The sequence below is a fragment of the Phormidesmis priestleyi ULC007 genome (assembly GCF_003003695.1).
Classification (GTDB): domain Bacteria; phylum Cyanobacteriota; class Cyanobacteriia; order Leptolyngbyales; family Leptolyngbyaceae; genus Phormidesmis_A; species Phormidesmis_A priestleyi_A.
Map to the genome: position 1 here is coordinate 1 of NZ_PVWG01000004.1, position 56470 is coordinate 56470.

56 protein-coding genes and 1 riboswitch (1 of these 57 cut by a window edge) are annotated in these 56470 nt (G+C 48.6%); of the genes, 27 read left to right on the forward strand and 29 right to left on the reverse strand.

Annotated elements, in window-relative coordinates; all coding sequences use genetic code 11:
* Positions 1 to 547: 547 nt before the first annotated feature.
* Positions 548 to 904, reverse strand: a complete 357-nt coding sequence (locus tag C7B65_RS05210) for a HepT-like ribonuclease domain-containing protein (RefSeq protein WP_073070529.1) — start codon at positions 902 to 904, stop codon at positions 548 to 550.
* Complete coding sequence (locus C7B65_RS05215) at positions 901 to 1194, reverse strand: nucleotidyltransferase family protein (protein WP_073070530.1); 294 nt, start codon at positions 1192 to 1194, stop codon at positions 901 to 903. Before C7B65_RS05215 ends, C7B65_RS05210 begins: the two co-directional genes overlap by 4 nt.
* Positions 1195 to 1873: 679 nt before the next feature.
* On the opposite strand from C7B65_RS05215, the gene C7B65_RS05220 reads away from it, so the two are divergent.
* A complete protein-coding gene (locus C7B65_RS05220; RefSeq protein WP_073070531.1) occupies positions 1874 to 2254 on the forward strand; it encodes a hypothetical protein in 381 nt (126 codons plus the stop codon).
* A gap of 200 nt (positions 2255 to 2454) precedes the next feature.
* Here C7B65_RS05220 and C7B65_RS05225 read toward each other — a convergent pair whose 3' ends face one another.
* The gene (locus C7B65_RS05225) at positions 2455 to 3639 is read right to left on the reverse strand and encodes a glycosyltransferase (protein WP_073070532.1); all 1185 of its coding nucleotides are present in this window, start codon (positions 3637 to 3639) and stop codon (positions 2455 to 2457) included.
* Positions 3640 to 3749: 110 nt separating this feature from the next.
* Here C7B65_RS05225 and shc point away from each other — a divergent pair, with 110 nt between their 5' ends.
* On the forward strand, positions 3750 to 5726 hold the full coding sequence (shc, locus tag C7B65_RS05230; RefSeq protein ID WP_244913170.1) for a squalene--hopene cyclase: 1977 nt from the start codon (positions 3750 to 3752) through the stop codon (positions 5724 to 5726).
* Here the strand turns inward: shc and C7B65_RS05235 are convergent.
* A complete protein-coding gene (locus tag C7B65_RS05235; protein WP_073070534.1) occupies positions 5694 to 6212 on the reverse strand; it encodes a hypothetical protein in 519 nt (172 codons plus the stop codon). The genes shc and C7B65_RS05235 overlap by 33 nt on opposite strands.
* Before the next feature lie 226 nt (positions 6213 to 6438).
* Here C7B65_RS05235 and C7B65_RS05240 point away from each other — a divergent pair, with 226 nt between their 5' ends.
* The 3 genes from C7B65_RS05240 to prmA all read left to right on the forward strand — a co-directional run bounded on the left by C7B65_RS05240 (position 6439) and on the right by prmA (position 10063).
* Entirely contained in the window at positions 6439 to 7356 is a 918-nt protein-coding gene (locus C7B65_RS05240; protein WP_073070535.1) for an NAD(+) kinase, read from the forward strand.
* 182 nt (positions 7357 to 7538) lie between these two features.
* The gene (gene serA / locus C7B65_RS05245) at positions 7539 to 9119 is read left to right on the forward strand and encodes a phosphoglycerate dehydrogenase (protein ID WP_073070536.1); all 1581 of its coding nucleotides are present in this window, start codon (positions 7539 to 7541) and stop codon (positions 9117 to 9119) included.
* Positions 9120 to 9172: 53 nt separating this feature from the next.
* On the forward strand, positions 9173 to 10063 hold the full coding sequence (gene prmA / locus C7B65_RS05250; RefSeq protein WP_073070537.1) for a 50S ribosomal protein L11 methyltransferase: 891 nt from the start codon (positions 9173 to 9175) through the stop codon (positions 10061 to 10063).
* 116 nt (positions 10064 to 10179) lie between these two features.
* Here the strand turns inward: prmA and acs are convergent, their stop codons facing one another.
* Complete coding sequence (gene acs / locus C7B65_RS05255; RefSeq protein WP_073070538.1) at positions 10180 to 12144, reverse strand: acetate--CoA ligase; 1965 nt, start codon at positions 12142 to 12144, stop codon at positions 10180 to 10182.
* A gap of 132 nt (positions 12145 to 12276) precedes the next feature.
* On the opposite strand from acs, the gene C7B65_RS05260 reads away from it, so the two are divergent.
* Positions 12277 to 12909 carry a Uma2 family endonuclease gene (locus tag C7B65_RS05260; RefSeq protein ID WP_083582784.1) on the forward strand — a complete coding sequence of 211 codons (633 nt, stop codon included), beginning with the start codon at positions 12277 to 12279 and terminating at the stop codon, positions 12907 to 12909.
* A 315-nt stretch (positions 12910 to 13224) separates the two neighbouring features.
* On the opposite strand, the gene C7B65_RS05270 is transcribed toward C7B65_RS05260, so the two are convergent.
* The gene (locus C7B65_RS05270) at positions 13225 to 13437 is read right to left on the reverse strand and encodes a hypothetical protein (RefSeq protein ID WP_073070539.1); all 213 of its coding nucleotides are present in this window, start codon (positions 13435 to 13437) and stop codon (positions 13225 to 13227) included.
* 217 nt (positions 13438 to 13654) lie between these two features.
* On the opposite strand from C7B65_RS05270, the gene C7B65_RS05275 reads away from it, so the two are divergent.
* A complete protein-coding gene (locus tag C7B65_RS05275) occupies positions 13655 to 15256 on the forward strand; it encodes an Hsp70 family protein (protein ID WP_073070540.1) in 1602 nt (533 codons plus the stop codon).
* Between the two features lie 224 nt (positions 15257 to 15480).
* On the opposite strand, the gene psbA is transcribed toward C7B65_RS05275, so the two are convergent.
* The 3 genes from psbA to purS all read right to left on the reverse strand — a co-directional run bounded on the left by psbA (position 15481) and on the right by purS (position 17953).
* Positions 15481 to 16563, reverse strand: a complete 1083-nt coding sequence (gene psbA, locus C7B65_RS05280) for a photosystem II q(b) protein (RefSeq protein ID WP_073070541.1) — start codon at positions 16561 to 16563, stop codon at positions 15481 to 15483.
* Positions 16564 to 16938: 375 nt separating this feature from the next.
* Positions 16939 to 17637: a phosphoribosylformylglycinamidine synthase subunit PurQ gene (purQ, locus tag C7B65_RS05285; RefSeq protein WP_073070542.1), complete on the reverse strand. Its 699-nt coding sequence runs from the start codon at positions 17635 to 17637 to the stop codon at positions 16939 to 16941.
* Between the two features lie 28 nt (positions 17638 to 17665).
* Complete coding sequence (gene purS, locus C7B65_RS05290) at positions 17666 to 17953, reverse strand: phosphoribosylformylglycinamidine synthase subunit PurS (RefSeq protein WP_219898382.1); 288 nt, start codon at positions 17951 to 17953, stop codon at positions 17666 to 17668.
* 138 nt (positions 17954 to 18091) lie between these two features.
* Here purS and C7B65_RS05295 point away from each other — a divergent pair, with 138 nt between their 5' ends.
* Entirely contained in the window at positions 18092 to 18478 is a 387-nt protein-coding gene (locus tag C7B65_RS05295) for a Fur family transcriptional regulator (protein ID WP_073070543.1), read from the forward strand.
* A gap of 123 nt (positions 18479 to 18601) precedes the next feature.
* On the opposite strand, the gene C7B65_RS05300 is transcribed toward C7B65_RS05295, so the two are convergent.
* The gene (locus C7B65_RS05300) at positions 18602 to 19549 is read right to left on the reverse strand and encodes an SPFH domain-containing protein (RefSeq protein WP_106253942.1); all 948 of its coding nucleotides are present in this window, start codon (positions 19547 to 19549) and stop codon (positions 18602 to 18604) included.
* A gap of 38 nt (positions 19550 to 19587) precedes the next feature.
* The gene (locus C7B65_RS05305) at positions 19588 to 20010 is read right to left on the reverse strand and encodes an NfeD family protein (protein WP_073070544.1); all 423 of its coding nucleotides are present in this window, start codon (positions 20008 to 20010) and stop codon (positions 19588 to 19590) included.
* Positions 20011 to 20321: 311 nt separating this feature from the next.
* On the opposite strand from C7B65_RS05305, the gene C7B65_RS05310 reads away from it, so the two are divergent.
* Both C7B65_RS05310 and C7B65_RS05315 read left to right on the forward strand, forming a co-directional pair.
* Positions 20322 to 22142, forward strand: coding sequence for a PP2C family protein-serine/threonine phosphatase (locus tag C7B65_RS05310; RefSeq protein WP_073070545.1), 1821 nt, complete (start codon positions 20322 to 20324; stop codon positions 22140 to 22142).
* 128 nt (positions 22143 to 22270) lie between these two features.
* On the forward strand, positions 22271 to 22525 hold the full coding sequence (locus C7B65_RS05315) for a ferredoxin-thioredoxin reductase variable chain (RefSeq protein ID WP_342353000.1): 255 nt from the start codon (positions 22271 to 22273) through the stop codon (positions 22523 to 22525).
* A gap of 5 nt (positions 22526 to 22530) precedes the next feature.
* Here C7B65_RS05315 and C7B65_RS05320 read toward each other — a convergent pair whose 3' ends face one another.
* Positions 22531 to 22761, reverse strand: a complete 231-nt coding sequence (locus C7B65_RS05320) for a hypothetical protein (RefSeq protein ID WP_073070547.1) — start codon at positions 22759 to 22761, stop codon at positions 22531 to 22533.
* A gap of 425 nt (positions 22762 to 23186) precedes the next feature.
* Here C7B65_RS05320 and C7B65_RS05325 point away from each other — a divergent pair, with 425 nt between their 5' ends.
* From C7B65_RS05325 to C7B65_RS05350, 6 genes are all read left to right on the forward strand, one after another.
* On the forward strand, positions 23187 to 24548 hold the full coding sequence (locus tag C7B65_RS05325) for a PAS domain-containing sensor histidine kinase (RefSeq protein WP_073070548.1): 1362 nt from the start codon (positions 23187 to 23189) through the stop codon (positions 24546 to 24548).
* A gap of 412 nt (positions 24549 to 24960) precedes the next feature.
* Positions 24961 to 25692, forward strand: a complete 732-nt coding sequence (locus C7B65_RS05330; RefSeq protein WP_073070549.1) for an LmeA family phospholipid-binding protein — start codon at positions 24961 to 24963, stop codon at positions 25690 to 25692.
* A gap of 122 nt (positions 25693 to 25814) precedes the next feature.
* Positions 25815 to 26345 (forward strand): DUF2231 domain-containing protein, encoded by a 531-nt coding sequence (locus C7B65_RS05335; RefSeq protein WP_073070550.1) that lies wholly within the window; start codon positions 25815 to 25817, stop codon positions 26343 to 26345.
* Positions 26346 to 26517: 172 nt separating this feature from the next.
* Positions 26518 to 26874 (forward strand): hypothetical protein, encoded by a 357-nt coding sequence (locus C7B65_RS05340; protein WP_073070551.1) that lies wholly within the window; start codon positions 26518 to 26520, stop codon positions 26872 to 26874.
* 395 nt (positions 26875 to 27269) lie between these two features.
* Positions 27270 to 27941, forward strand: a complete 672-nt coding sequence (locus C7B65_RS05345) for a hypothetical protein (protein WP_073070552.1) — start codon at positions 27270 to 27272, stop codon at positions 27939 to 27941.
* Between the two features lie 96 nt (positions 27942 to 28037).
* A riboswitch (Glutamine riboswitch) is annotated at positions 28038 to 28132 on the forward strand.
* Between the two features lie 37 nt (positions 28133 to 28169).
* Complete coding sequence (locus C7B65_RS05350) at positions 28170 to 28553, forward strand: DUF4278 domain-containing protein (RefSeq protein ID WP_073070553.1); 384 nt, start codon at positions 28170 to 28172, stop codon at positions 28551 to 28553.
* A 71-nt stretch (positions 28554 to 28624) separates the two neighbouring features.
* On the opposite strand, the gene C7B65_RS05355 is transcribed toward C7B65_RS05350, so the two are convergent.
* From C7B65_RS05355 to C7B65_RS05370, 4 genes are all read right to left on the reverse strand, one after another.
* Positions 28625 to 29914 (reverse strand): TldD/PmbA family protein, encoded by a 1290-nt coding sequence (locus C7B65_RS05355; RefSeq protein ID WP_073070554.1) that lies wholly within the window; start codon positions 29912 to 29914, stop codon positions 28625 to 28627.
* A 35-nt stretch (positions 29915 to 29949) separates the two neighbouring features.
* On the reverse strand, positions 29950 to 30810 hold the full coding sequence (locus C7B65_RS05360; protein ID WP_073070555.1) for a Tab2/Atab2 family RNA-binding protein: 861 nt from the start codon (positions 30808 to 30810) through the stop codon (positions 29950 to 29952).
* Between the two features lie 151 nt (positions 30811 to 30961).
* Entirely contained in the window at positions 30962 to 31870 is a 909-nt protein-coding gene (locus C7B65_RS05365) for a S1 RNA-binding domain-containing protein (RefSeq protein WP_073070556.1), read from the reverse strand.
* A 56-nt stretch (positions 31871 to 31926) separates the two neighbouring features.
* Positions 31927 to 32673, reverse strand: coding sequence for a dienelactone hydrolase family protein (locus C7B65_RS05370; RefSeq protein WP_073070557.1), 747 nt, complete (start codon positions 32671 to 32673; stop codon positions 31927 to 31929).
* A gap of 225 nt (positions 32674 to 32898) precedes the next feature.
* Between C7B65_RS05370 and C7B65_RS05375 the strand changes: the two genes are divergently transcribed.
* Positions 32899 to 33885: a GntR family transcriptional regulator gene (locus tag C7B65_RS05375; protein WP_073070558.1), complete on the forward strand. Its 987-nt coding sequence runs from the start codon at positions 32899 to 32901 to the stop codon at positions 33883 to 33885.
* A 28-nt stretch (positions 33886 to 33913) separates the two neighbouring features.
* Here C7B65_RS05375 and C7B65_RS05380 read toward each other — a convergent pair whose 3' ends face one another.
* The 3 genes from C7B65_RS05380 to C7B65_RS05390 form a co-directional block, all read right to left on the reverse strand.
* Positions 33914 to 34210, reverse strand: a complete 297-nt coding sequence (locus tag C7B65_RS05380) for a type II toxin-antitoxin system RelE/ParE family toxin (RefSeq protein ID WP_073070559.1) — start codon at positions 34208 to 34210, stop codon at positions 33914 to 33916.
* Positions 34210 to 34437 carry an addiction module component gene (locus tag C7B65_RS05385; protein WP_073070560.1) on the reverse strand — a complete coding sequence of 76 codons (228 nt, stop codon included), beginning with the start codon at positions 34435 to 34437 and terminating at the stop codon, positions 34210 to 34212. The genes C7B65_RS05380 and C7B65_RS05385 overlap by 1 nt, the downstream gene beginning before the upstream one ends.
* Positions 34438 to 34538: 101 nt before the next feature.
* Entirely contained in the window at positions 34539 to 36092 is a 1554-nt protein-coding gene (locus C7B65_RS05390) for a sensor histidine kinase (RefSeq protein ID WP_073070561.1), read from the reverse strand.
* 176 nt (positions 36093 to 36268) lie between these two features.
* Here C7B65_RS05390 and C7B65_RS05395 point away from each other — a divergent pair, with 176 nt between their 5' ends.
* The 6 genes from C7B65_RS05395 (at position 36269) to C7B65_RS05420 (ending at position 40978) form a co-directional block, all read left to right on the forward strand.
* Positions 36269 to 37033, forward strand: a complete 765-nt coding sequence (locus tag C7B65_RS05395) for a DUF1350 family protein (RefSeq protein WP_073070562.1) — start codon at positions 36269 to 36271, stop codon at positions 37031 to 37033.
* Positions 37034 to 37600: 567 nt separating this feature from the next.
* The gene (locus C7B65_RS05400) at positions 37601 to 38038 is read left to right on the forward strand and encodes a hypothetical protein (RefSeq protein WP_073070563.1); all 438 of its coding nucleotides are present in this window, start codon (positions 37601 to 37603) and stop codon (positions 38036 to 38038) included.
* A gap of 165 nt (positions 38039 to 38203) precedes the next feature.
* Entirely contained in the window at positions 38204 to 38563 is a 360-nt protein-coding gene (locus C7B65_RS05405; protein ID WP_073070564.1) for a resolvase, read from the forward strand.
* A gap of 193 nt (positions 38564 to 38756) precedes the next feature.
* The gene (locus tag C7B65_RS05410) at positions 38757 to 38942 is read left to right on the forward strand and encodes a TLTLP motif-containing protein (RefSeq protein ID WP_073070565.1); all 186 of its coding nucleotides are present in this window, start codon (positions 38757 to 38759) and stop codon (positions 38940 to 38942) included.
* Positions 38943 to 39141: 199 nt separating this feature from the next.
* A complete protein-coding gene (locus C7B65_RS05415; RefSeq protein WP_073070566.1) occupies positions 39142 to 39786 on the forward strand; it encodes a DUF3318 domain-containing protein in 645 nt (214 codons plus the stop codon).
* A gap of 112 nt (positions 39787 to 39898) precedes the next feature.
* Positions 39899 to 40978, forward strand: coding sequence for a peptidoglycan-binding domain-containing protein (locus C7B65_RS05420; RefSeq protein ID WP_073070567.1), 1080 nt, complete (start codon positions 39899 to 39901; stop codon positions 40976 to 40978).
* A gap of 111 nt (positions 40979 to 41089) precedes the next feature.
* Here the strand turns inward: C7B65_RS05420 and C7B65_RS05425 are convergent, their stop codons facing one another.
* Positions 41090 to 42181, reverse strand: coding sequence for an AI-2E family transporter (locus C7B65_RS05425; RefSeq protein ID WP_073070568.1), 1092 nt, complete (start codon positions 42179 to 42181; stop codon positions 41090 to 41092).
* A 157-nt stretch (positions 42182 to 42338) separates the two neighbouring features.
* Here C7B65_RS05425 and gshA point away from each other — a divergent pair, with 157 nt between their 5' ends.
* A complete protein-coding gene (gshA, locus tag C7B65_RS05430) occupies positions 42339 to 43490 on the forward strand; it encodes a glutamate--cysteine ligase (protein ID WP_073070569.1) in 1152 nt (383 codons plus the stop codon).
* 213 nt (positions 43491 to 43703) lie between these two features.
* Positions 43704 to 44669 carry an Npun_F2552 family protein gene (locus C7B65_RS05435; protein ID WP_073070570.1) on the forward strand — a complete coding sequence of 322 codons (966 nt, stop codon included), beginning with the start codon at positions 43704 to 43706 and terminating at the stop codon, positions 44667 to 44669.
* A gap of 446 nt (positions 44670 to 45115) precedes the next feature.
* On the opposite strand, the gene C7B65_RS05445 is transcribed toward C7B65_RS05435, so the two are convergent.
* The 9 genes from C7B65_RS05445 to C7B65_RS05485 form a co-directional block, all read right to left on the reverse strand.
* Positions 45116 to 45487 carry a DUF433 domain-containing protein gene (locus C7B65_RS05445; RefSeq protein WP_073070571.1) on the reverse strand — a complete coding sequence of 124 codons (372 nt, stop codon included), beginning with the start codon at positions 45485 to 45487 and terminating at the stop codon, positions 45116 to 45118.
* A gap of 181 nt (positions 45488 to 45668) precedes the next feature.
* Complete coding sequence (locus C7B65_RS05450; RefSeq protein ID WP_083582786.1) at positions 45669 to 47228, reverse strand: VanZ family protein; 1560 nt, start codon at positions 47226 to 47228, stop codon at positions 45669 to 45671.
* 39 nt (positions 47229 to 47267) lie between these two features.
* The gene (lhgO, locus tag C7B65_RS05455; RefSeq protein WP_073070573.1) at positions 47268 to 48482 is read right to left on the reverse strand and encodes an L-2-hydroxyglutarate oxidase; all 1215 of its coding nucleotides are present in this window, start codon (positions 48480 to 48482) and stop codon (positions 47268 to 47270) included.
* Positions 48483 to 48552: 70 nt separating this feature from the next.
* Positions 48553 to 49779, reverse strand: a complete 1227-nt coding sequence (locus C7B65_RS05460) for a class I SAM-dependent methyltransferase (protein WP_073070574.1) — start codon at positions 49777 to 49779, stop codon at positions 48553 to 48555.
* A gap of 51 nt (positions 49780 to 49830) precedes the next feature.
* Positions 49831 to 50757, reverse strand: a complete 927-nt coding sequence (locus C7B65_RS05465; protein ID WP_073070575.1) for a phytanoyl-CoA dioxygenase family protein — start codon at positions 50755 to 50757, stop codon at positions 49831 to 49833.
* A 116-nt stretch (positions 50758 to 50873) separates the two neighbouring features.
* Complete coding sequence (locus C7B65_RS05470; protein ID WP_073070576.1) at positions 50874 to 52103, reverse strand: class I SAM-dependent methyltransferase; 1230 nt, start codon at positions 52101 to 52103, stop codon at positions 50874 to 50876.
* 257 nt (positions 52104 to 52360) lie between these two features.
* Positions 52361 to 53410 carry an NAD-dependent epimerase/dehydratase family protein gene (locus C7B65_RS05475; RefSeq protein ID WP_073070577.1) on the reverse strand — a complete coding sequence of 350 codons (1050 nt, stop codon included), beginning with the start codon at positions 53408 to 53410 and terminating at the stop codon, positions 52361 to 52363.
* Positions 53334 to 54188, reverse strand: a complete 855-nt coding sequence (gene rfbF, locus C7B65_RS05480; RefSeq protein WP_073070578.1) for a glucose-1-phosphate cytidylyltransferase — start codon at positions 54186 to 54188, stop codon at positions 53334 to 53336. Before rfbF ends, C7B65_RS05475 begins: the two co-directional genes overlap by 77 nt.
* A 186-nt stretch (positions 54189 to 54374) precedes the next feature.
* A complete protein-coding gene (locus tag C7B65_RS05485; RefSeq protein WP_073070579.1) occupies positions 54375 to 54590 on the reverse strand; it encodes a glycosyltransferase family protein in 216 nt (71 codons plus the stop codon).
* 507 nt (positions 54591 to 55097) lie between these two features.
* Here C7B65_RS05485 and C7B65_RS05490 point away from each other — a divergent pair.
* Complete coding sequence (locus tag C7B65_RS05490; protein WP_073070580.1) at positions 55098 to 55361, forward strand: hypothetical protein; 264 nt, start codon at positions 55098 to 55100, stop codon at positions 55359 to 55361.
* A 256-nt stretch (positions 55362 to 55617) separates the two neighbouring features.
* On the forward strand, positions 55618 to 56470 hold the 5' portion of the coding sequence (locus C7B65_RS05495; RefSeq protein WP_073070581.1) for a glycosyltransferase family 2 protein. 359 nt of this gene lie beyond the right edge of the window; the window shows 853 of its 1212 coding nt (coding positions 1–853); its start codon is at positions 55618 to 55620; the stop codon falls past the right edge of the window.

Sequence of the window (56470 nt, forward strand, 5' to 3'; positions counted from 1 at the left end):
GCGGACATCTGCCTGAACACTGACAGGGAAGGGCTTTTGAAGTCCTTCCAACTCCCCCGAACGACTTCGAGTCGCACGTCTAACTATTATTTCTGCCGTTTGAACTCCTGCCAATCAGCATAATATGCTTTATAAGAAGATTATGCCGTGTAGAAACCGGATAACTCCTACTTTTTAAGGTTCTATACCGAATCTTCACAGTATAACTCCTCTATTTCGGCAGTTATACTGAGCGGTTTTCAGATTTCTCGCTTCTAGGCTTGCTGAATCAATCGCCCAAAATTCCCCAATCGACGAACCCATCAAATAATTCGTTATCTCGATCGAGTCCCGCCTTAGCTAAACTGAGTTATCTCAAGCCAAAATCAAGTTGACAAAGGCACTTCCTGAGTTTCAGTTTAGCGTGATATGGAACTTGGACTGCCACCAGATCCCCAAGTGGCTATTTCCCCTAATTTGGCACCAATTCATGTGCTAGGAATTAAATCTTGGCTGCTATCTGCGTGCGCTGATATGTTCTGTATGATTTGCTCGTTAGAGATCTCCATTACTCTGGCTTCTTAGTCACATCTTTTAAAACTTTAGAAATTAATATTTTCAACTGAGGGACATCTTCCTGAACTGCTTTCCAGATGATTTCTACGTCTGTATTGAAATAATCATGAATTAGTTTATCTCGCATTCCAGCAATATCTCGCCAGGGAACATCAGGATATTGGCTTCTGACTGAATTTGGGATTCGCTTTACCGCTTCCCCAATAATTTCGATCGCTCTTGAAACTGCAAACACTTTCTCTAAACTCTGCGAGAACACTTCAAACTCAACGCCTGTTGTAAACTGCTCGATCGCAGCTACAGCATCTAAAATATCCTGTAAGTAGTCCTCAACTTGCCGTCTGGTCACAGGTAAACGACCTCTGCCAAAATCCGCTCCCCAATGCGTGGCTTTAGCCCAGACTTGTGTACCAAATCGACTTTGACACCCAGATTATCGCTGAGATAGTTTTCTAAATTGACAAACTTTAATAGGCTCGGTGTCTCCGAAAACTCTACCAGCACATCTACATCGCTGGCTTCCGTCTGCTCCTGCCTGACATAGGAGCCAAAAACCCCTAATTCTTGAACTTTGTAACGTTCTTGCAACAACGACTTGTGTTGCCCAAACCACTGCTTGATTTCCTCTAGTGTTTTCATAGGCTCTATCTCCCCCTCAAAGTAAGTACAGTAGGTGATGTGCAACTAATTCACCCTCATCCCAACCCTTCTCCCTAGGGAGAAGGGCTTTCAGATTCTTTCTGGTTCCCTCTCCTAAGGGAGAGGGCTAGGGTGAGGGCAGTATTTTCAAGCATTTGAGAGAAGTTGCACATCGCCTTACAGTGCAAGATATAGCTTACCCTGCTCTGTTTCGGGAGATAAATGGTGTATCAATAGACACTCAACCTTTTTAGCTTTTACTGGATAAATATAAATATGTTGCTGCTTCTAGGTTTGCTGAATCGATCGCCCAAAATTCCCCCATCAACAAAGCCACCCAGCAATTCCTGATCTCGATCGAGCTTTGCATTAGCTAAACTGAGTTGTCTCAAGCCAGAATCGAGTTGACGAACGCGCTTCCTTTGTCGCGCTATTGCTTAACTAAGTTGACGAACGCGCTTCCTTAGTTTCAGCTTCGTGTTATCGAGTTGACGAACGCGCTTCCCTAGTTTCCGCTTTGTGTGATCGAGTTGACGAACGCGCTTCCTTAGTTTCAGCACTCCGATACTTAGTTACAGATTGAGACTCCAGAAGTTCCACAGATTAGATCGAGAGTCAATCACTCGATCGGGGAACTCTGAAACTGTTCAATCAAAGATCTAAGAGAGGGTCTCTATTCATGCCTGGACTCGGAAAACGAACTTCATCTCATCTTGAGAAGGCAAAAACACGCCTATCTGCCATCAGATCCATCAGTTCCAGCTTAGACATGGGCAAAGGACTATCCATTCAAGCCTATTCAGCGTTAGTCGAGAAAACCCGTCAGCGAGTGGATGCTTACAATGCAACCGTAGCGATGCTAGATGCCGATCGCGTGGTGATGCAAGAAGCCGAGAAAGAACTGCAAGAACTCACCGAGAAAATGTTGCTGGGGGTTGCGATCGAATTCGGGAAAGACAGCCCCGAATACAAGATTGCAGGCGGCATTCGCAAGAGTGAGCGGAAACGACCCGATCGTAAAAAAGCGAATCAGTCAGAACCGCACCCTGCACTTAGCTAAGAAGACCTCAAACATCTGGTGTTTCTAACCCATCGGATGTTTTTTCCATAAATTCTCTAGACTCTTACCAGGACGATAAAAGTACTGCCTCCAACTACGATCGAAGCAACACAACGTTCTTGGTCAGCGGTTGCCGATAACCTTTGCAGCTTTCAATCTGCCTAAGATGCTTTTAGGATGGTCAGGCGGAAGCTTTCTGCCTAGTTTTTGATTTCGGATTTGATCTCTTCATAGACTCGTCCTTTCCAAGCGCCGCCTTTGCCTTGCCAGTGACGACGGGCTGAGTCGATCGTCATTAACGTGTAGAGAAACGCGATCGCAGGCAAACAACCTGCCAACCAAAACGAACACCGATAAAAGCGAATAATCGGAAAGTAAGCCAAACTCATCAGCAAATAGGCAAGAAAGCTAGGAAGGGCGATCGACCATTGCCCCGCAAACAATCCAAAAACGAATCCCACAGGTGGAACGAGATAAATGAGGCTCATTCCAAATACCGTTCCGACGAGCAATAGCGGCGAGTAATTTAATTGAGTGAACGCCGATCGCGCCACCATTGTCCAGATCGTTTCTAGCGAGTCATAGGGACGTAGGCTTCGAGTCGAGTCTGACAATCCTAGCCAAATTCGTCGTGACCCACTCGACTTAATCGCCTCCGCTAACGCACAATCGTCAATTAATGCTTGTCGAATTGCTTGAATGCCGCCAATCCGAGTCAGTGTTTCCCGACGAATTAGACTACATCCGCCTGCCGCACCCGCGATCGCGTTCCCTGGCTCATTCACCCACCGAAACGGATAAAGCTTCTCAAAAAAGAAGACAAACGCTGGAATCAGCAGTTTTTCCCACACGCTCTGACAGCGTAATCGCACCATTAAAGAGACGAGTTCGCGATCGTCCTCAACGGCTTTGGCAACTAGCTGGGAGAGATTAGCGCGATCGTGTTCGATATCGGCATCGGTTAGCAGAAAATAGTCAGGTTCTAGCGTCATCGCTTTTTGGACTCCTTGATCTAATGCCCAAAGTTTCCCTGTCCATCCGGGTGGCAACAGTGCTGCCGAGAGAATGTGTAGCTGATCAGATTTGCCTAGCGTCTCAGCCGTCTCTCTGGCAATCTCAGCCGTGCGATCGGTGCTGTGATCATCGACTAAAAAGAGATTGAGAACACCGGGATAGTCTTGAGTGAGGAGCGATCGTAACGTCACAGGCAACAAATCCGCTTCGTTGCGGGCGGGGATGATGACGCAGACAGAAGGGTATTGATCAAAGGGCAAAGATTGGGCAGATAAGCGCTGATCGGTGCGCCAAAATTGACCGCGAAAGCAGAATAAATAAATCCAAATCGTCAGAGAAAGTAGCGCCAATCCTGCAAAAATCTCACTCATTATTGTTGGGGAAAGTTGGTTGCCATCTTGCAAAACTCTGATTTTAGAACGCAAAATACAAAGATTGTGGTTTTTGGGGTGAACGGTTCAATATGCAAGAACGAAATAGGGTGACGAATTCTCAACTGGATGGGGCGATCGCTGCCAGTCAAAATTATCTGCTCTCAACTCAAAACCCTGAAGGCTATTGGTGGGCAGAACTCGAATCGAATGTGACGATGACCGCAGAAGTTGTGTTGCTGCATAAAATCTGGGGCACCGATCAGACTCGCCCGATGTATAAGGCAGAGAAGTTTTTACGATCGCAGCAGCGCGATCACGGCGGCTGGGAATTGTTCTACGGCGACGGTGGTGAACTCAGCGTAACCGTTGAAACCTACATGGCGTTAAAGCTACTAGGTGTCGCGATCAACGATCCAACAATGGTGAAAGCGAGAGAATTTATCTTGGCGCGGGGCGGTGTGGCTAAAACTCGCGTGTTCACAAAGTTTCACCTGGCGTTGATTGGCTGCTATCCCTGGAGTGGGTTGCCGTCGATTCCGCCAGGGTTGATGTTGTTGCCGTCATTGAAGTTGGAGATTCCCAATCCGTTTGGGTCTGAGCCGCTGTTTTCAGCTTCGACGTTTAGCATTTATGAATTGTCTAGCTGGGCGAGAGGCAGCACCGTTCCGTTGATGATTGTGTTCGATCGCAAGCCCGTTTTTCTCGTCGATCGACCGATCACGCTTGACGAACTTTACGCGGATGGGATTACAAACACTAATTTTGATCTGCCTCGCAAATCAGACTGGACAGATCTATTTGTTGACTTAGATAAGGTCTTCAAAGTAGCTGAAAACTGGAACCTGATGCCCTTTCGAGAAGCAGGACTCAAAGCCGCAGAACAATGGATTCTAGAACGACAGGAAGCTTCTGGTGATTGGGGCGGGATCATTCCTGCAATGTTGAATTCCCTGTTGGCGTTGCGTTGCTTAGATTATGATGCGGCTGATCCAGTTGTCGAACGCGGCTTAAATGCGGTCGATCGTTTCTCGAATCAGACAGATCACACGTTCAGCGTTCAGCCTTGCGTTTCACCTGTTTGGGACACAGCATTGGTGATGCGATCGCTCGTTGATTCTGGGATGACTCCCAATCATCCGGCTCTCGTTCGCGGCGGCGAGTGGCTGCTCGAAAAACAGATTTTAGATTATGGCGATTGGGCCGTCAAAAATCAGCGCGGCAAACCGGGGGCCTGGGCATTTGAGTTTGAGAATCGCTTCTATCCTGACGTGGATGATTCTGCGGTTGTGGTGATGGCGTTAGCGGCGGTGGATTTGCCCAATGAGCGCTTAAAAAACCAAGCGATCGTCCGCGCCGTTAACTGGATTATCACGATGCAATGCAAACCTGGAGGCTGGGCGGCATTCGACTTAGATAACGATCAAGACTGGCTTAATGCTCATCCTTATGGCGATCTCAAAGCCATGATCGATCCCAATACGGCAGACGTGACAGCGCGAGTGTTAGAGATGTTTGGACGATTGCCAGACCCTCATCTAGACGCAAATCGCCTCGATCGGGCCCTCACCTACTTAAGGCAAGAACAGGAAAGCGATGGCTCCTGGTTTGGGCGTTGGGGCGTGAACTATATCTATGGCACCAGTGGCGTTTTGGCTGCGCTTTCGTTAGTTGCGCCTACTCATAAATCAAGTCTCGATCGTGGGGCAGCTTGGTTAGTAAAACGTCAAAACCCTGATGGCGGCTGGGGCGAAACCTGCGCCAGCTACCAAGATTCTTCACTCAAAGGCAAGGGAAACAGTACAGCTTCTCAGACTGCTTGGGCATTGATTGGGTTGCTGGCTGCCGGGGAAACGACGCATCAGTTTGCCTGGAATGCGATCGACCACGGCATCACCTACCTGCTCACCACTCAACGAGAAAACGGCACCTGGAACGAAGACCACTTCACAGGTACAGGCTTTCCGGGTCACTTCTACTTGAAGTATCACCTTTATCAGCAGCACTTTCCCCTCACCGCACTCGGACGATATCGGGAAATCAACCAGAATTTCCTAAAATCTCAGCCCGACTCCGCCTTGAAGTGACGCAGCCGCACCACCGCGCTTATAAGCATCAAACGAGATAATCGCATTGCCAAAAACGACGACATTGCTGTTAGGAAGCGCATAGTCAATGCCCGGTTGAATCGCAAAACTCGTTTGATTGCCAACTGGAGTGTCGCCCCCGATCGGAATGGATACCCCTGCGCCAATATAAGCATCAGTCTGCCAGTTGAGGGGAATATCATAAGAAACGGTCGGCACGATCGCCACATTGCTGCCGACCAGTGCCTGTGCTCTGACTGAAACCGGAGCCGTCAAAAACTTATATCGACCTGCAATCACCGCCGAAATTTTGTGTTCGCGGTCTGCTCCACGGGTCAAGCCAAACGAAGGACCAATGCCCACATAGCTACCATAAGCGGCTTGTGCAGAGGCAGGAGCTTGAGCGCCAAAGGCAAGCCCAACGCTGATTGCAGCAACGCTTACAACTGCACCGATTTGCAAAAACGTAGGATTAAACTGTTTCATTAGACGACTCCTCAGTGACCAGACGGCGATGTGATTGCAATCGAATATTTAACTGTACGATCGTTGACCTTCGCGAATCAACTAATAAATACCCAAAATCGCTATTTCATGATACTCAACAACTTGGGATGGAAGTACATTTGCCCCTGATTAAGCCTGAGAAACGTTGGCGCATGGCGTAGACTTTGGACAGTGAAAGAGTCTAACGTCTCCCGGTTGAAAAACTGTGCAGCTAAATCAGGTCATTATTATTCATAAGTCGGGCGACCCGCTCAGTCGGCGATGGGCCGAGCGGTGTGCCCAAGCGTTAGAAAAACGCCATTGTCGAGTGTTGTTAGGGCCGAGCGGGCCGAATGACAATCCCTATCCCGTGTTTTTGGCATCGGTGCAGCAGTCGATCGACCTCGCGATCGTCCTCGGTGGCGATGGCACTGCCCTGACGGCTGCTAGAAATTTGGCGGCCGACAAAATTCCCATTCTCGCGGTCAACGTCGGCGGACATTTGGGATTTCTCACCGAATCGTCTGAAGATTTCAACACCGAAACGGTTTGGGATCGACTGTCAGAAGATCGGTTTGCTGTGCAGCGCCGCATGATGCTTCAAGCTAGTATTTTTGAAGGCAACCGGACAAACTTAGAGCCAGTCAGCGATCGCTATCTGGCACTGAATGAAATGTGCATTAAACCTGCCTCTGCCGATCGCATGATCACCGCGATTTTAGAGATGGAGATCGATGGTGAAGTCGTCGATCAATATCAGGGTGATGGCTTGATTGTGGCAACTCCTACAGGTTCGACCTGCTACACCGTAGCGGCAAACGGCCCAATTATTCACCCCGGCATGAACGCGATCGCCGTTACACCGATCTGTCCTTTGAGTTTGTCGAGTCGTGCGATTGTTTTGCCGCCTGGATCTGTGGTGAGCATTTGGCCGCTGGTCGATCGAGACATCAACACAAAGCTGTGGATGGATGGCGTTTTAGCAACCTCGATCTGGCCGGGTCAGCGCGTTGATATTCGCATGGCAGATTGCGATGCTCAATTTATTATTCTCAGAGAAAACTATTCTTATTACCAAACGCTGCGAGAAAAGCTGCAATGGGCAGGGGCCCGAATTCACTACAGCAACAATCACCGCAATTAGGTTTAGCTATCACAATCTAGACCTCAAATCGGAAAACTTTTGCGATTCTATGAGGCTTGATGCGTGAATCCACTAGAATAGCTAATCGAGGAATTGCTTGAAAAGATGTCAGGATAAGTGTGTATGATTCCTGATTTCCAGAACTCTAGCCCCTCTCTGACCCCATCATCCACTGAGTTTTTATGCCCAAGGTTCTTGTTTCCGATCCCATTGATCAAGTTGGGATCGATATTCTGTCCCAGGTTGCCCAGGTTGATGTCAAAACTGACTTAACGCGTGAGCAACTGGTCGAAATCATTTCTGAGTATGATGCGTTGATGATTCGCTCTGGGACTCGTGTCACTCAAGAAGTGATCGAGGCAGGAACTCAACTCAAAATTATCGGGCGCGCCGGGGTAGGTGTCGATAACGTAGACGTGACTGCTGCCACGCGCAAAGGCATTGTGGTCGTCAACTCTCCAGAAGGCAACACGATCGCAGCCGCCGAGCACACGATCGCGATGATGATGGCCCTGTCGCGCTACATTCCCGATGCCAACCAGTCAGTAAAGGGCAACAAGTGGGATCGCAAAAGCTTCACGGGCGTTGAAGTTTATAAGAAAACGCTCGGTGTCGTCGGTTTAGGCAAGATCGGGACTCATGTTGCGACGGTTGCCAAAGCAATGGGCATGAAGCTGCTGGCGTTTGACCCATTTATTTCTCACGAACGGGCAGAGCAGATCGGCTGTCGTCTTGTCGAGTTAGATGTGTTGTTCCAGCAAGCCGATTACATCACGCTCCACATTCCTAAAACGGCAGAAACGACTCATTTAATTGGGGCAGCCGCGATCGCCAAGATGAAGCCCACCGCTCGGATCATCAATTGTGCACGAGGCGGAATCATTGACGAAGCCGCTCTAGCAGAGGCCCTGAAAGCGGGCAAGATTGCCGGAGCCGCGATCGACGTATTTGAATCCGAACCCTTAGGCGAATCCGATCTGAGATCCTTGGGTAGAGAAATCGTGCTCACCCCACACTTAGGAGCCTCGACCGAAGAAGCTCAGGCAAATGTGGCGATCGATGTTGCCGAACAAATTCGTGATGTGCTGCTGGGGTTGCCTGCGCGATCTGCGGTCAACATCCCCGGTTTGCGTCCTGATCTATTAGAGCAATTAAAGCCTTATCTGCAACTGGCAGAAACCCTCGGCAACCTAGTCGGGCAACTCGTCGGCGGACGAGTCGAATCCTTAAACATTGGGCTGCGGGGAGAACTGGCAACTAATCAAAGTCAACCGATCGTGGTGGCGGCGCTTAAAGGGTTACTGTCTCACGCGCTGCAAGAACGAGTCAATTACGTCAATGCCAGCATTGAGGCAAAAGAGCGCGGCATTCGGGTGATTGAGACTCGTGATGCGTCTGTCAAAGACTACACAGGCTCTCTTCATCTGTCGGCTAAAGGCGCGTTGGGTGAACATTCTGTCACGGGTGCGTTGCTAGGCGACAACGAAATTCGCGTCACTAGCATTGATGATTTTCCGGTTAACGTGCCTCCCAATCGTCACATGCTGTTCACCTTGCACCGCGACATGCCAGGAATCATCGGCAACATTGGGTCTTTGCTGGGCAGATTTAATGTGAACATTGCCAGTATGCAAGTCGGTCGCAAAATTGTGCGCGGCGATGCGGTGATGGTGTTGAGCATTGATGACCCGCTTCCCGAAGACATTTTAGATGAGATCAAAAAGGTGTCAGGCATTCGAGACGCTTATACGGTCACGCTTTAGGGAGGGTAGAGGGTGATTTGCCCTTCACCCTTCGCCCTTCACCTGTGAGAGATATGGCAAATAGCTGGTGGGAAATTCAAGTTTTGTGTGACACGTCGCTTGATGAAGTGGCATTTTGGCGGCTCGAAAAGTTTGGCTGCCGAGGCACTTCTAGCGAGATTAAGGGTTCTTCGTGTCGGGTTTCTGCCTATTTGCCGCAACAACAAGCCCAATTGCTAGATCTATCGGCGTTGTCTCTATTAATGCGGCAAGACGCGCTCTGTGTCGGTCTGCCGCTGCCGATCGTGCAGTGGAGCTTGATTGATGAAGAAGATTGGGCAAGTAGCTGGAAGGTTCACTGGCAACCGCAGAAAGTCGGCGATTGCTTCTGGATCAACCCCGCTTGGCTACCCGCTCCGCAAGGAGACGATCGCATCATCATCCAGTTAGAACCGGGAGTCGCGTTTGGCACCGGGGATCACGCTACGACTCAGCTTTGTCTTGAAGCGTTGGAGATGCGGTTTAGTGACAATCCTCAAAATACTGTGATTGCGGATGTGGGCTGCGGTTCAGGAATTTTGTCAGTCGGGGCGATTCTTCTAGGGGCGAGTAAAGTCTATGCCGTAGACACCGACCCACTCGCAGTCAAAGCAAGCCGAGAGAATATTGAGCTAAATGGGATTGACCCCAAGCGGATGATCGTCGCGGAGGGCAGTGTTAAGGAACTAGAGGCATTGATTAAAGAGCCGATCGATGGATTGGTGTGCAATATTTTGGCGGAAGTGATTATCGATTTGATTCCGCAGTGGACGACGATCGTCAAGCTATCAACCTGGGGCATTTTGAGCGGCATCTTATTAGAACAAGCTAAACCCGTTGCTGACACGCTCGAAGAAAATGGCTGGATTGTGGCAGCGCTGTGGAAACGTGGGGATTGGTGTTGTTTGAATATTCGGCGATCGTGATTCCACTTCAGTTCGACGAGGTTTTTCGCTTCGTTTTGAGCGGCTTCCCGGATTTACAATCGTAGCAACAAATCCACAAGAGGGCACGGCAATGCCATGCCCCTACGAAATTGGGGTTAACCTTCGCGTAGTTTTTCTAAAACGCTGCGATCTTCTAGGGTTGAGGTGTCGCCCGAAATCGCGTTGCCACTGGCAAGATCTCGCAGTAGACGACGCATGATTTTGCCCGATCGGGTTTTGGGCAACGCATCGGCAAATCGGATTTCTCCTGGACGAGCGATCGCGCCAATTTCTAGCACAACGTGCTTCTTCAACTCTTTTGCAAGCTCGTCGCTGGGTTGATAAGTGCCTTCGAGCGTGACAAAGGCGACAATATCCTGTCCCTTAATCTCGTCGGGTTTGCCCACCACTGCGGCTTCTGCAACAGCAGGATGAGACACCAGAGCCGACTCAACTTCCATCGTGCCTAAGCGGTGTCCGGCGACGTTGATCACATCATCGACGCGACCCATCACCCAAAAATAGCCATCTTCGTCGCGCCGCGCACCATCGCCTGCAAAGTAGGTGTACTGACCGTCTTTAACCGGAATGTGCTGCCAATAGGTGCGACGGAAGCGATCGGGATCACCAAACACCGTCCGCATCATTCCAGGCCAAGGATAGCGGACTGCTAAATATCCGCCTTCATTCACGCCGACTGAATTGCCGTCTAGATCCACCACGTCTGCCAAAATGCCAGGAAAGGGCAGCGTCGCCGATCCAGGCTTGGTCGGAATCGCCCCCGGAAGCGCAGTGATCATGATGCCGCCTGTTTCGGTTTGCCACCACGTATCGACGATCGGGCACTTTTCGCCCCCAATCACTTTGTGATACCACATCCAGGCTTCGGGGTTAATAGGTTCGCCGACGGTGCCCAAAAGTCGCAGTGAAGACAGATCGCGATCGTTGGGATGCTGATCACCCATTTTAATAAAGGCCCGAATCGCGGTCGGCGCAGTGTAGAAGATGCTGACTTTGTGTTTTTCAATCACATCCCAAAAGCAGCCGGGATTTGAGGCGCGTGGGGCACCTTCATACATAACGCTGGTTGCGCCGTTAGAAAGCGGCCCGTAAACGACATAGCTGTGTCCCGTGATCCAACCCACGTCGGCGGTGCACCAAAAGACATCCGTTTCTTGAAGGTCAAAAATCCATTTGGTGGTCATGTGGACATAGAGGTTATAGCCACCTGTGGTGTGAACTACGCCCTTCGGTTTGCCCGTGCTGCCCGAAGTGTAGAGAATGAACAGCATGTCTTCACTGTCCATTGGTTCGGCGGGGCAATCGGCAGAGACAGTTTCTTTTAAGTCGTGCCACCAAAAATCACGATCGCGCTGCATCACAATTTCCTGTCCCGTGCGTTTGGCAACCAGCACTTTCTCAACGGGCACCCGGTCATCGGCTAAAGCTTTATCAACCTGCTCTTTAAGCGGCACGATCGCATCTTTGCGCCAGCCTCCATCGGCAGTGATCACAACTTTAACCTGACAATCAATCAAGCGATCGCGCAACGCCTCAGCGCTGAATCCCCCAAAAATGACGGTATGAGGGGCACCAATTCGGGCACACGCCAGCATCGCGATCGCCGCTTCAGGAATCATCGGCATATAGAGCGCCACCCGATCGCCCTTCTGCACACCCATTTGCTTAAGGACGTTGGCAAACTTGCAGACTTCTACATGCAGTTGAGCGTAGGTGAGCGTGATCGAATCTCCGGGTTCACCTTCCCAGACGATCGCGGGTTTATCGCGACGATCGGGGGTCAGATGCCGATCTAAACAGTTGTAGGAAAGATTGGTTTTGCCGTTCACAAACCACTTTGCAAACGGTGGATTGCTCCAATCGAGTACAGTATCCCAGGTTTGAAACCAGTGCAATTGCTGTGCGAGGTCTGCCCAAAACTTTTGCGGGTCGGCTTGGGCACGATCGTAAAGTGCCTGATAGTCTTCTAGGCTTTTAATCTGCGCGTTTTGAGAAAATTCAGCACTGGGCGGAAAGAGTCGCGTTTCTTGCAAGATAGATTCAATGCTCGATTCAGACATTGTGTTTCGTGGGGTGGCGGAGTCAAGAGTTTAGATCGTCTTAGAAAAACGATACTGGTTTCTTGGCGGCGATCGACGAAAGGGAATCTTGAGTTTGATTACAATTAGCATAAATCAACTGATGCTGTGGCTATGAACGCACCCACTCTTGAATCAAAGCTGACCCTTGCGGCGTTTCTAAAACAACCAGAAACGAAACCCGCTTCAGAATTCATCAATGGAGAAATCATTCAAAAACCTATGCCTCAAGGAGAACACACCTTAATTCAAATTGAGCTTTGCAAAGCTATTGACCAAGTGGTGCAGCCTCAGAAAATTGCGAAGGCGTTTCCAGAGTTGCGATGTACGTTTGGCGGAGTCTCGATCGTCCCAGATATCTCCGTCTTCCGTTGGCAGAGAATCCCAACTCAGCCGTCTGGACGGATTGTGAATCGCTTTGAGATTCAACCAGATTGGGCGATTGAAATTTTATCTCCTAATCAGAATTCAACAAAAGTCCTCAGAAATTTGCTGCCCTGTTCGCAGCATGGCACCGAGTTAGGCTGGTTAATTGCCCCCGAAGATGAAACGGTGTTTGCGGTGTTTCCGGGGCAGCGCGTTGAAGTGTTTGAAGGAACTGCCTCGTTACCGATGATTGAGGGAGTTGATTTAGCGTTAACGGTTGAGCAGATCTTGAGTTGGTTGACGTTTAGTCAAACAAGCAATTGCAGCCTCTCTAGTTTCATCTTTGACGGATGGCGCGTTGCTTTGGCAAGTTGCCTGTGAGTATTTAGCAGCAAGCCGAAAATTGGAGCCGTTAGGGTATAACCGAGCAAAAGCCTATCAGTACAATCTGTGATCTACAGCAGGTTTGGTACACCGCGCTTCCTTTGTGGAATGTGATCGATCGAGCAGAGAATTTGATGAGTCGTTACAGTCTGTCGCATTGGGATTCGATGCTTGTTGCGGCTTGCTTGGAAGTTAATATACAAACCCTTTACACCGAAGATTTAGGATATTCAAGCATTGATGGAATGGCGATCGTCAACCCATTCAAAATGATTTGAGTTCGCAGCAGTCCAACAATGCTTAGGTAGTTGCTCAAGCTTTTGCAGGCTTTAAAACCAACCATCCGACAAAAAAGAACGTCGCGGTAAACAACTGTACAATCTCTAGCGCAGAAAGATAGCCATCAGAGAGAGTCGCGATCGAGCGATCGGCAATTCCAAATAGCCAGGAGGAGACACCCAAGATCCAAATCCCATTTTTGAGACTCATTAGAAACGCCATCAGGTCAGAAGTTTGGGGAGTCATATCAGTCACTTTTTGGCTATGCCAGATAGGTAAGTCAGTGAATTGATTGGGTTATCCACCGCTTGGTTTCATACATATTAAGAAATATTTCTACTTCTTGCCATATTTCTCCAGATATACATCTTGATTCTCTGACATGGATAAAAAGTTTGTCATCAACGCTTTTGCTACGATCTGAAAACACGTCTCTCACTGTCTCGCCGTTACCCTGATTCAGATGACCTATGCCATTGACTTTGGAACCAGCAACACTGTCGTCACTCGCTGGAATCCGGCAACTCAACAGCCAGAAACTTTATTTCTACCGGGTGTTTCGCTTCGAGTTGGACAAAGCCCACCGCTGATTCCCAGTTTGCTCTATGTTGAAAACGCCAAACAAGGAGCCGTCATCGTTGGGCAACAAGTGCGCGATCGGGCCCTCGATTTAGCCACCGACTCTCGATTTTTTCGCAACTTTAAGCGGGGCATTGGCTCCAATGTGCAAGGCTTTTTGCCTGAGTTAGATGGGCAGACTATCAACTTTGAGCAAGTCGGCGACTGGTTTTTGACTCAAATCATCACCCAACTTAAAGCCACCGATCCCGATATTGCTAACTCGATCGTGTTTACCGTTCCGGTTGACAGTTTTGAGGTCTATCGCCTTTGGCTGGGGCGAGTGTGCCAATCACTCAACATTGACCAAGTGCGAATGTTAGATGAGCCGACAGCGGCTGCTTTGGGATATGGGCTAAACGATCGTCAAACGCTCTTAGTTTTCGACTTTGGGGGCGGAACGCTAGATTTGTCTCTGGTGCAGTTGGATATCAATGAACAAACTCAGGCAAAACCGCTCGGATTCGTTCTTAAATGGGGGCAAAAATCATTTGCAGAACAGTCGGGACAGAAGCCTAAAATTGCCAGGGTTCTCGCTAAAGCGGGGCAAAATCTGGGCGGCTCGGATATTGATCACTGGCTCGTCGATTATTTCGTCGAAACTCAAGGAATTGCGGCGACTCCTTTAATTTCACGCCTAGCAGAACGGCTCAAAATTCAACTTTCGCTGCAACTACAAGCGCAAGAAGTCTATTTTGACGATGAAACATTTGAGAGTTACGAACTGTCTTTAACTCGCAGCCAGTTTGAGCAGATTCTCACCGAGCACCAGTTTTTTGAAAATTTAGATGAAGCGATGGGTCAAGTCCTTCAGCAAGCACGACGACAAGGACTGGAGGTAAAAGACATTGATGCAGTGTTGCTCGTCGGTGGAACGGTGCAAATTCCGGCGGTGCAGACGTGGGTGAGGCAATATTTTGAAGCGTCGAAAATCCGATGTGAAAAGCCTTTTGAAGCGATCGCGCAAGGTGCTCTGCAACTCAGCCAGGGCATTCAGATTAAAGATTTTCTCTATCACGGCTATGGCATTCGCTATTGGAATCGTCGAGATAACTGCCACAGTTGGCACCCTCTGATCAAAGCCGGACAGCCTTACCCCATGCAAGACTCGGTTGATTTAGTACTCGGTGCGTCGCTAGACAATCAGCCCAGCATTGAGCTGATTATTGGCGAACTTGGCACCGAAATGGCTCAGACCGAAGTCTATTTTGATGGCGATCGTCTCGTCACCCGCAATCTTACTAGCAGTCAAACTCAAGTGCAGCCGCTTAACGATCGCGGCGGGGCGCGCAACATTGCCCAACTCGATCCGCACGGATCGCCAGGGAGCGATCGCATCAAAGTCCACTTTCAGGTAGACGATCAGCGCTTTCTTCGCATCACCGTTGAGGACTTGCTGACTGCCCGAACTCTTTTAGAAGATCAGCCCGTTGTGCAACTGAGTTAACGTCAGTTCGACGAGTTTTTTCGCTTCGTCAAGAGCGGCTTCTGCCCCCTAAATCTCCCATTTTGAGGGACTTTGAACCGGAAATTTTGGCTTGAAGTCCCGCAATTTTGGGGATTTAGGAGACGCGATCGACTGGTAACGAAGTCGTCGAATTCACATTGAGTTAAACCCCACAAAAAAGCACCTAGTTATGAGGCGCTTTTTTGTAGAGATCGGACTAACAATTAGCCTTGAATCGCAGGAGCTTGAAGCGCAACCGGAGACGCATCACCCGAAGCCAAATCAAGCGGGAAGTTGTGAGCATTGCGCTCGTGCATGACTTCCATCCCCAGGTTGGCACGATTAATCACGTCAGCCCAAGTGTTGACCACACGACCCTGAGAATCGAGAATGCTCTGGTTAAAGTTAAACCCATTTAGGTTAAACGCCATTGTGCTAACGCCCAGAGCGGTGAGCCAGATGCCAATTACGGGCCATGCGCCTAAAGTGAAGTGCAAAGAACGCGAGTTGTTAAACGAGGCGTATTGGAAGATCAACCGCCCAAAGTAGCCGTGTGCTGCCACGATGTTATAGGTTTCTTCTTCTTGCCCAAACTTGTAGCCCGCGTTTTGCGACTCGTTTTCAGTGGTTTCGCGAACCAGTGATGAAGTCACCAATGAGCCGTGCATCGCTGAGAACAAAGCGCCACCAAACACACCCGCTACGCCCAACATGTGGAAGGGGTGCATCAGAATGTTGTGTTCGGCTTGAAACACGATCATAAAGTTGAAGGTGCCAGAAATGCCGAGAGGCATACCATCGGAGAAGGAGCCTTGCCCGATCGGGTAGATCAACAAGACCGCCGTTGCCGCAGACACCGGAGCACTATAAGCGACGCAGATCCAGGGGCGCATTCCTAACCGATAGGATAACTCCCACTGGCGACCCATGTAGCTTAATATGCCCAGCAAGAAGTGCAGCACAACGAGTTGATAAGGGCCACCATTATAGAGCCACTCATCGAGCGAAGCGGCTTCCCAGATGGGGTAGAAGTGCAAGCCGATCGCGTTAGAAGACGGCACGATCGCGCCCGTTATAATGTTGTTGCCGTACATCAAAGAGCCAGAAACAGGCTCCCGGATGCCATCAATATCAACGGGCGGTGCAGCGATGAAAGCGATGATAAAGCAGATGGTTGCGCTGAGTAGTGTGGGGATCATTAAGACACCAAACCAACCCACATAGATGCGGTTATCGGTTGAGGTGATCCAGTTGCAAAAGCGATCCCAAACATTACCTTCTTCGCGTCTTTGTAATGTTGTTGCCATAAGTTTAGATGATTGCTTGAAACGACAAAAAATGCAGTCGAATCGGAATAGATGGGTAAGTTATTTACCTCTCTACATCTTATTGATATTTATTTTTATTTTCATGTGATTTTTGTTAACTTTTCTAAGCCTTAATTACGGCACCTCAACGAAGTTTCAGTCTCTTCAAGCGTTGCGTTGGGTTAAGCACTTTTTTTGTTTAAATTAGTTAATCATTTGCTTAAACGTCGTCTTCGTATTTTGGTAGTTTGAGACGTTTAAGCCTCGAATTTGATTTAGATATCTTTACTTTCTCTCACTTTTATTTTAGGAATCTTTACATTAAAAAGCGCCCTGACTATCAAGGCGCTAATTTTTTTGGAAAGCTTTTTAGCGTTACAAGATCGCCGCGATCGCTCCCAGCATTCCTTCAAACAGTCGCATTCCGTCAACGCCTCCCAAACTCGGATCAGAAGCTCGTTCTGGGTGAGGCATCATGCCCAACACATTGCCCTGACGGTTGCAAATGCCAGCAATATGATTGAGCGAACCGTTTGGATTGCTGGACTGATCAGACTTGCCCTCAGCGTTGCAGTAGCGGAACAACACTTGACCATTTTCTTCAAGCGACTTTAACGTATTGGCATCGGCGTAATAGCTGCCCTCGCCATGCGCGATCGGAAGCGTGATTACTTCTTCAGTCCGATAATAGTTCGTCCAAGGTAAATCAGTCCGCTCGACTTTAAGCGGCACTCGATCGCAGACAAAATGCAAATCTCGATTGCGAACCAGTGCCCCCGGAAGCAGCCCCGCTTCTGTTAAAACTTGAAACCCATTGCAGATTCCGAGAACTAATTTTCCTTGTTCTGCATGTTTGATCGTGGCTTGCATCACCGGAGAAAACCGAGCGATCGCGCCACACCGCAAATAATCGCCATAGCTAAATCCACCCGGCACAATCACGACATCAATATCAGACAAATCGCTGTCTTCGTGCCAAATCATGCGAGTCGGCTGATTGAGCAACCCTTGCGTCACCCAAACCACATCGCGATCGCAATTCGATCCCGGAAAAACCACTACTCCAACATTCATTCTTGCGCCCTCAGCCCTTATGCTTGATTTATGAACCTACGTTCAGAGGTGTAGACAACTTCTGCAAATCAAACCGATAATTTTCGATCACGGGGTTTGCGAGAAGCTGGTCGCAGATTTGGTCTAACTGTTGACGAGCTGCATCTTCACTGTCTGCGGCGATCGTCAACTCAACATATTTACCAATGCGAATTTGTTCAACGTTGTTATATCCCATATGCGACAGCCCGGACTTCACCGCAGTTCCCGCAGGGTCTAAGACCGAAGGACGGAGAGTAACATAGATTTGAGCTTGATAGTTTTGAGTCACAGTCATGTCCTGATTGCTAGAAAGATTGCCGTGAATGCGACAGCTTTTTCATTCTAAGACCGCGGACAGATGAAAGCTGATGAACTTCTAGAATCAAGGTAGACAGAGTTTTAGATTCACTTTGGACGATCGTCCCCACTTCTCATGAGAACCCGCACCCGCAGTCAAGAACGCATTCTCACAATATTAAAAATCCTGAACCAAGCCATCTCAGCACAGGATCTTTACATAGAACTTCGCAGTCGTGAACAAAGCATGGGGCTGGCCACAGTGTATCGCGCTCTAGAGGCACTCAAGCTCGAAGGAATGGTGCAGGTCAGAACGTTGCCCAACGGAGAAGCGCTCTATAGCCTCGTTAAAGAAGACAGACATCACTTGACCTGTGTGCAGTGCGGCAACTCGATTCCGATCGATCAGTGCCCAGTTCACGATTTAGAAGAACAGCTACACGAGTCTTATCGGTTCAAAATCTATTACCACATGCTGGAGTTTTTTGGGTTGTGCACCCAATGCCAAACCGAAAACGAATAAGTTTCGGCATTGCGGGAGGGGATGAAATGGCTGTAGGGGTAGCGCCCCCGTGCCTACCCCTGACGGAGGGCAACCACGGGGGGATTGCCCCTACGTCATCCTTCCGTCAGCAACGCCAAATTTCTATGCCTTGCCGTTGGGTTCATCGACGATCGACAACATGCCTTGCAGTGTCGCTGGAATGCTACGCGGGTCCATAAACATGACTTTGCTGCTGTCGCTTTTGCCGACGATCGTGCCCATCTCTAAATAGCTGAGGGCAAGCAAAACTTTTCCGGCTTCGGCAGCGCGGGGATCGCCCTTCAATGCCTGAGTGACGATTTGAATTGCTTCGGCAGTGGCTTGAGCGCGAAGCACTTGCTGCTGTCGCTCGGCTTGAGCTTTGAGCACGATGCTCTTTTGCTCGGCTTCGGCAGCGAGAATCACAGATTTTTGACGGGCTTCAGCATCCAAAACTTGGGCTTCGGCTTTGCCTCTGGCAGAGTTGACGGCTGACTCTCGTTCTCCCTCGGAGGTCAAAACCGAGGCGCGTTTGCGACGCTCGGCTGACATCTGCAATTCCATCGATTCTTGCACAGCCGTTGACGGAATGATGTCGCGTAGCTCAACACGGGTGACTTTCACACCCCAGGGATCGGTGGCAATATCGAGATCTCGCAGCAAGATTTCATTGATCTGCGCTCGTGCTGTAAAGGTTTCATCGAGTTCAATTTGACCCATCTCAGCGCGAATTTGAGTCAACACTATATTCACCACAGCAGCATTGAGATTTTGCACCTTGTAATAGGCCCGCTCCATGTCTACGATCTTCCAATAGACCACTGCATCGACGGTGATCGAGACGTTATCGCGAGTGATGCAGGGCTGCGGCGGAATTTCGAGCACCTTTTCTCGCACGGTTTCTTGAAAGGCAAGGCGATCGAGTCCAGGAATCACAAAGCTGAGTCCGTGACCGAGCTTACGATCGTAGCTTCCCAACCGCTCGACCAGGGCTTCATTGCCTTGCTGAATAATTTTGACGCTAGAGACAGCACCCGCTCCTACGCCTATTGCAATTAACCAACCCCACATAGACTTATGCTCCTAATTTTTGAACGGTTGAATGATGATTATTGATCGTGTGCCAAGCCTTCTGGCACGATGATTAGCGTCGTCCCTTTGCGCCCGACGACGTAGACTTTTTGGTGAGGCGCGATCGTCCCGTCAAAAGTTTCGCAGCGAGCGCTCCAAGAATTTCCTTCGTAGAGAACCCGTCCAGGCTGCCCCGGCAGAATTTCGGTCAACGTTTCTGCTTCGGTGGCATCCAGTTTTAAGGCGGCTCTACGGCTAATCAGCTGACGAGATGCCAGCACCGCTAGCAGAGAAAGCGCCATCCAGAGGGTGATCTGCAAATTTAGAGATAGCACCCCTGAAAAGGCGGCAACCACCAGCGCACTGAGTCCCATCACAAAGGCGATAAACGCTGTAGGCACCACAAACTCAATCAGGCAAAGGGCAACGCCTGCTAAAAGCCAGACCATAGTTGGAGTCATACCGATTTGATTTGTGAATGTGACAGATCCGCCCGGTAGGGGCACGACCTGTCGTGTCCTCTCGCGATCGTTCGATCAGGGGCAACTACTTTTGAAATCGAGATCAGAAACATAGTTTTGAGTCAATAGATTCACGATCGCTAATATATCAATCAGAGTTTGAGAGACGAATGGCTCAAAATCGGCTATCCTGCAACCGAGTTAAGCGATTTAAGTCATTCTTCAAAGAGTGCCCGCTCAATTCCGCAATGCTTCACATTTATGAAGATTGAGTCAGTCACAAACGCCCTACAATATACGTTTTTAAGTGCATGAGCAGTTCGCAATCGCAGGAGCATCGCTATCTTTGGGCAGTGGGAGAGATCGCCGCCCAAAAGCCACCGGGCACGATCGTATCCGATCGCTATCAGGTGATCACGCCTCACATTTGGGCAGATACAAAGCCTCAGACAGAGCCTTATGTGTCTGCACTGCTGCCTGACGAAGCGCTGCCCTATTTGCACCTCTATGCTCATCGGCTGCATGTGCCCCAAGTCTATGGGTTTTGTCGCGACGAAGTGAGCGATCGCGAGATTCTGTTATTAGAAAATGTCCCATTAAAAAATACAGGCGACCTACAACCCGCCATTTTTGAAGCCTGGACTCAAGCCTCTGCCGTGCGTCAAGTCTATTGGCTGTGGCAGATCTTGCAGCTTTGGACTCCGCTTTTAGAGTTAAACGTTGCGTCCAGTCTGCTGTCACCCGATAATTTGCGCGTCGAAGGGTGGCGAGTTCGGCTTAAAGAATTAATCAAGGATTCAGAAGACTCAGTTCATACAAGAGCCTCGTTTTTAAATCCTTCTCTCTCAAATCTAGGGCAGTGCTGGCTTGTGTGGGTGCCAGAGTCGAAGGCGACGATCGTAGACTCTCTCACCGCGATCTGTGCCGCTATGCAGCAAGGAGCCAGCTTTCAAGCCGTCTCAGCCCAGTTAAACCAGTTATTAATCGAGCAGTCAGCCCAGTTGCCGCTCCGCTTGCAGGTTGTAGGAGCCACCGATGTAGGCGCGGTACGATCGCACAACGAAGACACCTGCTATCCAGTCACGGCTCACGCGCGCACACAGCCCCATGATGAACTGAGTCCGCGATTGGCGATTGTCTGTGATGGCATCGGCGGACATGAAGGCGGCGAAGTTGCGAGTCAACTAGCGGTGCAGTCACTTCAGCTTCAGATCAAAGCCTTGCTGACTGAGATTGCCCAGCAGTCGGAGCCGATGCCGCCTGATTTACTAGCAGAGCAGTTAGCCGCGATCGTGCGGGTCGTCAACAATATGATTTCGACTCAAAACGATGACCAAGAGCGAGAATCTCGGCGGCGGATGGGCACCACTTTGGTAATGGCGCTTCAGATTCCGCAGCGCGTTAAACTGCCTGGTGGAGCCGTCGCCAACAACGCTCACGAACTCTATCTCGTTAATGTAGGAGACAGCCGCGCTTATTGGATCACGCCCCGCTATTGTCATCAATTGACGGTAGATGATGATGTCGTGACGCGAGAAATTAAACAAGGACGATCGCTCTATCGTGATGTGCTCAAACGCCCAGATGCGGGGGCACTGACTCAAGCCCTCGGAACGCGAGACGGTCAGTTTCTTAACCCCAGTGTGCAGCGCTTTATCTTAGAAGAAGATGGATTGCTGCTGTTATGTTCTGATGGGTTGAGCGATAACGAGTTAGTTGAGCAGTCTTGGCGCGATTATGCAGAACTCGTTCTCAAAGAAAAAGTCTCTCTAGAGTCTGCGGTGCAATCTTGGATCGACCTGGCAAATCAAAAAAACGGACATGACAACACCTCGATCGTGCTGACTTATTGTCACGTTTCTTCACCGTTGCCAGAGATGCGGCTACCTGGGGACGTGAAGGCTGGTGATCCATTGGCTTCCTCTTCAAATATGAGTTTGCCAGAGGTTGAGGTTCCAGCTTTAGAGGAAATAGTCTCTCCTAAGCGAAAGAAAGCAAACCCCCTTGGGCTGACCATCAGAATTATCTTGATGCTGCTTTTAAGCGGGGCTGTAGGTGCAGGAATCTGGTACTCAGTTGACCCGATCGGATTTCAGCAACTGCGCGACTCTGTAGAAAAAAGGCTCCGATAAGCAATCCAGCGATCGAGCAGCAGCGCCATCAATTCTTCTCAAGAGTTTTGTCAAACCGTAAGAAGGGGACGCTCTTGTGCAAAGATAAAAAAACTGTCGATAAGCCCAGTTGGGTTTGACTAATCGTGGTGAATGCTCTTGACAATGAAACGCTAAGGATTATGGAAGTTGGTGCTCGTATTCGTGTGATTGAATCTGTCATTATTTATCATCATCCAGAACACCGTAACCAACCGCTCGATATTAAGGGGCAAGAAGGTGAAGTGTTGGCGATCGTGACTGAGTGGCATGGCAGACCTGTCAGCGCTAATTTTCCAATTTTGGTCAAGTTTAGCCCTAAGCTCAAAGTTCACCTCCAGGAGTTTGAGATCGAGGTTTTATAGCAGTTTCAGCGTTCTCGTTTTCGACAAAACCAGCCCAATAAATTGATATCGCCGCGCATTTTTTCAAGCTCTCGGCGATTTTGTGCTGCGAGCGTGTGATACCACACGCTGGCGCGATCGAGGTCTTCTCGATACTGCGTTTCTTGATAAAACTGACGAGTGGCATAATAAACTTCAAAAATCTCATCTTCTGATGGGGCTGAGGGGTTCATCCATCGGTGTTCGGTGTAGCGCATAAGCTGGAGATCTTAAGAGAGTTATAGCCTGCCACTTTAGCCAATCTAACCGATCAAGTCAGAATTGCGAAACGAGTTTTGTTGTTTTCCGCTTGTACGGAAGTATTGCGTTAGCTACTGAAGCTGTCCTCATCCTGAATCTTCAACTTCTGAGATACTCCATCTCACCCTTAAAGAAGATTGCAATAAACTCTGCATCTGTGATGGTAAACACAGGGAATCTAGAAACAAATTCACTCAACCAAAATGATTTTGGTATAAGACTGAATGGGTATTTAAATTTCTTAAGAATTAAAGAATGAGATCGATTCTTTAACGAAAGTATCCATCAAGCTTTAAAATACTTCTTTTAATTGTTTAGAACTATTAAGGCTAAACATGCTTTTCCTGTCAGCAAATGACTTGATAAAAATCAAAAGGATGACATGAATGAAACAAAACCCAGTAGCGATCGTGGCAAGATTGCAAAATACTTAGATACCGTTGATCAGCGAGCGGCTGATCTCTATAAAAACATAGGAGATAAGTCTCTCGATCAGCCAAAACTCGCCCTTAGCTATTTGGCAGCACTCGCAAATGCTTTAGAAGAACTGCGAGTTGTAGAGGAAGAAATTTGTCGTCACAACGAAGTATTGCAACAAGCCCGTCAAGAGCTAGAAAACGAACGGCACCGATATCAAGAGCTATTTGACTTTGCCCCCGATGGATATTTGGTGACTGATATTCATGGCAAAATTCATGATGCAAATCGGGCAGCCGCAGAATTATTAAATGTGCCCCAAAAATATCTTTCAAGTAAAGTTTTAACTAATTTTGTGCCCGAAGAACAGCGTCGTGTCTTTCGATCGCTCTTGTTGCAACTGCGAAGCATCGATCGCATTCAAGAATGGGAGATTAGTCTACTCGCTCGCAGTAAACCTCGATTTGAGGCGGCCATTACGGTCGTAACGGTTAAAGATTCAAAAGGTAAGGTGATCGCGTTGCGCTGGCTGATTCGAGACATTACGGCGCGTAAACAAATGGAAGCACAGCTTCACCAGATTCAGCTTCAAAACTTAGAATTGATCGAAGCCGATCGAGTCAAGGCGCAATTCATCGCCACCATGTCTCACGAGTTGAGAACTCCACTCAACGCAATTTTGGGCTTTTCTAGTTTATTGCTGCGTCACGTTCAACGGAGATTTGAGCCGCAGCAATTCACCATGATTGAGCGAATCTTTGAAAACGGACGGCATCTATTAAGCCTGATTGACGATGTTTTAGATTTCTCAAAACTGCGATCGCATCAGCTAGAACTTCAGTTAGAAACCTTTGATTTAGCTAATTTAGTTGTCACAACCGTTGAAGAACTGAAACCGCTAGGCGCTAAAAAAAACTTAGATCTACAAGTTCATCTAGTTCAAGATCATATTTTGGTGGTTAACGATCGCAATCGAGTTCGGCAAATCATTGTCAACTTGCTATCAAATGCGATCAAATTTACTGACGAAGGGCAGATTTTGATCGAGGTCGATCTGATGCCGAGAGCGCATCTAACCATTACCGTTCGAGATACCGGAATTGGCATTGCAGAAGCCGACTTAACCTTCATCTTTCAAGAGTTTCGACAGGCAAACCAAACGATGACTCGCTCCCACGGAGGAACCGGATTGGGGTTAGCAATTACCAAAGCGCTAACCGAGCTAATCGGAGGAAATATCTCAGTTGAGAGTGAGCTAGGTCAAGGTTCAACGTTTATCGTTGAGTTGCCTTGTCAGGTGCAGTTAAGCACTCGCAAAAAACTGTGAGACGGTTAATCTTTCTCTCAAGATTTGCTGAAGATTGGGGATTAAATAATACTCGTTACTTGCAGAGATATTGGGCACTGCCGTGCCATACCCGTACGCAGAGTCGGGTTTCAATTAACGTCAGTTCGATGAGTTCTTTCGCTTCGTTCTTCAGCGATTCAGCCCCCTAAATCCCCCAATTCGGGGGGACTTCAAGCCTAGAATTCAGGTTCAAAGTCCCCCAATTTTGGGGGATCTAGGGGGCTGCCCGGATTTGTAACCGCAGCGAAAAGCTTCGTCGAATTCACGTTCAATTAATTCACGATTCTAAAGATAGAGTGCGATCGCTGACCATTTCTGTCGCCTTGTAGAGCCTCTCAGTTTGGTTTGTGTTTTAAAGTAACGCTACAACCGAGATATGAGGAAGTTAAGAATGTCGGATTTGGGTGAACAAGCGCTGAACAAAGTTGCAGAAATGGGAATCTCTAGCCAACTAGATGAAGTCAAAAACTTAGATGTCGAAATTGAAACCGACCCACTCAAACTCATATCAGGTGCCGTTGATTCAGTCTCAATTAAGGCTGAGGGCTTGGTGATGCAGCACGATCTGCGGATCGAAGAGATGGAAATGCACACGGGGCATGTGGCGCTCAATCCAATGAGTGTGGCTTTTGGCAAAATTGAGTTGACCCGTCCTACAGACGCTGAAACTCATGTCGTTTTGACCGAAAAAGATGTTAACCGCGCCTTCAATTCAGATTTCATTCGTGACAAGATGCAAGATCTGAAGGTGCGCGTCAATGGCGAACTCGCAACGGTAGACACTCACCATATTGAGTTTGGGCTGCCAGGTGATGGCAAGATTTTTTTGAGTACAGAAATCATGCTGCAAGCCACTCCAGAGAAAAAGCGGGTGGCGTTTACGACGGTTCCCCAAGTGGGTCAGGGTGGGCAGCAGGTGCTTTTAGAAGATGTGCAATACATTGAGGGTCAAGATCTTTCGCCCGAACTGACCGAAGCGCTGCTCAGTCAAGCACGAGAACTCTTAAACCTCAAGAATTTTGAACTCGATGGCATGGCTTTAAGACTCAAAAAGCTGGATGTGCAGAAAGGAAAATTAGTCCTTGAGTCAGAGGCGCATGTGGATCACTTCCCCTCATCATAAGGTCATCTCTAATTGAGGATAAGTGTCTGCGGGGCGAATGATATTCGCCCTTTTGTCGTCAGACTATCCTTCCATCTCACTGCCAATCGCCTTACTAAAATTTAACTACTCAGGAGAACACTATGACTCGTGCTCATACCCCCAGCATTCCTCCGGTAATCGAAGCTGATGAAGCCGAATATCGCGATAGCGGTGTTCCCAGCACGGTTGCCATTTTTGGACACCCTCTACATCCGTTACTGGTTACTTTTCCGATCGCGTTTTTGACAGGTGCTTTGGGCACCGATGTTGGCTATTGGCTCACCGGAGATTCTTTTTGGGCAAGAGCGTCTTTTTGGCTGATTGGGGTTGGCATTGTGTCTGGCTTGGTTGCGGCTGCGACTGGCATGAGTGATTTTGTGAAAATCGATCGCGTCCGTGAACACAGTGCAGGCTGGGCGCATATGGTTGGCAACGTGGCAGCACTGACGCTTTCTGCAATAAATTTTTGGCTGCGGTGGAATGATCAGGCGGGTGCAATTTTGCCGATCGGATTAATTCTTTCTCTCATCGTCGCGACCTTATTAGCCATTACAGGATGGTATGGTGCAGAACTCATTTATCGCCACAAAGTTGCAGTAATTGGCTATGGCCCTAATCATAGACCTCAGTAATCAGTGAAGCGTTAAAGATTGATAGCATTTACGGTTGAGTTTTGTTCTATTAGCAATTCATTCTCTACGATTTCACTCTTTTGGACTACTTGATAATTCTGTCGTTTGAAAGAGGCGTAACGGCCTCTTTTTTTTTAGTATTGTGTACAGCAATTTATTCTAAAAAACTACTATGAACCTTGATTCAAAACCTGGTGACAACAGCGGTGAAGTTAACCAGCCGATGACTCCTGAAGAAGTTGACCCCAAACAAAAACAAGAGCAACGGGCTGAGTTAGACAAAGAATATTTAGCTAGCAATCCGGGCGATCGCATTGATGACTCAAAATCTCTAGAAGAAAAAGCGCAACAAGTGGCAGTTGACGCAGCCGATATTACTGGAGACCACATTACCGTTCCGACTTATTTTGTCGTTGACACGCCTGATGGCGAGAAAAAGCCGTTGCACCACGTCAAAGATGCTGAAGAAATCTCAGACGTGATCCGTCAAGCCAGAATCAACGAAGACGGCGAACAAATTTGGCGATAGAGTTATTTTCTACGGGTCGGGTCAAATTCTCCATTTCCATAGAAGTGATGTAGGTGAAACCTATAAGAGTCTCGCTGGTTGAAGTCAGCGGGGCTTTTTCATTTTTAGACTCATGTAGCTTAGGCGTTATCTAATACCAATTTCGGAGGCAACTGCGACTGATCGTTCAATCCGACGGGGCATGGCACTGCCGTGCCCTCATGCGGATCTGTCGCAGTCACAAATCAAATGGCTATGAGTTGCTCCTTTAGATAGGTCTAAAAATGGCGGCGATCGTATCACTTGATAGAGACGCATCGATAGTCGTTTAGGCACGATCAACTATGTTCTTAAAGAGAGACTACTTTGAGAAGAAACGTAAAGCATTTCTAATCATTAACACTCTATACAAAACTATGTTTCGGGCATTCCCTTTTCAAACTGATTTTTTTAATCATGAAATTCCCTTACTAAAACGTAAACAATCAGCCTTTGCGATCGAAGATCTCCCAGGGCTGTGGCGGCTGCACTGGCAGCTAGGACAGATCACCATTTTTTCAACGTTTTACACACGCATCGATCAAGCTTGTCTACTGTGGGGCATAATTTCGATAATTATTTTTTTGACGGCTCAATTTGCTCCGATCGATTGGGCAACGCAAGCATTTTTCTGGTCGGGTCTGACCCTATTGGGGACGGGTGCAATGATTAAACTCTCAGAAAAATGGGCGACGATCGAGCCGCTCAATCACATCATCTCTGCTTGGATATTTCTCATGTTGGCAGGTCTGGTGCTAACCGATTTAAGCATTTTTTGGGGTTGGGCACCCATTCTGACGCAACTGCCGCTACTGTGGCTGGCGCTGAATGCGTTTGGATATCTTTATACTGGCGTGAAGATGCGATCGCGGGCGTTTCTCCTGATCTGTTTTGTGCATCTGCTGGCGATCGCGACCCTTTCTTATGTAGGCGTGTGGCAATTTCTCGAAACGGGCATTGTGATTGGTCTGAGCGCAGTGCTATTGGCAGAACTTCAATGGGATTCAAGCGGAGTTTGCGCTAACCACCCACTCGGAGAGAAACCGTAGATTTCGGATCTTAGCCCCCTCCCTGATCCGGCTTTTTGAATCTTTCTTAAGTTGGATAGTTAATCTAAAAACCGTAGCTTATACTACAGAAAGTAAATCGTTCATCTGATTCTGGCTAACAGCAGAGCAAGACGGAAGTAGAGAGCTTAACCAACTTATCCAAAATATTGGCACTCTCGAAGGAACGCGCCTCCCTCTAAATTTTCACTTTGCTCAGAGGCGACCCAAATGCGACTTTCTTATCGAAGTGTTAGCTACGAATATGCTCCTCCCACGATCGAAGTGACTGAAAGCGAGATTCAAGGCAAATATCGTGTAGCGCCTTGGCAGTGTCACACTCTTGCCGAAGCTCAGGTTCCTCAAGCCCCTCAACGCTTAGAGAATCAAAATAGCGCTTATTCTCAGCGAGACCGTTCTCAGATTGAGCGCACACAGCTTTCTCACACGCTGCCAGTTCGCTCGACCTTTAACATCTTGCAGCAACTCAAACGCATTCACAGCGCCAATGTCTATCGCAGCTTAGAGCATCGGATGCAGGTGGCAAAAGACCGAGAAGATTTTCAACTGCTTCAGGTTTTAGAGTCTGAGTTGAGAGAAACAGTTTTGCGATAGCGCGATCGTTTTGTAGGTGAAGGTTATAGGTGGCATTTGGTGAAAACTGATGCCACCTTTTATTCTGACGTTCAGCAGTCGCTTCGACCCGTCACTGATAGCCCTTCGACAATCAGCGAGGGTGTGTGACATGAGCCATTCCAATCGCCATCGCCGCCGAGTTCGACCAGGTTTTTGAGAGCGGTGTAGACACTTCCCGCTATCATTGTGTCTTTGACTCTGCCGACGATTTGACCCTTTTGCACTCGATATCCCAGGTCAATGTTGACTGAAAATTCGCCAGAGATGCCCGCGCCGCCGCCTAGCATTTGATCTAAAACGAGTCCATCTTCCATCGTCGAAATCAGTTCTGGGAATAATTTGACACCCGGCTCGATCAGCAAATTAAACAAGCCAGGATTGGGGTAGCTGCCTAACCCCGGACGAAAGCCATTCCCCGTTGTGCCACTGCCTAAAAGTTTTCCGGTGGTGCGATCGGCGTAAAACAACTGCAAAACGCCCTTATCGATAAACGTGATCGGGCGAGTCGGTGTACCCTCATCGTCAAACGGGCAGCTAAACGGGCCGGCCTCTGGCTTTTGGCTAATCGTGATTGCCTCAGAGATCACGGCTTGATCTAAGCGATCGCTCCAAGGCGATGCCCCTTCGATCACCTGTTTTCCGTTTAGGGCTGACTGCACGGTGCCCCAAAGCATGTCGGCAGCTTTAGAGGTGAAAAGGATTGGCACCCGCCCGATCGGTGCGCCCACATTTTCTTTGGCCCACTCCAATCGCTGCATAATTAGTTGAGCCACGAGTGCCGGATCAAGACGATCGCGCAAGGTCTGCCCGTCGCTGACATTGAGAAAGTCATCTCCCCGTATCCATTCCACTTCTAGATAGCCGCTCAAAGTGGTGTCAGTGTAGCCGCAGTCCAGCCCGTTTGAGGTGATCAAGCGAGTCGTTTCTGATTCACACTCCCAGCCGCCCGCACACAGCACTTCGGGATACTGATCTCGCACTAGCTCGATCGCCTGTCTGCCCCATTCCACGAGCGTTTCGACCGAGACGGCTGCTCCCATGTTGGGATAGATTAGTCGAGAAGCTGGAGCCAGTTCAATCTCTTCGGGTTCGTTGAGTTGGCTGAGAGCAAGGGCGCGATCGACCAGTGCCTGCGCCTCAACTGGGCCATAAGCGACCGCTAACCCTGGACATCCGTTTTTCCAGAGTCGTAGGGCGGTGCCTTCTGAGTCTGCGCTTTCGAGTTGTTTAAGTCGGTTTGCCTCAAAATAAACCGGACGAGAGAGCGATCGTGACTGAAAGACTTCTGCTGCTTCTGCCCCCGATCGGGCAGCTAGTTCCAGCAATTGTTCTGCTAGCATATCCTGCAAGTTATGAAACTCATCCCATCGTTAGCCTACGCTAAATTGACCTCCTGCAATAACCAGAATCCGGCAAAGGCTTCGACTTGCGGATCGGTTTGAATCGCTAAAAAGTGCACCTGATTGGATTGCTGTTTGGCAGCTTCAAACTGTCTCGCTTCTGGCTGGGTTTTGGGGTCAAGACTAGTGAGAATCCAGCGATCGCTGACTCCGGTTTCAAGCAGCAATCGCGTCGGAGTATCTGGGTCAAACTTAATCGCCGCCATCTCTAAACCCGACATCCAGGCTGCCATCGGCATAGCGCGAGGCGAATAGATAATCAGCCCAGGAATCGGCGTATTGGGAGCCAGCCCTGCCATTTTGAGCGGGAACGATTCGCCAAAGTCGATCGCCCATTCGCTCATATCATCAAAGGCGCTGGCCTCCAAAGTTGCGAAGATCCATTTCTGTCCGATCAGGGCATCGGGCAACGGCTCGGCTGGAGTCGTGGGAAACGTCACCGAAGGATTTTTAGACGGCTGAAAACCTGGATGATTGGGGTAAACCGTATCCATGCGATCGCGCACCCATTGACTGAGAGCAAAGGTTCGCCGACTCAGTTGAGCAGGCACGTTCAATCCGTTACAGGCAGTGGTGATCATATTATTCATTGCCTGTCGAAAGAAGCGAATCTTGTCAGGCGGATTGGGAGCGCGAGAAATGGCTGCTTCGATCGCGCTTTTTAACCAACCCGAATTGACCTGTGTGCTCGAACAATATTCGGCATAGCGAAACAGCGAGTCTGGATCAACATCAATGCGAGTTGGACTTTCGCAGATCAAAACTTCCCAGACTTTTTTGTTGTTTTCATCCACGATCGGGCGTGAATAGTAATCGAGTTCCCAAATAGTCGTCATGGTAGAGAATGAAGGGCATCAACTGATATTAGTCTCCCAGCAGATTTTGGCATTGCTGAATGGAGGGGTGATTTGGTAGGGGCAATCCCCCCGTGGTTGCCCTCCGTCAGGGGTAGGCACTGGGGCACTACCCCTACAGCCATTTCATCCCTCATTCTGCAACGCCCAGATTTTTTCTGGCTCGTTCTTGACGCGCTTCTGCTTCATCCATTACCTGAGCCATATTCTCAGTCATTTCACCAGGATGATTTTCTAGAATCTTTGTAGAAAGAGAAATTCGACCTCTGCCTTCGTCTAGCTCGACAATCATGGCTTTAATCACCTGTCCGACTTGCAGCAGGGCAGGCAGCGACGCAATGTAGTTTTTGCTAATTTGATTGATGTGCAGCAGACCCGTTGTGCTATCAAATTCCACAAAAGCTCCAAAGGGCTTGAGGCTCACCACTTTGCCTTCGATGAGTTGTCCTACTTCTAGCTGACTAAAGCTAGCGCTCTTGGCGGCGAGGCGATTTGACAGCACCAGTTTGTTACGATCGCGATCCATTTCCAAAAACGTAGCCGTCAACGTTTGACCTTTGAGCGCTTCTAGATTTTCTCGCTCAACTAAGTGCGATCGTGGAATAAACCCCCGTAAGCCCTGCACATCAACCGTTACGCCGCCCTTGTTCATGCCTGTCACCCGCACTTGCAGACTTTGCTTGCTGTCTTGCACATCTGCCAGCCGATCCCAGATTTTTTTAATTTCTAGTTGCCGCAGCGAGAGGGTGACTTGTCCGTTTTCATCTTGCTCACGAATAATTAGAAAATCTCGCTCTTCTTCCTGATCGGACAGCACTGCTGAGATGTCGCTAATTTGGCGCACACTAGCTTCTTCGATCGGCAAAAAGGCAGGCGATTTTCCACCAATATCTATCAGCGCACCGCCGCTTTCATAGCTAAACACCTTCCCCCGCACGATTTGCCCCGTGGCAAACTGGTAGTCGTGTTGCTCCAGCGCTTTTGCAAAATCATCCATCGAGAAGGATGCGTCCGATCGAGACTGAGTTGATTTTTGATTCATGACCACTGAGTGACAGCCCCACGGTTGCAGGGTTAAATTTGCTGACTATTGCCAGTTTAGCCTGGGAGAGAAGCGCGGAGATTTTTAAAGAGTGCTTTTACCTGGTTCCAAGCATCGGCGGCAGCTTCGGGACGATAGTCCGATCGCTGATCACAAAAAAAACCGTGACCTACGGGATAGCGAAATACTTGATGAGAGGATTGTTGTCGCTGAAGTTCGGCTTCTATCTGGTCAATTTGCTCAACGGGGATTAATGGATCTTCGGTGCCAAAGAACGCATAGAGAGTGCCCTTGATCTCTCCGGTTCGGCTAATGGTAGGTGCGCCACCTCCCGGAGTCATGGCTGCAATTCCGGCTCCATAAAACGACGCAGTGGCTTTAATCTCTGGTAGAGTTGCCGCTAAATAAGCGACATGACCGCCAAAGCAAAAGCCGATCGCGCCAATGGCACCTTTTTCCACCCAGGGAAGGGTTTCTAAATAAGCGATCGTGGCTCGCATATCACTCAATAATTCATCAGCTTTTGTCTGATCTTTGTAAACTCGTCCGAGTTTTGTTTCTGCCTCGCTGTATCCAACTTCAAAGCCGGGAGCGGTGCGTTGAAAAATTGCGGGTGCGATCGCCACATATCCTTCTCGTGCCAGTCGTTCGGTGACTTGACGAATGTGAGCATTTACGCCAAAGATCTCTTGAATGACCACGATCGCAGGATGGGGTTCGCTATCAGTTGGTTCTGCTAAGTAAGCATCAATTTGCAATGCTCCGTTTAAAACGGTTGCGTTTGTCGTTCTAATTTCTGTCACGATGCTTAAAAGTTATAGACAATAATCTGTAATTTTGGGTGAAAACTCTCACAAACATTCTTAAGCTATTTGATTTAACACTGCAAGTTAAATTTTCGTATAACCAGTGTACAAGGTAGGAGAAACACCGTACTAATCTCTAGAATGGTACAAATAGTAAACAGATTCCGGTGAGAAAATTACTCACTTTGAATCTAGTATGTGAGCAAGTTTTGAGGCCCTGGCATGGTGCAATTTCATATTCAGCCAGATAGTGATATCCCGGCATCGACCCAACTTTATAATCAGATTTTGTTTGCGATCGCGTCGCGACAGTTTTCGCCAGGGCATCGGTTGCCAAGCACTCGACAATTAGCGATGCAAACTGGGCTGCACCGCAATACCATTAGCAAGGTTTATCGTCAGCTAGAAGAAGCAGGAGTGGTCGATGCTCAGGCAGGGTCGGGCATTTACGTTCGAGATCAAGCCCACGATCCCGCTACGAGCATTAAGTCTCCGCTGCTAGATCAAAATCCTCAAGCGCACAAAATCATTCAAACCAGCCTAGACGATTTGTTAAAGCAAGGCTGCTCTCTCGGTCAAGCACGAGAATTATTTTTGGCAGAAATCGATTGGCGGCTGCGCTGTAGTGCTCAAGTATTGATCACGGCTCCACAGCACGACATTGCCAATGGCGAAATTTTGCTGCGCGAATTAGAGCGTGCCCTCAACATTCCGATGCAGCTTGTGCCTTTAGAAGAACTCAGTCGCGTGTTAGATCAGACGAGATCGAGCACTGTCGTTACCAGCCGCTACTTCATTGCTCAGGCAGAAGCGATCGCCACCCCTCGATCGGCGCGTGTGATTCCGGTAGACATCTACGATTTTGAAAAAGAGATCAAGATGGTGCGATCGCTCCCTAAAGGAACCTGTTTAGGCATTGTCAGCCTCAGTTCAGGAACGGTCGGAGTTGCAGAGGTAATCATTCACAGTTTGCGGGGCGATGATTTGCTCGTGATGACCGCTCAGGTGAACGACAAATATAAGATGAATGCGATGGTACGAAGTGCTCAAACCATCTTTAGCTTTGACGATGTAAGCTCTGCGGCAGTCAAAGCGACCATTTCTGCGGCGAGAGAAGATATTATTCGTCCGCCTCAATTGGTCTACTGTGAAAACTTTATTGTCAGCAAGTCAGTCAGTCTGCTCAAACGCGAATTAGGACTGGAGTAGCAAGAACACTCTGTCCGACCGTTTTAGCCTACTTGCGATCGCTCCAATATTTCGGTCTACGCTTATGATGAGCGACTGCCAAAATGCGAATTTGACTGTTTTTGAGGACACGGTATAGAAGTGAGTATGGAAACTTTGGTAACATTAAGCGACGAACTGAACCTCGAATCTCTAAGCCAGCATTGGGGTAACGGATCAGAAAGTTGACTGCGCGTTCGACCTCCTCCAAATACTCTAGTCCCAATCCGGGCTTCTGTTCCTCGTAGTACGCCGCCGCATCAACTAATTCTTGTTCTGCAAGCGAATTAAATGTGGCAGGTGTCATTACAAAGATGCACGAATTCGCTGAAAGACTTCTGTAGAAGGAGCGCCAGCTTCTAGCGACTGATCCATTGCTTGGTCACGCCTCTCAGCTTCGTTTACCCAAACGCCTGCAACTTCTTGGTCAACCATATCCGTTTGCCCCAAATATCCAAGAAGCCGAGCTAGTAAAGCTGCCTGAGCATCTTTCGGAAGCGCAAGAACTTCTTCTTCAATTTGTTCGAGTGTCATGACTAGGGAAAAGCTCCTTGATGAACTACCTAACATCATACTCAAACCTTACAGTCTTGAATATCAACCTAATCCTTTCCAGAAAAAGCTGAAACCTGCCTTTATCCGGGTTCTAATGGCAGAAAGAGCGTAAACACTTCGCCTCGCTCTGGGCGTTGCCGCACAATTAGCTTTCCTCCCAGCGCTTGGAACAGGTTTTTGGTCACATTGAGGTTAAGGCTCAAACTTCCCGTTTCGGGTTGAAACATCAGCACTTGACCTAGAGATTTTAGCAAGGGTTGATGAGGCTTTGAATCGATCGCTTCAGCAGATTCTGAAGACTCAAGCTGGAGTTTGAGTTGATTTCCGGCTAGTGTCACCTCGACTTGAATATGGCTCCCCGGCGGCAAGCTGCGCGCAGAGCGATCGATTAAGCTCGTCAACGCCTGGTCTAACATCGTCGGGTCACTAACCACCGTCGGCATTTGTCGAGGCAAACTTACTTCTAAGGTCAGGTTGCGCTGACTCGCTTGCTTTTGCCAACGAGGAATACTTTCGCGTAAAACCTCGGCTAGAGAAGTCGGCGCGAGGGATGCCAGGGCAAAACTGGTTGTAGAGGTTTCTAGCTCCACTGCCCGAAAGATCAAGCCAAAGCGATCGATTTGCTCACTGCAAGCCCGATCGATCATTTCTAATCGTTTTAGCACATCGGGCGGCAAATCTCGACGCTTGAGCAGCGATCGCGTCAGGGTACGAATCGTGGTCAAAGGGGTGCGAACTTCGTGGGCGATCGCTTGCAGTAGTTCTATGTCGATGCTTTTGCCCTCAGACAAACGCTGCGAGAGATCATCGGCGGTCGGATGTTTGTCGAGCTTCTGTGCTTTACCATTTCGAGAAGCCGCTTTCTTACGATTTCTTTGCAAGGCGGACTCTATCGCCCCTTCATTAAGATGAGTCGATTTCATTTCGTCGGCATCGGCTAGACGCGTTAGCAAAAGATGGCTGAATTGAGTGACTAACTTATAGTGCGGAGCGATCGCCGGAAACTGCTTGATCAGCGCATCCAATCTGCCCATCTGCGGGGCATTCATCAGCACAACCCGCAGCCGTAAAACTTGCCAGACGCGATCGACAACTTCGGGATCAAACGTAAAAGCAAAGGTCGGTTCCCCGTGCGGGTTCTCGCCTAAAACCATCACCAAGCTAAACTGCTCAGTCAGCACTAGAGAAAATTGCTCAATTGCTAAGGGATCACCCGGCAGCAGGGAAAGCGAGGGATTGGTTTCGCAGGTCGAAGCAGGTTGGTCGATCGAGGGACATAAGCGAAAGGGCAACCCCATTAGCGTTGCAGACGGGTCAGCCGTAAACGTCCAAGTGGCAAACTGAGACATTAAATCAGTTTGGCTGACAACGGGCAATGGCCCAGAAAGCACTAATCCTTGAACATCTTCGCCAGGACTTGACGGTTTAATTTGTTTCAGCAAAGATTCTAGCGCTGCGATCGCGCCAAACCATTCTCGTTCGGCTCGAACTCGCTGTTGAGCGATCGAGGAATTTGTATTGTGTTGCCTAGATCTAAGCTCTTCAGACTTCCAGACACACTGATCAGAATCCCCTTGAGGCTGACTGCTCAAGGCGAGAATCTCACTTAAGGTTGGCAAAATCCAATTAGGCATACTAACCGAGACACACTTAACCGCTACCTGATAAGAGCCTATCTGCATTTCGGCAAGATCAGGGAGCGTAGAACCGTACCAAAAGAGTTGCAATCACCGCTATTTTGAGAAAAATAACTCAACTTGATCCAATACGAGACAATAGAAAGCAGAAGAACTCTGAGCGCAAAGACTGAATGGACTGGCAAGAAATTTCTGGCAACTGGGTTTTAGTGCCCGATCGACCCATTGCGATCGTACACTTTTTGGGCGGGGCATTTGTGGCCGCCGCTCCTCAACTCACCTACCGTCGTTTATTAGAATATCTGGCATCGCAGGGATATGCGATCGTGGCGACTCCGTTTGTCAACACTTTTGATCACATTGAGATTGCCAAGTCGGTTTTGCAAAGCTTCGATCGTGCCTTAGAAATCCTTCAAACTCGCATCATTAAAAAACGCTACATTCCCGTCTATGGAATGGGTCACAGCATGGGCTGTAAACTGCATTTATTGATTGGCAGTCTGTTTGGGGTCGAGCGAGCCGGAAATATTTTGATCTCGTTTAATAACTTTGCGGCGCGAGATGCTGTTCCTTTAGTCGAGCAATTTTCTCAAGTGTTTTCAGTCGAGTTTACGCCTTCGCCTTTAGAAACGAACAAAATGATTAGCGATCGCTATCAAGTTCGGCGCAATCTGCTGGTGAAATTTGATAACGACTCGATCGATCAAACCTACACTTTGTCGGAACTGTTGAAGAAACGCTTCCCTGATATGGTGACTTTCCAGATTCTTAAAGGCTCTCATGCCACGCCGATCGGACAGGATTTTAAGTGGCAGACTGGCGATTCGTTTTCGCCATTTGACGCGATCGGGCAATGGATGCGCCAAGAAATCTATCGCGAACTTCAAGGATTAGAGACTGCGATCGTCCGTTGGTTAAACCCAATGGGAACCCGATAAGAGTTGACGCTTGCCGCAGTTGGGGTATTCTGAGCGATTGTCCCCTCATCAGAGAAATGGGTAGAAACCCCGTGCTTCTAGCACGGCTTTACATTGATTTGTGGTAGATTTGTATTGGTCAATGACCCACCCGTGACGATGGATCAGACAGCCTAACGAGCGAAGTTCAGCCCTGTGCTGGCGGCGCAGAAAAATCGGTAGACCGGGAAAAGAGGACAGGGCAATGGTAAACATCCCTTGAATCAACCAACATAGAAATTCTCTGGGGATTTCGCGCAAAAAACCGCTGGGCTAGCGGGGTTAGTCTGTGGAGCGAGCATAAGACCAAAACTCCTAGAGGGTAGAGGCAGTTGCAATGAAGCAGAAACTCAAATCGCGAGGTTTGGGAATCACCGCTCCTTTAGGACGGTGAGGATGTCAACAAGCCGTCTGATATCAGACGGGTAATTTTGCATACGGTGCTAACAAAGGGCAAGATTTAGGCTTTAATGCAAATAGTCTCTAAGCAGCACTTAAAACTTGAGCATGCTAAGACCCGGTTGTAAACGTCTAAACGATTAATTTGAGATGAACGTTAAACATATTGCTTCGACTTGCCTGTTAGGTTGTACGACTTTGCTCATTGCAGCCACCGCTACCCTGGCTAAACCCGGCGACCCCACCAATGCAGTTTTCAAAAGCAGAGGAACGATCGAAAATGCCCGCTTCAAAGGCGTAGGCGATGCGAGCTTAGTGCTTGCTTTTGCAAATAACAACGGTTCACTCGGTTTAACGAACGCCGGAAGATTCTCTATCGAGTATATTGGCAACGTCCAGAAAAACTTTGAGGGCAAGGTTCAACTTCGGGTCAGTAAATTTCGTTCGTCTGAAAAGGGCTTCCGCACCGTTCCTGCCTCTGGCACCTGTAATATTGAGACTAGCGATGGCACCAGGGTTATACGGAGTATCTGCACCGTCCAAGGAAGCCAAATTGACCATGGAAGAAGCGCCTTCACAATCAAATAGCATTTAACCAGAATGCTTTTGATTGAATGCTGCCCCAACTGACCAAAGCACTGTACTGAGAGATGTGCAGCCGAATAACGAACTACCCGATCGCGCTTCGGTTGCACTCAGCTCCTCTTGTCTTATGCTAAGATTGGCGCGTCCAAGTGCAAGAAAGTAGCTGATATGACCATTGTCGATTCTCACGTCGAGGCAACGACAACCACAGGGTTAATGGATATTGAAGCCGTGCAAAAAGCGCTCAATCGTTCTAGAGCCTCTGTTTATCGCTATGCCAACACCGATCCTCACTCGACCAATCTCGCTTATGATCCCAAGCGCTTAAATCCTGAGATGCGCTCTAGTCCGGCTGAGGGGCTGTTATTTCATCCCAACGAGGTTGCGCGTTTTGCCAAAGATGTTTTGCGAATCAAACACGTCACGATCGAGATTCAAGAACTTCAGCCCAACGCCACTCAAGAGCTGCTGCAAGCCATTTTGACTGAGCTACAAGGCATTCACCAGACGCTCAAATCTCGCGCCTGAAACCGCATTTTGTTAAAATCGTTTACACTGAAAGCGTGTCTTTCTAAAGATTGCTTGCCGAAACCGAAAAACTGAGGCGACGATCGCTAGAATTGGCATTAGTGAGGATAGGGTTTCCTGCCTCCGTCATGGGTTAACTAGAAAAGAAGTCTTTTCTGCCGCTAATCCTAGTTGAGTTTGTTTAACATAAATTATGCAATCCGGTAGCCACCCTACCAGCCCTTCGGGGCAACCTGCCCATACTGCGGCAAACATTATTGGCACAATCATTGCTCTACTCACGCTGGTTTTACCCCTCTGGGTGATCGCCTGCTACACGAATAGCAGCCCTCCAACAGTTCAGCCAGTCTCCCCTCCAGCGATCGAACTCGCAGATTAAGAAATCTGTCGAGCTTAACCTCTGAGCGATTATCGGTTTGATAGTCGCTCGTTTTGATTTGAAGGTCGTATCCTAAAGTTATTGCTGGATTTGCTTTTGATCCGGCACAATAGATGCACCTCGCCTCAGTGATCTGTAGAATCGCTATCATCGAGAGAGAGGACTATATTTTAACTTCTTTAACTTCGAGGCTGAAGCCATGACATCGTATGCCACTTCGACTGCCAGAGCCGACATGAGCGAACTGCGGCGCTTAAAAACCTTGTTGCCCCCAGAGTTGCAAAGCTGGGTGACGATCGAGGTGACTACTGCGGTTAACCCAAGTTTGATCACGAGTGAAGAGATCGGCAGAGACGAAGTTGAAATTCAAATCGATATGCCGAAGTGGGATCAACTGGCGATCGACCAGCGCAACCTGCTGTTTTGGCACGAAGTTGCTCGCATTCAGGCAGATACCATTCCTAAAGACGGCTGGGAAATGGCGGCGTTAGCGATCGGGCTAGGGGGCGCAGTCGGCGAACTGTGGGTTCAAGATGGTTTGTTGTTGGTCTTAGCGCTGGGTCTTTCAGGGGTTGCTGGGTTTCGTCTTTATCAGAAAAATAATAGTGAGCGCAGTCTTAAGGAAGCTACTGAAGCTGACGAAAAAGCAATTTCTTTGGCGACGCGCTTTGGCTACACGCTGCCCAACGCTTATAAGAGCCTGGGAAGTGCCTTAAAAACGCTGATTGACCAAACTCCCAAAAAGCGACTGAGAGCGAAATATGAGTCACGTCTGACCGCTCTCAAGAAGAGTGCAGCGAAAGCGAAATCTAAAATGAAGTCTCCTGTCGAGGAATATCAGTAAGCCAAATCTACACCTTTCTGGTAAAAGAGAATGAGTAACGGACGATCGGGCAATCTTTAAAAGCCGAATCACCGATTACTCATTTTTTTGTCTTAGATGGGGAGCGATCGTCATGGCTTTTAAAGTTAGTGCCTTAAATTTACCTGTTTTAAAACGAGGCTCAACGGGCGCTGCGGTCGGAGCATGGCAGCGTTTTTTAGTGGATTTAAACTACCCGATCGGGGCAGTTGATAACGGTTTTGGAGCCGTAACCGATAAGGCAACTCGCGACTTTCAGCAAAAAAATGGGTTAACCGCCGATGGCATTGTGGGCCCTGGCACCTACGCTAAAGCGCTGTCTCAGGGGTTTATTTATCGAGTAGCGGGGTTAACCGCCGCAAAGTTGCTCGACTATCTCAACTTTGGCAGGGCTGAGGTTGGAGATTTGCAAAGAAGCTTGACGGCGATCGGGCGGCTCAATCCTCCTCTGATCGGCGATGGAGACTTTGGCATCAGAAGCACGAGAGGATTGGCTGAAGCTTACAAAATTGTCGATGTCGCCTTTCCCGCTCGTCTTGAGCAACAGCTATCAGCCACCACAAAGCAGAAATTAGGCGCAGATTTGGCACCTGCTCTTGACATTCTGACTGAGTATGCGCGCAGGCTACGCGGGCGGCTGAGTGGTGCCCAATGGGTCAGGTTTTTTCCGGGCAGCCAGTCGATCGACGATCTTGTCTCCCCCTTTCGGCAACGGGTACAAGCCTTTGAGAAAGCGCTTAAAGATGCCGGGGCTGCGATCGAAGTGACGGCCACCTTTCGACCGCCTGAACGTGCTTATCTAATGCACTATGCTGTCGCAATTAATAATCGAGATATTGCGCCTGAAGATGTCCCCGCGATGCCGGGAGTTGATATTGATTGGGTGCAATACACGGATGCAATTTCACTGCAAGCGGTCAGACAGATGATCGAAGCTTATGATATTGGATCAAACCCGGCGGCGCTGCGATCGCGTCACACTTTAGCTCTTGCTATTGATTGGATCATTGAGTGGCAAGGCAATCTCAACATTAAAGACGCTGCTGGGCGAGTGGTCAGCATCGGGGCACCGCGCTCTGGCAATGACAATTCTAGACTGTGGAAGATTGGCGCTTCTTACGGCGTGTATAAGCTGGAATATGACCCGCCCCATTGGTCGATCGACGGCTACTAAAAAGTAGAAGACTTTGACTTACGCAAACCTCGGAGATTTTAACCAAGAATCAAGCATCGTGACCGACAGAGTGGCTTAAACCTCCGAGGTTTTGGTCAAAATGCGTAAGTCCTAAGAGTGTTCGGTTTCTGAAGTCACGTCCAACTCTTCGGCATCGATCGCTGGTTCAAGTTTAAACTTCTCACTTTCTTGCCAGGGATCAAGCACATCTTTGATCAAGACTTCTTGTAGCCAAATCTGACCCACAATCACTAAAGGGATGGCTAGAAATAATCCTAAAAACCCAAAAGAGATGGCAAAGATCACCTGAGATAATAGCGTCACGGCAGGCAGCAGAGATACCTGCTTTGACATCACAAACGGCACGAGCAAATATTGCTCTAGCTGCTGAATCACGATATATAAAACGATCACGGCTCCGGCTTTAAAGGGGTCTTCGATCAGGGCGATCGCCACCGGAGGAATCACGCTCAACGCTGGACCTACGTTAGGAATTGCTTCTAACAACCCGGCTAATAGCGCATTTGCTAGCGCTAGGGGGACTCCTAAAATCAGCAAGCCAATGCCGCTGACCGTCCCGATCACCACCATGTTGATCAAAGTGCCCCCAACCCAGTTAACCAACGCAATCTCACATAGAGACAGAATCTGATCGACTCGTCTGCGATAAAACGAGGGAAACAGCAGGACAAATCCGCGGCGATAGGGTTGAGGGTTGATCAGAAACATCACCGTCAAAATCACAACTAGCAACAGATTAATGACGATCGCCAGCGCATTTGAAAACCAGGCGAAAAAGTTTCCGACCACCCGCGCCGCTAACGGTTGAATCTGCCGAATCAGATCATCGACTCCAGGCACAAATTGAGAGTAACCCGGAATCATGCTTTGCATATCTTGAAACCGATTCTGGAGGTTGTCGAGTCCCTTCGGCACAAGTTCTACCAGTTGTTGAAATTGAGTGATAAACGGCGGCACAATCAGCGCCACAAAGATCACCAACAGCACTAAAAAAGTCCCGATCGAGAGTGCCACCGCGCCGCTTCTCTTCATTCCAACTCGCTGAAGGCGGCGCACCAGACTATTAAATGCCGTTGCAAACACGACTGCCGCAAACACTAACAGCAACACCTGGCGAATCTCCCACAAAATGTAGAGCGCGATCGCCAACCCTAAAAACCCAACCCATTTACCCAATCCCACGATTTTGTCTGCCTGCCACGTTCTGTAGATGAGTATGCCATCTCTCGTGTTTTGTGATCTATGGCGGGAGAGAGAGCACCCTTTCTTTGGATAGTTCGCAGTCGTCCCTTTTTCCGGGATACTAAAGAGATAAAACCGCTCAACTTGCGGAGGCGAGATGCTGCTATCAAAAGGGTTTGAAATCGAGGTTTATACCGGAACGCCAAAGGGTGAAGTCGTTGGCATGTCTGACAAAATTGTGGCGGCGTTAGATGGCTTTGTGCGAGAACCTGACAGCCGCAATGTCGAATACACCACTCCTCCCAGTTATCGATATGAGCGATCGCTCTGTGATCTCGTGCGTCCGCGTGGGCAGTTGCGTGACTATCTCAAGCAGTTGGGAGACTATACCTTGATTCCGGGCAGCACTCTGGCATTGAGTGGGGCAGATGAATTTCACCGATCTGATCCGGGAAACCCTTATCACGACTATATTGAGCAGACCTACGGCACCAAAGTTGTTACCGCTAGTGTTCATATTAATGTCGGCATTAGTGACCCTGAGTTGTTGATACGTGCCTGTCGGTTGGTGCGAGTTGAGGCACCGCTCTATCTGGCGCTCAGTGCTGCGTCTCCCTTTCTGAATGGTGCTGTGACTGGTTCGCACTCTAGCCGTTGGGCTGTGTTTCCTAAAACGCCAACTCACGTCCCGTTGTTTGAAAGCCACGCTCACTTTATTCAATGGACGGAGGCGCAACTAGCCGCCGGGACGATGCAGAATGTGCGTCATCTCTGGTCGTCAGTGCGCCCGAATGGCGATCGCCGACCCTATAATCTCAATCGTCTAGAGTTGAGAATCTGTGATTTGGTGTCTGACCCGATCGCGCTGCTGGCAATCACCGCACTTTTAGAAGCTCGGCTGCATCAACTGATTGAAGATCCACATCTCGATCCATTAGAGATGAGTCAACTCTCAGCCACAACGCGGGCAGAAGATTTGGTGACGATCGCAGATGCCAATGAAATCGCCGCCGCTCATACCAGCCTGGATGCTGAATTAATAGACTGGCGATCGGGTAAACCCATTCTTGCCCGCGATTGGGTCGAGCAGCTTTATCAAGAGGTTTGGCCGATCGCTAAAAAAAACGGCTTTAGCTGCTTTTTGCTGCCCATCAAGAAAATTTTGCGCGAGGGAAACGAGGCACAGTGTTGGCTAAAACAGCACGAACAAGGCTGGGACGCGCAGCGCATTGTGATGGAATCGATTCAAACCACGCAGACCCAAGAGTTAGCGCTTCAACATGAATTAGGTCAACCAATGGTGGCTTAGTTCCTTGTCTGAAAAATTCTGCATCTAATCTTGGCGTTGCTGAATAGCGGGATAATTTAGGTAGGGGCAATCCCCCCGTGGTTGCCCTCCGTCAGGGGTACAGGCAATCTCCCTGTGGTTGCCCTGTGTCAGGGATAGGCACGGGGGCACTACCCCTACAGTCATTTCAGCCCCTGATTCTGCAACGCCCTAATTTTTAACCTCTTTGACGATATGCAAATCCTCACTGCTTCTGTTAGCTTGATTCGAGCAAATTCTTACGATCGCGCTCAACTTCGTGACTCGATCGAGACGCTGTTAGAACCCCTCGGCGGCATGTCTGCTTTTGTCAAACCGGGCGATCGCGTGTTGCTCAAGCCCAATCTCCTTACAGGGGCGCGCCCTACTAAAGAATGCGTCACCCGTCCAGAAATCGTTTATTGGGTCGCAAAACTGGTGCAAGAAGCGGGAGGAATGCCCTTTTTAGGAGACGGCCCGGCGTTTGGAAGTGCTAGAGGAGTTGCTACAGCAAACGGATATTTGCCGCTAGTTGAAGAATTGAATTTGCCGATCGTCGAATTCAACGGCAAGCGCTATGAAGTTGTCAGCGAAGATTTTAATCATCTACTGCTATCTAAAGAAGCGATGGAAGCTGATGTTGTGATCAACCTGCCTAAAGTCAAATCTCATGTGCAGTTGACCGTCACAATGGGCGTTAAGAACCTGTTTGGCTGCGTTCCGGGCAAGATGAAAGCCTGGTGGCACATGGAAGCCGGGAAAGATCAAGAGCGCTTTGGAGCAATGCTCGTCGAAACCGCCCGCGCGATCGATCCTGATTTAACCATTCTCGATGGCATCATTGGGCACGAAGGAAATGGGCCGAGCGGTGGCGAACCGAGAGCGCTCGGCATTTTGGGCGCATCGAATAACGTGTTTGCTCTCGATCGTGCCGTCGTCGAAATTCTCAATGTAGATCCTGCGATCGTGCCGACGATCGTCGCGTCTCAGCGACTGGGCTGCTGTCCAGACTTAAGTGAGATTACCTTTGTGCATTGCCGCCCTGAAGATTTGCGCCTTGCTGATTGGCAACTGCCCGAAAAAATGATGCCGATCGACTTTGGTGCGCCGCGTGTTTTAAAGTCTACTTTTAAGCATCTCTACATTCGCTTTATCAAAGAACCGATGCAGGCCTATCGGTAAGGTTGGATTCAGCATACTGGTTAGAATCTGACCCTTGACTTCACGGTTTCTTCAATCTTTTTCAACTGATTTCTCAGTAGAGATACTGAATGACTGAGCAAACCTCTGCAAATTGGCTTGCCAGTCTATGCACACTCTACTCGCCACGATTTGTCTGATTTTGTGGCTTATTTTGATGATTTGGCTCTATCTCAACTCCCCAGATTGGTTTTTTGTTCCCTTCTTCGTTTGCACTACGATGGGAGGCTTGAGATTAATAGAAGCCGATCGAGGCTAGAAAAACACAGGATGAATCTCGCTTTAGACGACATAACAATCCGCTTCACCCGCCGCAGACAACTTCTCAAACTCAACGATCATCTCAGATCAAGCCAACCGTCGCTTGCAATCTTCCCCAATAGAATCGCAGCATATTTCTGGAGGTTGTAGTCAATCAGAAAATTCATCTACTCCACTGTATGTTTAGCCTTTTGCGCCTGAAGTTTTTCCCACAGAGCTTCTTGACCAAACTTAGGTGGCATCCTATCAATCTGAGCAAAGCGTTCGCGGTTCCTTGCTTCCCAGTACTGCTGGGCTACTGCTGCTGTCTTCAAAACTTCCTGGTACTCAGCTTCTACCTCAGCCCGATTTGCCTCAATGTATGACAGTGCTACCTCAAGCTGCTCTTCTGTTAAGGGAAGCCAGTTTAATATCAGTTGTGGCGGTCGTCCTGCTACAAGGTGGTCTATTACGTCATAAATAGTAATGCGAGTGCCTGAAATCGTTAGCCCACGCTCTGTACGAGTGATTTCTGACTGCTCGTTAGATACTGGCGACATACGCACAATCTCCAAGAAGTTAGTTGTCTCATACTCTACGAACTCCTGCTCAAGTCTGGAGTACTCCTATTATAAAGTCTAATCATCTCTATAGCGCCTGCCTCGATCAACATATCGATCTTCTAAACCTCTGTCTCGATGTTCATGAATTCAGTTCAACCAACTCAAAATCCCAAGAGAATCAAGCCGCATAGCTTGATTTTAAGCGGGTAGACAATCGAGCTTTGACGAGTAGCATGGTAAAGGTTGCGATCGCCACACTTACCGCTAAATTAGCGAGTCGAAATTCGTCTCCTCTAATCAATAGCTCTAGCAGTAATGCAGGAATGAAAACTCCACTGACGAACACAAATAAGTAAGCGCTCAATGAGCTTTTTAGCCGCATAACAATTAATGCTATGAGCAAGCCTAGTGGTGTAAAAAAAGTAACATAAAATATGGTAGCGTAAATAAAAGGATTAACGCGGACGAGACGACCACTACGATCTTTAACAGAAAATAGATAACGGAATAGGGTTATGTCTGGGGTCAGTTTAAGAGTTGATAAACGCTGGATGTTATCAACGTAAAGCGTTAGGACTTGATGCTTATAAGTCAACACTAAATGATGAATTTTAGTATCACTAAAAACATCAGGAACCAATAAAGCGGTAGAACTTCCATTGATTCCTGTGATCCGAGTTCGTAATCGAAACACTAGGTCGGTTTTTTCTTGACCCAGTGTGAAATTGCGGCGGGACGCATCCCCTGAGAGAGAAATGATCCGCGCAGGCCCGGTTTGCGTGAAATCGGATGTTGCCACGATCGTGCTTAACGTAAACTCAGAAGTCTCTTTGAGCGCTTTGGCTAATGCCGTTGCGGGTTTTTGGGTAGACAGCCAGCGATCGGTTGTGAATTGTCCTCCCTGAATCGGTTGGGACGCTCCTCCACGCCAAACTAAATCGGGCAAGTGACCTGTTCGATCGGGGTAGCCTCCCGGCCCCGTGAGCGTGTAGGCAGCAATCAGATCTCGCGAGACAAAGCCCTGATGCTCAAAAATCTCGGCAACTTCTGAAGCTGAACTCGCTCGATCGCTGATCTCAACCTTGGAAATAGTTCCCGTCCAGGGTCGATCTTGGGTCTGCTCGTTTCCCAACAACAGCGGAAAGCTAGTATCCCAATTGCTGAAGGTGGCAGCTTGCTGAAATGTGAGAACGATGAAAGTGGTGACGGTTAGCCAACCGACGATCGCGGCGATCAAGACTCGCCCTGAAAGCCGTCGCCTCAAAAAGTCTGCAAATCTTGGTGATTGACCCGGAGCCATGACGCACCAAATTAAGTAGGCGATCGCGCCTAAAACGCCTCCCGTTGTATTGGTGCAAATATCGATCACACTTGAACTACGCGAAGGCAGAAAGAGCTGTAGGGTTTCTACAGTCAGTGACAAAGTGCTGCTGGCAAAGAACGTAATTAAAACCGTGCCTAAATGATTAAATCCCTTCTGTCGAGCCAAACACGCTAACCCAAAACCAAACGGCAGAAAGAAAATGACGTTTCCGATTAGGTCATTGAGATCACTATGATGGGCAAAGAAGCGACGAACAATCGTGTGCAGATTAGGCGCGATCGGGGTGAAGTTAAACGGTAACAACGTCACGATGAACACGAATAAAACGCTTCCAGCCACAAGCTTTGCAGCCCAATGAGTCAAGATTTTGGAGTTGGAACTGCGATTCTGACTAGAGTGATTGCTAGGTTTCATCAAGTTATCGTCGGTCAAGTTGCAATCTTAGGATAACGACTAAGCACTAAATGAAACACTCGATGAAGGCACGATCGCAACCTGACCCGCGATCGCTTGACCAATCTCGATCGAGGCTGTCGCTGCCGGAGAAGGGGCGTTATAAACATGCAAAGCGTCGCCCTCTTGCACCATCAAAAAGTCATCGACGAGCTTGCCATCGGGCATTAGAGCTTGCGCTCTCACCCCTGCATGAGTCGGAACCAAATCTTCCGCTTGCACCTCTGGGATCAGTCGTTGCAGACTTTGCACAAACAGCGCTTTGCTGAACGATCGCAGCATTTCTTGAATGCCCTGATCGGCGTGCTTTGCCATCAATTTCCAGAAACCGGAATAGGTCATGACTTCGGCAAAATCACGCAGGTTAAAGTCTGTTTTTTTATAGCCTTCTCGCTTAAAGCTCAACACCGCGTTGGGGCCTGCGTGAACGGTGCCGTCAATCATGCGCGTGAAGTGAACGCCCAAAAAGGGGAAATTGGGATTGGGGACTGGATAAATCAGATGCTTGACTAGATAGCGTTTTTCTGGAGTTAGCTCGTAATATTCACCGCGAAAAGGGACGATTTTAGCGGGCGGTTTAGCGCGAGTCAGTTGAGCCACCCGATCGCAGTGCAGCCCTGCACAGTTAATCACAAATCGAGTATTAAACGCGCCGTTTGTGGTGGCGATATCATATCCATCACTAGTTTTGACCAGAGTTTCTACTTGCGTATTGAGGCGCAAATCGGCTCCTTGAGAAGCTGCGAGTTCTGCATATTTTTGACAGACTTGCTTGTAGCTGACAATGCCCGTCGAAACGACTCGAATCCCTGCTAAAGATCGAACGTGAGGCTCGATTTCTTGCACTTGTTCCGCCGTAATTCGTTCAACCTTTAGACCGTTTTGCAGCCCTCGTTGATAAAGATTTTCTAAGAGCGGTAACTCTTCTGGCTCAGTAGCGACAATGACTTTGCCACATACATCATGATCGATCGCGTGTTCCTGGCAAAACTGCACCATCGATCGGCTACCTGCATGACAAAACTTTGCCTTAAAGCTGCCTGGTTTATAGTAAATGCCAGAGTGAATTACACCACTGTTGTTGCCCGTCTGGTGGTGGGCCCATTGGCTCTCTTTTTCTAATAGCAAAATTTTGGCATCTGGGTAGCGGTTTCCCAGTGCCATCGCAGTCGATAACCCAACAATGCCGCCCCCAACAATCGCAAAATCGTACATGGAACCCCTGACTTTTGAGACAGTAAAGGAGGAATCAACGAGTTAGATTCCTCCGTGTTGCGATCGCGACTTAAATAGCCGTTACTTCTGTAGTAACGCCCATTTTCTCTAGCATTTGCTGAATTTCATCACAGTAAATTGCGTTCATGACAATTACCTGATCGGGTTGGTAATCTTTTAGTGATTCTGGAGATTTGATTTCTTGACCAATGCCCGGAATAAATCGACCGTGACGGTGAGGATTAATGTCTACCACACAGTCAATGAGATCTTTTGTTCCTAAAGTTGTTAGGAATGCGACACATTTCGATCCAGATCCCCAGACTGCAACGCGTTTACCTTGCGATCGCATCTCTTGTAAATGTTGTGTCCAATGAGCGAGTTTGTTGCCAATATTTGCGGTAAACGTTTCGACATCCCTGACGAGTTGCTCTAAACTCTCTTCGGCAGGGTGAATCTTGGTTGAAGGAGTCGCCACCGGACGGGCTTCGATCATCAGATATTGATCGCCATAGTCGAGATATAAATCATCGACTTCAAACCCAGAATTGCGGAACAGCCGCGCCAAAGACCCCGGCGTAAAGTAAGAACAGTGTTCGTAGTAGATATCTTCAAAGGCTTGCTCAGTCAGCACTCGTCCCATATCGGGAATTTCAAAGAAGACCGTTGTATCGAGGCGATCGCCAATCGATCTCCGCACGGTGCGAACCAACTCAGCCGTTTGGTGAATATGCTCAAGGGTGTGACGACAGCAAATAAAATCACCGACGCGATCGGCATACTTTTCTGAGTAGTAATCTTGAATAAAGCTGACGCGATCGGCCGCTTCACTCTGCACGCGTCCGACGATGGCGCTAGGGTCAATGCCCAACCCGCGATTGTTGCCCAATTCGCACAGCAAAATCAGAAAATCTCCCTTGCTACAGCCGATTTCAACCACGTTTTTATCGTGCAGATCAAACTTGTCGATCAGGCGACTTGCCAGCTTGTAAGCAAACGAGTTGAAGGTCGGTGAAAAGCTCTGCTGATCTTCATAAATCGGCGAGTAATCAGAATTGTTGGCATCAAACTCCACGTTGGTAATGAAGCCGCACTCAGGACAAAAGCCCAAAACCACATCTCCGCAAGGAAAGTCGATCGCTTCTTGTTGAGTCGGCATCATCAGACAACTGTGAACCGGAACGTTCCGCACTTCATAAAAAACAGAGAGTTCTGGATGTCCGCAGCTAGGGCAGGAATGCGCGATCGTGCGGGTTCCTGTAAGACTCGATTGTTTAATGACTGATGGTTGATTCATCGGGTGTCCTGAATTAAAGAGGGTAGATGATACGAACAATTCAAATGGCTTTTATCGAGTCGGGATCAATTCTGGCTGGAAAATCAGACCTTCGTCAACAGTTGTCTCGTCGTAGAGAGCCACAATTTCTTCGGGTAGACGAGACAGATCATTGCCGCGCATGAAGTCTCTAAGCGAGGTGCCCGTCGAGGCAGAGTCGATGTTTGGCGCACCGGACTTTGACACGACTTCATCTAAATGAACCGTTCTAAAGTCGATGCTATAGCGGCTCACCCCAGACGTGTTGGGAACGGTTGAGTGCATTTGTGCGCCAGAGAACAGCACAATCCCTCCTGGAGGGCAGACGACCCGCACTTGGGGATCTAGCTCGATCGTTTCAGTCGCGTGAGGTTGCTTTCGTGTATCAGCCTTGATTTGAGTGGCGGCGTTTTTGCGCCCATTTTTGTTCCACTCATAGTAGTTAAAACTGCTTGACTCATTCTGCACAGGCTGACTCCAATAGCGAGGGTGAAACGCCATTGAGCATTCTGTTTCGATGTCGTAGATGGGCAGCCACCAGTTTAGCTGACACATCGGGGCAGAATACCAGGTGTCACGATGGGGATGATGTGCATAGCCTACGCCACTCGTGAGATAGCCGTCAGACGTGACCATTCTCAGGCGGGGTACGTCGAGATAAGTCTTTTCTAAATCACAGGACAGGTCTTCTAAAATGTCTCGAATCAGATGCTTGGTTTGAGGATGGTGGATAAACTGGGGCTTTAGAGGAGCGACGATCGCGACATATTCTTCAACCGACATCTGATATTGCGCGGTTTTTGGGTCGAGGGGCGCAAATGCCTCTTCGATCATGTCGCGGGCAAGCTGGCGCAGTGCCAACGTGCTAGGGCGAGGTGAGAATACAAACAACTGTCCGCTATAGAGGCGTTCCCGTCTCACGGCATCACTAACTGGAGAATCAAAATAAACGGTGTGCATGATGAAAAGCTTCCTTTCCGGGTAGGTCTAAATCAACAATGGAGTCAGATGTAGGGGCATGGCATTGCCGTGCCCATTGACGTTGCAAGTAACCGATATTCTCTAATCCACGACCCTTAGACGATTTTAGGAGTCGGAATCGGGACGATAAATTGCCCACCCTGCTGACGATAGGCTGATTGCTGGCGCATAATTTCTTCTGAGAAGTTCCACGCCAAAATCAGAACATAGTCGGGCTGGTCTTCTAACAGTTTGGCAGGTGCAAAGATCGGCAGATGATTGCCGCCCATATAGCGACCTTGTTTGAACACATTGAGGTCAACCACATAATCGACCAGTTGACGATCGATGCCCACATAGCTCAATAGCGTGGTAGCTTTGGCAGCAGCCCCATAAGCAGCGATGCGCTTGCCCTGCCGTTTTAGATCGTGCAGAATTGCTAGCAAATCGTGCTTGATAGTATTCACTCGATCGGCAAAATCTTGATAATAGTCAAGCCGATCGACCTTACGATTTTGCTCCTCTTCAAGCAGAATCTTCACCGAATCGCGCACGGCTTCAACAGGCTCAACAAATAACCTCAGAGAACCGCCATGAATTGTTGTGCGCTTGACATCGTTGAGATACAGTCCGTGACGACGAAATAGCCGATCTAATGCAGTGATCGAGAAGTAGCAGAGGTGTTGGTGATAAATGGTGTCAAATTCACCGTGATCGACCAGATCGACCACATAGGGGGCTTCAATCACGGCAACGCCTGTCTCTTTGAGCAAGATGCCGATGCCTTCGACAAAACCATTGAGATCAGGGACGTGTGCCAACACATTGTTGGCAAGAAACACGTCTGCCGCTTTGCCTTCAGCTCGGAGTTGCTTCGCCAACTCAATGCCAAAGAATGTGTTTAGTGTTGGCACTCCTGCCTCTAAAGCCGCCTTTGCAGGGCCTTCAGCCGGGTCAATGCCCAAAACTGGAATGCCTGCCTCAACGAAGTTTTTGAGCATATAGCCATCGTTGCTCGCCGCTTCGATTACCAGACTATTAGCATCGAGATTGCGAGACTGGATCAGCGATCGGGCACTGCCCCCAAAATGCTCTAACAGCGCAGCAGACACCGACGAAAAGTAGGGATAGTCTCGACAAAACAAAATCTCTGGCGGCACCACTTCGGTAATCTGTGCCAGCGAACAGTTGGGGCAAACGGCTAAATCAAGCGGAGCCGTTATCTCTGGTTGCCCTAACTGCGCCTCAGTCACGAGAGCATCTGCTAAGGGAGTGTGCCCAAAATCGATAATGATTTCTAACTCTGGATTGCCACAAGACCGACACGCTGTTTTGGAAGTGCCCATATATGAAATCTCCTAAAACTTGAACTCGATCGACTGCATCAATTTGCACTGCGGAACATCTTCTCAAAACAAGGGGCTTAAGTCTCTTGTTTACTCTTTTCTAATAACGTGAGTTCGATGCGCTCTAGCAAACTGCCCTCCAACCCTCATTCTGGGAAATTTCAAAGTCCCCCAGAATGGGGGATTTAGGGGGCGCGATGGACTGGCAACGAAGTGGTCGAACTCACGTTAAGCTACATTCTGTCCAGTTGCCGCGCTTAGACCACCAGAGGAGTTAGCACAGCTTGCTGCCAACGTAGGTTTTGATCGAGCAATCCATCGCTGATCAAATATTTGATGTGAGCAATTCGCTTATAGCGTTCACCTTCAAACTCATCTAGCGTTAGTCCAACTTTCTTGTAGGTGTTATAGAGTTCTTCGGCTCCTTTTTTAGCCGTCCATTGGGGCTGAAATTCTGGCAGCGTTTTAGCAATTTTCTCGCAGTCAACGCGATAGCATCGCAGATCGGGGCCCGCATCTTCGGCATACTCAATTTCGCAGCCGGGAACCGTTGCCTTCACAATGTCTGCAATCTCGCTAATGCGATAATTTTCTTGGGTGCGTCCCACGTTAAACGACTCATTGTGAATCAATGCACGAGGCGCGTGCAGCACTGCCAAAAACGCGCGAGAAATGTCTTCAATGTGCACGATCGGTCGCCAAGGGGTGCCGTCACTCTTAATGTGAACTTTGCCTGTCGTGATCGCCCACGCAACCAAATTATTTAACACCAAATCAAATCGCAGCCGAGGAGACACGCCATAAGCCGTCGCACTTCGGAGGAACGTAGGGCTAAAACTGTCATCCGCCATCTTGGTGACATCCATCTCAGTCATCGCTTTAGAAGACCCGTAAGGAGTCACCGGATTGAACTCTGAAGTTTCATTAACGGGCGCATCTCCAGCAGCACCGTAATTGCTGCACGACGACGAGAAGATAAATCGCTCAACGCCGACTTGTTTAGCCAATTCTGCCAAGCGCACCGATGCTTTGTAATTGATGTCAAACGTCAAGCTAGGGTTTAAGTCTCCTAGTGGGTCGTTAGACAGACCTGCCAGGTGCAAAATTGCCTCAAATCCATTGATATCGGCGGCGACGACATCTCGAATGTCTTTCTGAATCGTAGGAATGGTAGGAAACCCGTCGCCAAATGTGCAGCGCTGATAGAGGTCTGTGTCGATGCCAACAACCTCATGTCCGGCTGCTAGCAGCATGGGTGTCATGACTGTTCCGATGTAGCCTCTGTGCCCCGTTAGTAAGACTCGCATTTTGTTGATCCTCCCAAATTTTCCAAGGTGCTTTGCCACTTTCCCAGAGGCTTTCCAAAAGTTTTTTCTCACGGATGGTGTCCATGCACTGCCAGAAGGAATTGTGCTTGTATGCCATCAGTTGCCCGTCTCTAGCGAGGCGCTCTAGCGGTTCTTTTTCCCAGTGGGTCATGTCACCGTCAATATAGTCGAAGATTTCTGGCTCTAAGACAAAAAACGCGCCGTTAATCCAGCCTTCGCCGATTTGGGGTTTCTCAGAAAACTCTGTAATCTGGTCGTCTTCGAGTTGCAGATGCCCAAACCGAGCCGGGGGGCGAACGGCAGTGAGGGTGGCAAGTTTGCCGTGCGATCGGTGAAACGCCAACAGATCATCGAGGTTGACATCTGACACGCCATCGCCCCAGGTGAGCATAAACGTCTCGTTGCCCACATAAGGTGCAAGGCGCTTGATGCGTCCACCAGTTTGGGTTTTGAGACCTGTATCCACTAGATCAATCATCCAGTCGGGTCTATAGCCCCCGTGCGTTTCGATCTCGCCAGACTTTAAGTTGACAGTCAAGTTACTGTTGAGCGAACAATAATCGACCATGTATTTTTTGATCACTTCGGCTTTGTAGCCCAGCGCGATCGAAAAGTCTTTAAAGCCGTAGGTGGAATAGTGCATCATGATGTGCCAGAGAATCGGGCGACCGCCGATCTCGACCATCGGTTTGGGTTTAGCTTCGGTTTCTTCAGCCAAACGTGAACCGAGTCCGCCAGCCAAAATTGCGACTTTCATAAGGTTCCTTAAAGAGTTTCTTCTTGGGCTTTAAAGTTTGACCTGGCTCCAGGGTGAAGCGGTCAAGATCAACGCGGTCGTGATCATACTATTTTTAGACAACCGGGTGCTGTGCTACGAGCGCTACTTCTAACTAGATCGAAGCAGCGAGGGTGGTCATTTAAGGGGACACTGGGTACTCGATCGTCACGAACTTCGCAGCCGCGATTGAGCTATGACGGGAACGTGCGATCTTCCCGCCCACAGTCTCGTGGGACGATCGGTCAAAGTGTTGTCAAAAATAACGCCTTCAAAAGGGCTGAAAGGCTGAGCCAAAAAAACTAAATTTAGGGCTGTTTCTAGATAGCCTTCGCTGTTGTAAACAGGAATGCCAGTATTTATACGAACCGTAGAATCTGTCATCTGAGATACTTGTTTGTGGTGAAGATGCAATCTTAAACAAAACTGTTTGTGGGGAATCTAGGGAGGTTCCAACAGCCAAACATAAAACCAGCACTGAATTAGCACTGAATTTTTTTAGACCAGCTCGTGCTGTATTACTTAATTAGCAAACCGAGGTAAATAAAGCCAATATTTCTACGGAGTCTTTACTGAAAAAACATATTTTTGCCTGGGGAATGCCTCTTTCCCTCCGTAATAACTCTCTAACTCAGTATTAACCCGTAGCTTTTTATACAAAAAAGGACTGACATAAGTGCGATCGTTATTAGGCCAGGGTCTAATGTAGTTCTGCTTTGGGACCAATTATCTGCTTCGAGATGAATTAACTAAGTCAGATTAAATACAAAAACATCTAATAAACGCAATCTTCAATATAAAGATTCGGTAAAGGAAACGGGAAATCGTATTCCTTTAGAAGGTTTTATTTCTACTCTTATGAACAGAAGATTTAAGACACTTTGTCGTCCGATGTCATCTAAAAATGCGCTCTATTCTTTGTATAGAGATCTACCAAAACTGGGCAACAGAGCGGATTTAGACGAACAATTTTCAGAGAGAATTTATGCGGTTATCAGAGAGCGACGCATCTGCTTATCGGCAAACAAAATCAGGGCATTAAGTAGCGCAAGACTCCTTTATTATGGTCGAGAAGTTTTAATGTTTGATGAAGCAACGATCGCTTTAGTTAATGAAAGAAGTTTAATCAGCGATTCTGCACAAACCTCAGGCTAGAGTAAGACAATTCACATTACTGTCCATTATCAACTCGACTCAGGGCAAATTGCTAAACCAGAGAGTTATCAGGAGGTTGCGCTAAAATGATCGGTCGTTTACTTACTCCGTGCCACTCGATCAACCCTCGTGTGAATCTGCCAAATGCAAAGTTTTGACTAGATTTTAAGTTCATCTCTAGCCCGATTTTCGGTTGTCTGACCTCTACTCACGCAAACTTCAGTTCCGTCGTTGCTGTTCAGCCAAAGAGAGTTTCATGGATTTGCCTGCAATTTCTATCGTTATTCCCACGCTCAATCGAGGCGAGTTTCTCCAGTCCACGTTGAGTTCTCTTCAGAGTCAAACCTTTGATGACTGGGAGGCTTGGGTCGTTGACGACGGCTCGACTGATGACACTTGCGATCGCGTCTCGCAGATCATCAAGCTTGACCCTCGCATTCACTATATCCGCCGCACAGAGGGAAAAGCAGGTGCCCCCGTGTGCCGCAATTTGGGAACTCAGCTTGCCAAAGGCAAATATATTATTTATCTAGATTCTGATGATTATTTGGCAGTCACGGCTTTAGAAAAGCGCTTTGAGTGCATGGAGGCACATCCCGATCTTGATTTTGGCGTGTTTCCCTGCATTCTCTTTAAGCAGCAGACGAATGACATGAAGGTGTTGCTCAATATCGAAAGTGATGTAAACGACCTCGATCGCTTCCTTGATTTTGATGCGCCCTGGCAAACCATGTGCCCGACTTGGCGACGTGAGTCGTTGATCAAATTAGGGCTGTGGGACGAAGATTTGCGGGTGTTTCAAGACATCGAACTGCATTTTCGAGCAGTGGCGCAGGGCTTAAACTATCGTCGTTTTGACTACCCAGATTGTTTTTGGCGCGTGTTGCACGATGATCGACTCAGCAAGAGTGCGCTCTCAACCTCTCGGCTCACCTCTCATTCTCATTTTTTTGAGGTCACGATCGCAACGCTTAAAGAAAAAGGACTGCTCACCTCTGAACGTCGTGCAATGTTAGGAGGGCTATATTTCTTCTACACCGATTATTGGTCTTATTGCGGGGATCGTGCTGCTGCCCATACGTTTTGGGCTGAGTGTTACGATCGCCACT

Bases quoted from the DNA above. Each gene is read 5' to 3' on its own strand.
- C7B65_RS05490 (WP_073070580.1), top strand. From the start codon at position 55,098: ATGTCATCTAAAAATGCGCTCTATTCTTTGTATAGAGATCTACCAAAA.
- purS (WP_219898382.1), bottom strand. From the start codon at position 17,953: ATGACTGTGACTCAAAACTATCAAGCTCAAATCTATGTTACTCTCCGT.
- C7B65_RS05405 (WP_073070564.1), top strand. From the start codon at position 38,204: ATGACCATTGTCGATTCTCACGTCGAGGCAACGACAACCACAGGGTTA.
- acs (WP_073070538.1), bottom strand. From the start codon at position 12,144: ATGTCTGAATCGAGCATTGAATCTATCTTGCAAGAAACGCGACTCTTT.
- C7B65_RS05215 (WP_073070530.1), bottom strand. From the start codon at position 1,194: ATGAAAACACTAGAGGAAATCAAGCAGTGGTTTGGGCAACACAAGTCG.
- C7B65_RS05300 (WP_106253942.1), bottom strand. From the start codon at position 19,549: ATGTGGGGTTGGTTAATTGCAATAGGCGTAGGAGCGGGTGCTGTCTCT.
- C7B65_RS05415 (WP_073070566.1), top strand. From the start codon at position 39,142: ATGACATCGTATGCCACTTCGACTGCCAGAGCCGACATGAGCGAACTG.
- C7B65_RS05310 (WP_073070545.1), top strand. From the start codon at position 20,322: ATGAGCAGTTCGCAATCGCAGGAGCATCGCTATCTTTGGGCAGTGGGA.
- C7B65_RS05275 (WP_073070540.1), top strand. From the start codon at position 13,655: ATGACCTATGCCATTGACTTTGGAACCAGCAACACTGTCGTCACTCGC.
- prmA (WP_073070537.1), top strand. From the start codon at position 9,173: ATGGCAAATAGCTGGTGGGAAATTCAAGTTTTGTGTGACACGTCGCTT.
- C7B65_RS05235 (WP_073070534.1), bottom strand. From the start codon at position 6,212: ATGAAACAGTTTAATCCTACGTTTTTGCAAATCGGTGCAGTTGTAAGC.
- C7B65_RS05270 (WP_073070539.1), bottom strand. From the start codon at position 13,437: ATGACTCCCCAAACTTCTGACCTGATGGCGTTTCTAATGAGTCTCAAA.
- gshA (WP_073070569.1), top strand. From the start codon at position 42,339: ATGCTGCTATCAAAAGGGTTTGAAATCGAGGTTTATACCGGAACGCCA.
- C7B65_RS05385 (WP_073070560.1), bottom strand. From the start codon at position 34,437: ATGACACTCGAACAAATTGAAGAAGAAGTTCTTGCGCTTCCGAAAGAT.
- C7B65_RS05465 (WP_073070575.1), bottom strand. From the start codon at position 50,757: ATGCACACCGTTTATTTTGATTCTCCAGTTAGTGATGCCGTGAGACGG.
- serA (WP_073070536.1), top strand. From the start codon at position 7,539: ATGCCCAAGGTTCTTGTTTCCGATCCCATTGATCAAGTTGGGATCGAT.
- C7B65_RS05260 (WP_083582784.1), top strand. From the start codon at position 12,277: ATGAACGCACCCACTCTTGAATCAAAGCTGACCCTTGCGGCGTTTCTA.
- C7B65_RS05360 (WP_073070555.1), bottom strand. From the start codon at position 30,810: ATGACGACTATTTGGGAACTCGATTACTATTCACGCCCGATCGTGGAT.
- lhgO (WP_073070573.1), bottom strand. From the start codon at position 48,482: ATGTACGATTTTGCGATTGTTGGGGGCGGCATTGTTGGGTTATCGACT.
- C7B65_RS05400 (WP_073070563.1), top strand. From the start codon at position 37,601: ATGAACGTTAAACATATTGCTTCGACTTGCCTGTTAGGTTGTACGACT.
- C7B65_RS05220 (WP_073070531.1), top strand. From the start codon at position 1,874: ATGCCTGGACTCGGAAAACGAACTTCATCTCATCTTGAGAAGGCAAAA.
- C7B65_RS05320 (WP_073070547.1), bottom strand. From the start codon at position 22,761: ATGCGCTACACCGAACACCGATGGATGAACCCCTCAGCCCCATCAGAA.
- C7B65_RS05295 (WP_073070543.1), top strand. From the start codon at position 18,092: ATGAGAACCCGCACCCGCAGTCAAGAACGCATTCTCACAATATTAAAA.
- C7B65_RS05450 (WP_083582786.1), bottom strand. From the start codon at position 47,228: ATGAAACCTAGCAATCACTCTAGTCAGAATCGCAGTTCCAACTCCAAA.
- C7B65_RS05340 (WP_073070551.1), top strand. From the start codon at position 26,518: ATGAACCTTGATTCAAAACCTGGTGACAACAGCGGTGAAGTTAACCAG.
- C7B65_RS05330 (WP_073070549.1), top strand. From the start codon at position 24,961: ATGTCGGATTTGGGTGAACAAGCGCTGAACAAAGTTGCAGAAATGGGA.
- psbA (WP_073070541.1), bottom strand. From the start codon at position 16,563: ATGGCAACAACATTACAAAGACGCGAAGAAGGTAATGTTTGGGATCGC.
- C7B65_RS05345 (WP_073070552.1), top strand. From the start codon at position 27,270: ATGTTTCGGGCATTCCCTTTTCAAACTGATTTTTTTAATCATGAAATT.
- C7B65_RS05365 (WP_073070556.1), bottom strand. From the start codon at position 31,870: ATGAATCAAAAATCAACTCAGTCTCGATCGGACGCATCCTTCTCGATG.
- C7B65_RS05445 (WP_073070571.1), bottom strand. From the start codon at position 45,487: ATGTCGCCAGTATCTAACGAGCAGTCAGAAATCACTCGTACAGAGCGT.
- C7B65_RS05375 (WP_073070558.1), top strand. From the start codon at position 32,899: ATGGTGCAATTTCATATTCAGCCAGATAGTGATATCCCGGCATCGACC.
- purQ (WP_073070542.1), bottom strand. From the start codon at position 17,637: ATGAATGTTGGAGTAGTGGTTTTTCCGGGATCGAATTGCGATCGCGAT.
- C7B65_RS05225 (WP_073070532.1), bottom strand. From the start codon at position 3,639: ATGAGTGAGATTTTTGCAGGATTGGCGCTACTTTCTCTGACGATTTGG.
- C7B65_RS05325 (WP_073070548.1), top strand. From the start codon at position 23,187: ATGAATGAAACAAAACCCAGTAGCGATCGTGGCAAGATTGCAAAATAC.
- C7B65_RS05420 (WP_073070567.1), top strand. From the start codon at position 39,899: ATGGCTTTTAAAGTTAGTGCCTTAAATTTACCTGTTTTAAAACGAGGC.
- C7B65_RS05395 (WP_073070562.1), top strand. From the start codon at position 36,269: ATGGACTGGCAAGAAATTTCTGGCAACTGGGTTTTAGTGCCCGATCGA.
- C7B65_RS05335 (WP_073070550.1), top strand. From the start codon at position 25,815: ATGACTCGTGCTCATACCCCCAGCATTCCTCCGGTAATCGAAGCTGAT.
- C7B65_RS05390 (WP_073070561.1), bottom strand. From the start codon at position 36,092: ATGCCTAATTGGATTTTGCCAACCTTAAGTGAGATTCTCGCCTTGAGC.
- C7B65_RS05475 (WP_073070577.1), bottom strand. From the start codon at position 53,410: ATGCGAGTCTTACTAACGGGGCACAGAGGCTACATCGGAACAGTCATG.
- rfbF (WP_073070578.1), bottom strand. From the start codon at position 54,188: ATGAAAGTCGCAATTTTGGCTGGCGGACTCGGTTCACGTTTGGCTGAA.
- C7B65_RS05380 (WP_073070559.1), bottom strand. From the start codon at position 34,210: ATGACACCTGCCACATTTAATTCGCTTGCAGAACAAGAATTAGTTGAT.
- C7B65_RS05485 (WP_073070579.1), bottom strand. From the start codon at position 54,590: ATGACAGATTCTACGGTTCGTATAAATACTGGCATTCCTGTTTACAAC.
- C7B65_RS05355 (WP_073070554.1), bottom strand. From the start codon at position 29,914: ATGCTAGCAGAACAATTGCTGGAACTAGCTGCCCGATCGGGGGCAGAA.
- C7B65_RS05435 (WP_073070570.1), top strand. From the start codon at position 43,704: ATGCAAATCCTCACTGCTTCTGTTAGCTTGATTCGAGCAAATTCTTAC.
- C7B65_RS05410 (WP_073070565.1), top strand. From the start codon at position 38,757: ATGCAATCCGGTAGCCACCCTACCAGCCCTTCGGGGCAACCTGCCCAT.
- C7B65_RS05305 (WP_073070544.1), bottom strand. From the start codon at position 20,010: ATGACTCCAACTATGGTCTGGCTTTTAGCAGGCGTTGCCCTTTGCCTG.
- C7B65_RS05350 (WP_073070553.1), top strand. From the start codon at position 28,170: ATGCGACTTTCTTATCGAAGTGTTAGCTACGAATATGCTCCTCCCACG.
- C7B65_RS05470 (WP_073070576.1), bottom strand. From the start codon at position 52,103: ATGGGCACTTCCAAAACAGCGTGTCGGTCTTGTGGCAATCCAGAGTTA.
- C7B65_RS05460 (WP_073070574.1), bottom strand. From the start codon at position 49,779: ATGAATCAACCATCAGTCATTAAACAATCGAGTCTTACAGGAACCCGC.